Here is a 57,671-nt window from a genome sequence, read left to right on the forward strand (position 1 = left end):
GTTATGATGTATCAGGTTATCCTGAAAAGCCATGCGCGGAGCAGGCCCTTGCCACAGATCATAATTTAAATGCTCAGGAACAGCTACTTGCTTGCCCTTACCAATATTAATCCTTTTACTGGTACTCCAGCCTTTGGCATAATAAGCACGGCCGATAATGCCACTATTCAGCTCTTTGATCATGCCCTGCACATTAGCGACCGATCTGCTCTGGTTGCCCATTTGCACCAGGCGTTTATATTTTTTTGATGCTTCAACAGCCATTTCGCCTTCATGCGGATTGTGGCTACCGGGCTTTTCAACGTATACATGTTTACCTGCCTGGCAAGCCATAATGGTAGCGGGTGCATGCCAATGATCAGGCGCGGCTATGACAAGCGCATCCATCTCTTTCACCTCCAGCATTTTGCGGATATCGGTAAAGCCTTGTGGCTTTTTACCCGTTTGCTTAAATATTTCGTTAATGGTACTTTCAAGTACTTTGGAATCAACATCGCATACATAGCCAATTTCAACATTGGGTATTTTGGCAAAGTTTTGGGCAAGGTAAAGGCCACGATTATTAGTACCCATCATGCCCAGCACTACTTTATTATTGGGTGATCCTAAGAAGCTGGCCTTTGATATTTCGGGAGTGAGCAGGAAACAAGTACCTGCAATTGAGGTTGTCTGGATAAACTTTCTACGGCTAATCATATCTATAACGGGTTAATAGGTTTGCAAGGTATTTATCTATAAGATAATGCAAATTAGCTATTGTTTTAGAAAGCTTCTAAAAAACGCCGTTATTTTTTTATGAAGAAAGTGTATATTAACTATTATTCATTATTTTTTAGTAATAGTTCCATTTGCATACATTTTGATCTGCGTTTTAGTCGCCCGGTTGCGCCAGGCGGTCATTAGCAATACTTTAAGATCATCCGGTGATACACTTTCAAGCCTCACCAGCATATACTTATAGTTAAGGTAATGATTAGTGATAAAAAAGGTATCCGGATCGGCAGCTATCCACCTGTAGCGCTCAAGGGTATGCAGAGCCACCAACTGGTCTTTCAGCTTCACATTGGCAAATATCTTTTTGTTGACATAAAAAGCAGGATCATCAACGTGCATTTTTTCAATTACACCAGGAAGGGACAGTAATATACTGCGCATAAACTGCATAAAAACAGGCATGTCTGTAGCCATAAAATCCGGATCAGAGTTTTCAGAAAAATAAAATTACATCATAATTCCGAAAATCCTGATCCGGTACATACTTTAATAGAACTTAGGCAGCGGGTTCAGCGTAGTGTTCTGACGCTGGTGCCAGTACGGGTATATCGGATCAACCTCACTGGCAGCATCCAGTTTTTTAACCTGATCGGTTGTTAAGTTCCAGCCAATAGCACCCAAATTTTGCTGTAATTGCTCTTCGTTACGGGCGCCAATGATAATATTATCTACAGTTGGCCTTTGCAATAACCAGTTTATAGAAACCTGCGCCACTGATTTGCCCGTTTCTTCGGCTACTTCGTCCAGCGCGTCAACAATATTATACAAGTGCTCAAAATTAGTAGCCGGACCATGACTGCCGCCTTGTACTGTTCTTGAATTTTCAGGAATCGGTAACCCTCTCCTGAATTTGCCGCTTAACTGACCAGATGCTAACGGGCTCCAAACAATGGTTCCTACTTTTTGATCGATACCCAAAGGCATTAGCTCCCACTCAAACTCACGGTTCAGTAAGGAATAATAAGCCTGGTGGGCTATGTACCTGCTCCAGCCATAACGTTCTGATACGGAAAGCGATTTCATCAAATGCCAGCCCGAAAAGTTAGAGCAGGCGATGTAGCGGATCTTACCGCTGGTTACCAGGTCATCAAGCGCGCGCAGTGTTTCTTCAACCGGTGTGGTACCGTCAAAACCATGCAAATGGTAAAGGTCGATATGATCTGTGTTTAAACGGCGCAAGCTGGCATTACATTGCTCAATCAGGTGATAGCGCGATGAGCCATACTCATTGGCACCATCGCCCATAGTAAAGGTTGCTTTGGATGATATCAATACCTGGTTGCGTAAACCCTCCAGCGCTTTACCCAATATTTCTTCGGATAAGCCTTGGGAGTACACATTGGCCGTATCAAAAAAGTTGACACCGGCATCTAAACATAAGTTAATGAGCTTTCTGGCCTCATCAACCTGTGTGCTGCCCCAGGCCTTAAAAAACTCATTCCCACCGCCAAATGTGGCAGTTCCGAAACTTAAAACGGGTACCTTTAAACCCGAAGCTCCTAATTGTCTGTATTCCATGTTGAGGTAAATTATTATTGATAATGATGCGCATGCTTTTATAAAGCCTATGCTTAACAAAGCTAAAACTTATGTGTTTTGAGCAGCGGTTTTACCCATCATAAATTTGTCATTTAAAGGTAACATCGCCGCTAATCAGGAACAGGTCTAAATTAGAAATTGGCTTATTAAAGGTTGGGCCATTAATTAACTTTGCGCAAAATTTTATCAAATGGAGAAAACTAAACTTACTGTCAATAATAATGGTTCTTTAAAAATTGAAGGCGACTTTGAAATCGTTGATGCCCAGGGTAACCAATACGGCTTACAAGGCAGAACTGTATTATCAATTTGCCGTTGCGGCCTATCGGCCAACAAACCATTTTGTGATGGATCGCACAAAGGCCATTTTGAGCATAACGCTATCGCTTTTGATCTTCCGCCTAAAAAAGTATAATTCATCATTATAATTAACTTATAAAACAAAAGCCTCCTGTATTAAACAGGCGGCTTTTGTTTTATAGCGGCTTTACCAGCTTTTTTACAGACTTTTGAGCCATCAATTTATGCGCTATTTTTTTCACATTGGTTATCATGGTACGCAGTATAGTGGCTGGCAAAAGCACAAGGGGGTTGTTACCGTACAGCTGGTGTTAGAAAACGCTCTTGCCAAACTTTTTAAACGGCCCCTACCCATAGTTGGCTGTGGTCGTACTGATGCGCATGTACATGCCAGTCAGTTCTTTTTTCATGCAGATATTGAACAGGACTGGGATGCCGATCTTTTCTTTTTCAGGCTCAATAAAATATTACCTGATGATATTGCCTTGTTTGATATCATACCTATGCAGGGCCTGCCCCATGCCCGTTTTGATGCCGTGCAGCGCGCGTATGATTATTATATGCATACTTATAAAGATCCCTTTTTAAGCGGGTTCAGTTCACTATACCACGAAGAAAGACTGGATCTGGAAGCTATGAAAAAGGCTGCAGCCTTGCTTCCTTTATACAATGATTACCGTGCCTTTTGCAAAATGCCCGATCGTATTGACAATACCATTTGCACCGTAACATCGGCAACTTTGTTTACAGACAAAAGCGGCGACAGACTCAGGTTTCACATATCGGCCAACCGTTTTTTAAGCAAAATGATCAGGATAATTATGGGCCGCCTGCTTGACATTGGCCGTGGTAATATAAGCGTTGATGAATTTGAACATTATTTAAGCAACAGACAAACGCCCGATATTATTATTCCTGCCTATCCGCAGGGTTTATATCTTTCAAAAGTCACCTACCCTTACCTTGACCTTGCACCGCGATCAGCCTTTTCGGCCTTGCTTCAAAATAATGGGGATGCAGCCTGGCAGCCATTATAAACAGCTATATATTTAATCTTTATGAATATGAGCAAGTAAATTGGTAATTTCGCGCTCTTAAATAATTAAATACAAAGTCCTGATGGTGTGGTTTGAAAAATTGAAGCTGAATAAGCAATTGGTTAGATCGGTAAATGAAGCTGGTTTTACAAACCCTACTGAGCTGCAGCTCAAAACCATCAACAGAATAATTGGCGGTCAGGACATTATAGCCATTGGGCATGAAGGCAGCGGCAAAACCACCGCCTATGTTTTAGGTGTTTTAAATCGCTTTAACTATGCTCCCGAAGGTGTTCCGAAAGTACTGATCCTGGTACCCGAAAAAGATCAGGTGTTTGGTGTGATAGAGCAGTTTGACCGCCTGAACAAAAATAAATCTATCAGAATAGTTGGCCTGTATGTTGCACCTGGCACCGAAGCACAGATGGACGCGCTTGCCGATGGTGCCGACATTGTGGTAGCCACTCCCGACAGGGCAAGGGCTATTTACCTGAAACTGGCGCTTAACCTGAACAAAGTTGATCTGCTTGTAATTGATGATGCCGACCAAATGGTAAAAAATGGTCTGCAACTGCCGGTTGTTGAACTGGCCAACAGTATAGGCAAAGGCCAGCATCTGGTATTTACCCAGGTATTGCACAGCAAGCTCGAAAAAATGATAGCCCCGTTCATGAACCAGCCCGCCATTATTGAGGTGGAAGAACTGGCTGAAGCACGAGTACAAACACATCCGCAGCTATTATATAATTTGCCCAACTTTGGCACCAAACTAAACCTGCTTAATTTATTTTTGTATGATGAAGAAGTATTTACCAAAACCGTAGTTTTTGTAAATACACAAAACACAGCCGATAAAGTATACCAAAGCCTGCACAGTCGCCTGCGCGATGCAGTAGCATATTTAAACCCAAAGTTTTTTGATACCAACGGCTTTAATCATATAGAGGATTTTAAAGAGGCCGAAAACGCAAGAGTTCTGATTGTGGTGAACGAGAATACCGAGAGGATAAACCTTAACAGCGTACCATTTATCATTCACTTTGATATACCGGAAGATAAAGAAGTTTTTATCGATCGCATCACCAATCATCAACCCAACAGTGATGATGAAACGCTGGCCATCACCTTTGCTACTGATATTGAATTAAGCCAGGTTAAAAAAATTGAGCAAACTACCGGTCAAAAAATATCCCCTGCCGCCCTGCCCGAAGAGTTGGTTATTGAAAAGGACACCAAGGTAAAAAAAGAGGAAAAAGAAAAGAAAGCGGCTGCTAAACCAAACCCTGATGAACCTACCACAGGTGCTGCTTTTCACGAGAAAAAGGCAGCTAATGCCAAAACTTATAACTATAGCTCGGGCCAGAAGGCAAAAATGAATAATAAACGCAAGCACTAATTATTTGCAGCAATGGGCTATGTACAAGTCCTCAACCTTTTTGCGGGCCCAGGGCGTTTTGCGTAAAAACTTCAGGCTCGACGACACGCTCGGGTTATCCAGAAAACAATTGATGCGGATGCGATAACCCAATTCGCCCCAGCCAAAATGGACCACCAGTTCGTTTAAAATGGTTTCTAATGTTTTACCGTGGAGCGGATCTTTGCTTGGTTGTTGCATATGCAAAGGTAAACTTGTTCAATCTATTCAATATATAACCGAATTAAAAAATTACATTCATCCTGTAGTAATAGTTAATATATTGCTATACCATTAGTTAACCCCTATTGTAATCACGTTAACCAAATTGATTGTTATTGCGTTAAACTGCTATACACAATTGTGTGTTTATTTAATAGTATTTTAGTAAATTAGATAATCACTTACATCACAGGTGTATTATTACCTCTTAATTAATTTATTCATATAATGACCGGCTTTAAGTTTTATCTTATTTTATTATTTCAAGCCATATCGTTATGTGTTTTTGCGCAGGACCTGCCCATCCATTTTCAGCGCATTGGCAGCCGCTCAAATTTATCGGAGCTCAACATCAACGCCATTTTTCAGGATAGTAAGGGCTTTATCTGGGTTGGTACGCGCGACGGTTTAAACCGGTTTGACGGTAATAAGTTTAAAGTTTTCAGGAACGACCCCACTGATACTACCAGTATCAACAGCAATAATATTAACGACATTACCGAAGATAAGCAGGGTAACCTGTGGATTGCTACCGGTAACGGTTTAAATAAGTACGACCGTGCCTCAAGTCGTTTTTATCACTACCAGCACCAGGATAAAAACACCAATACGCTGGCAAGTAATTATATAGTTAAGCTTGCTTTTGATAAAGATGGCAATTTGTGGGCAGGCCATCAAAAAGACGGGCTTGATCAATTCCTGATCAGTCAAAACAAGTTTATACATTACAAACATAGCGCTAACAAAAAAAGCCTGAGCGATAATAGCATCCGGTCTGTTTATATTGACAGCCGTAACAACCTCTGGGTGGGTACTATTTATGGAGGACTAAATCTATTTAACTCTGTTGCCAAAAACTTTACCAGTTTCAGGCATGATGAAAAGATCAGCGGCTCCATATCTGCCGATAAAGTAAACTGCATTTTTGAAGATAGCAGCCATCGCCTGTGGGCTGGTGTTTCGGGTGGTGGATTAAATTTATATGATAGCCGTACACAAACTTTCAAACATTACAAAAAAGAGCCCGGCAACAGTAATTCATTACCCTATAACACCATACAAAGCATTGCTGAGGACAGCAACGGGAATTTATGGATAGGTACCGAAAATGGTGGGCTTAGTATATTTAATTATCGTACCCAAACATTCAGCAATCATACCCAGGATGATGTAGACAATACCAGCCTGGCCAGTAACTCGGTTGATATCATTTTAAAAGATGGTGTTGGCAATATGTGGATCGGGGCTTATGCATCGGGCATAAGTTTATACAAAAAAATCAGGGAAAATTTTATTCATTATAAACATACCTCGCTACCTAATAGTCTGTCAAATAATTTTGTACTTGATTTATACGAAGATAAACAGCATAACATATGGATAGGTACCGATGGTGGTGGCCTTAACCTTTTTGAACCTGAAAAAGGCACGTTTACATCATACAAACAAAATGAGAATGATAAAAGTAGTATTGGTGGTAACTATGTTTTAGCTTTAAAAGAAGATCATAAAAACAACCTTTGGATTGGCACCTGGGGTAATGGTGTGAGTGTAATGGATCTGACTACGCGCAAATTCAGATCGTACCACCATAATCCGGCCGATACTACAAGTCTGGGTGGAGATAATATATATGCTATAACCACCACACCCGATCATAAAATATGGATTGGTATCCTGGGGGCCGGGCTTGACCTGTACAACCCCGAAACCAATAAATTTATCCATTACAGGCATAACGCCAATAACCCTAAAAGCCTGAGCAGCGATAACATTAATTCGTTGCTTGCCGACTCAAAAGGCAACCTTTGGGTGGGCACTAATGACGGGGGCTTAAACTTGTTTAACGCGAAAACCAACACCTTTACCAGCTACAAATACGACAGATCAAAAAATAGTATCAGCAATAACTCAGCACTTGATTTGCTGGAAGACCGGGCCGGCAATATTTGGATATGTACTTTGGATGGACTAAACCGCCTTGATCCCAAAACTGGTAAATTCACCAATTTTAAAATAAAAGACGGACTCCTTAACAACTACACCTACGCCGCTGAGGAAGACAACAGCGGCAATTTGTGGATAAGTACCAATAATGGCTTATCTCGATATAACCCTACAACTAAAAAATTTAAAAACTTTACCAGCGATGATGGCTTGCAGGCCGATGAGTTTAAACCTCATTCTGCTTTAAAAAGTCATGACGGCACTTTATACTTTGGCGGCGTTAACGGTTTTAATGAATTTGACCCCGACAGGATCATTGAAAGCAGTTACAATCCGCCGCTTATTTTAACCGACTTTCAGATCTTCACCAAAAGCGTTCCCGTTGCTAAAAATGATAAAGATCCATCCCCTTTAAAACAGGATATAACCGTAACCAAGTCCATCACGCTTAAATATAATCAGTCGGTAATTTCATTTGAGTATGTTTCTTTAGATTATGCCTTAAATAACAGAACTGTTTACGCTTACCAGTTAATGGGCTTTGATGAAACCTGGAACTATGTAGGCCGTAAAAACACGGCAACCTACACCAATTTAGCTCCCGGCAATTATACATTTAAAGTAAAAAGCCAAAACAGTAACGGCAAATGGTCAAGGCATGAATTAAATGTAGAGCTAACCATTTTACCGCCATTTTGGTTAACCTGGTGGTTTATACTGCTGTCAATAGCATTAGTTATTATACTTATTTATAGTTTGTACCGTGTAAAAGTAAGCGTAATTATAAAGCAAAAAGCCCGGTTAGAGCAACAGGTATCAGAACGTACGGAGGAGGTTTTGCAACAGTCGGAAGAGTTAAAGCAACAATCTGCGGATCTTCAGAAATTAAATGCAGAATTGCAGGCGCAATCTGAAGAACTTAAATCGCTGAATGAAGAATTATTGACACAATCAGAAGAACTGGAACTACAACGTTTACAGGAAAAACAGGCCCGCGAAGATGCCGATAAAGCCAATCAGGCCAAAAGCATATTCCTGGCTACCATGAGCCATGAAATACGCACACCTATGAACGGAGTAATTGGCATGGCTTCGCTTTTGGGCGAAACTGAATTGAATAACGAACAACGGGAATACACCGATACCATTATAGCCTGCGGCGATACCCTGGTAAACGTGATCAATGATATACTTGATTTTTCAAAAATAGAATCAGGTAAAATGGATATTGAGCAGGATGATTTTGATCTGCGCCATTGTATGGAGGAGATCATGGATCTGTTTGCCCAAAAGGCATCGCGCCAGGATATTGAATTAGTTTATTTTATTGATCAATCATTACCACAACAAATTATTGGTGATAGCCTACGCCTTAAACAGGTAATAACCAACCTAACCGGCAACGCCCTTAAGTTTACCCAAAAAGGCGAAGTATTTATCAAGGTATTTTTGTCCCGGACTTTTGAAAATGGCGAAATTGAGATTGGCTTTAGCGTAATGGATACCGGCATTGGTATCCCTCAGGAAAAAATCAGCGATCTGTTCAATGCTTTTTCGCAGGTTGATTCATCTACCACCCGCAAATATGGCGGTACCGGCTTAGGGTTGGTGATCAGCCAGCGTCTGGTAAAACTAATGGGCGGCGAAATATGGGTGGAAAGTGTTTTTAAAGAGGGCTCTGTATTTATGTTTACTATTAGAGCCGCGGTGAGTAAAAAGCAATCGAAACATATACCAATAGCGTTTAACACCGACGAAATGGAGGGCAAAAAGATACTGGTGGTTGATGATAATCAAACCAACAGGTATATACTGCAAACCCAACTGGAGTTATGGGGGCTGGTAACTGTTACAGCAGCATCCGGTGAAGAAGCATTACATATTTTAGCGGCAGATGCTGATTTTAATTTGGTAATAACCGATATGGAAATGCCGGATATGGATGGCGTGGAACTTGCCCGTGCTATTAAAAGAAATTACAAAAGCCTGCCTGTTATTATGCTAAGCTCCATTGGCGATAGCTCCAGAAAAAAATATCCGGATTTGTTTTCGGCCATATTAACCAAACCGGTTAAACAAAGCCACCTCGGTAAAAGTATACAGGCCGAGTTTCATAATCATCCGCAGGTGGTGTTTCATGAAAACAAACCTGCAAAACTGTTTGAACAAAGCTTCGCAGCTGATCATCTTATGCGTATTTTAATTGCCGAGGATAACGAGGTGAATCAAAAACTGGTTGACCATATGCTCACCCGTTTAGGTTATCAGTTTACTATAGTTCAAAATGGACTGGAAGCACTTGATAAGCTGAAACTAACACCATTTGATGTGATATTTATGGATGTACAGATGCCCGAAATGGATGGCTTTGAAGCCACCAGGCATATCCGCAAATATGCTTTTAAACAACCTTATATTATAGCGATGACCGCCAATGCCGGCCCTGACGATCGCGAGCTTTGCCTAAGCGAAGGCATGGACGATTATATAGCCAAACCTATGAAAACCGAAGCACTGGTGTCAGTATTAAAAAATGCTTATGAGGGTTTAAAAAACGGAAGGTTGAGCAAAAAAATGATCTGAACTGATAGGATTTAACCCATCAATTCCTTCATCAGCTTATCAAAAGCTTCCTTCATTTCGGCAAGGTCCTGCTCCAGTTTGGTTACGCGGGCTTCCAATGCGCCAGTTCCCCTGCTTCCGGTTTCTTCAGGCTCCTCCTCATCATTAAATTCCGGTGTGCCGCCTAATAAATGGGCGTATCTTACTTCTTTTTGACCCGGGCGTTTAGGCAATTGGAGAACATAGGGTAGTTCAGGATTGGCTAATTTCTCTAACATTTCCTGTACTTCCTCTATCGATTCAAACTCGTACAACCTGCCCGAATTGGTATTCAGCTCGCCAGGGGTTTGAGGGCCACGTAAAATGAGCAGACAAATTAAAGCCACCTCGGCAGGTATTACCGGAAAAACAATGGCAAAGTTGTGTTTATACTTAATGTTACGGATAGAACCACCGGTAACGGTAGAAATCAATCCGCGTCTTTTCAATGTATTTAATGCATCGGTAACCGTACCCTCATCATAATTCACAACCGGCTTGCGCGATGTTTTTTGATTACATGCAGCGGTTAATCCATTCAATGTCATGGGGTAATAGTCGGGCGTGGTTTTGCTTTTCTCCATCAGCGAGCCTAATACGCGCAGTTCGGTAGCATCAAGTACAGGTAAAGTTTGAGGTGAATCCATGCGCTAAATATAAGCAGCTTTTTATAGCCTCAAAAAAATCGTGATTATTTTTAAACACTTAAGTTAAGCAATGGTGAATTTTAGCTTAAATCCGTTACTTTGTATTTACATGTCATTATTCATTACATCACTAAATTCGGGGAGTAACGGCAATTGCTATTACGTAGGGAACGAGCGGGAGGCTATACTGGTTGATGTTGGCATATCATGCCGTGAAACCGAAAAACGCATGGCTCGCCTTGGCCTGTCCATGCAAAAGGTAAAGGCCATATTTGTATCGCACGAGCATTCAGATCATATCCGCGGAATACCTGTACTGGCCAAAAAATTTAATTTACCGGTATATATTACGCCAGGCACGTTGCTACATTTGGGCAACAGTTTGGATATGCAGCTTGTTCATCACCTGAGGGAGTTTGAAACCGTTGCCATTGGCGAATTGCAGGTAACTTCATTCCCTAAAGAACATGATGCATCAGAACCACATAGCTTTATAGTAAGCTGCCGCGATATCAACGTGGGCGTATTTACGGATATTGGTGTAGTATGTGACCGACTGATCAGGTATTTCAGCCAGTGCCATGCCGCCTTCCTGGAAGCCAATTATGATGATGAAATGCTGGATAATGGCGGCTATCCTTATTATCTGAAAAAACGTATTCGCGGAGGCAAGGGGCACCTATCAAACAAACAGGCGCTGGCTCTTTTTAACACCCACCGGCCACCACATATGACACACTTGCTGCTCTCCCACCTCTCGCACAATAACAACAGTCCAAAACTCGTAGAAGAATTGTTTACCGCCTGTGCCGATGGTATTCAGATAGTAGTAGCATCACGACTGGAGGAAACTCCTGTTTATTATATCAGCCAAAGCAACGAAGCCTACATACCTGCCGGTCAGCTGGATTTGGGGTTTGGCTTATAGTATTAAGTAGTTAGTATCAGGTATCAAGACAGAAGATATTTACTTGTTTACTAATGAAACAGCTAAAATCTTGATACTTGATATATCTCTACCTCATACCAACTACTCACCACTCTCTACTCACCACTAACTACCTACCCCCTATCCTGCATAAATATTTTACTGAGCATGGCGTACAGTTCAGGATGTTTGTGTTTAAGCTCGTGCGGCTTTTGAAAAAAGTATTCGGCTACAACGGCAAAAAACTCAGCTTCATTGGTGATGGCATATGGGTTAATGTCTGATTCTCCGGCTTCAATTTTATGAATTTCATGATGGATCATTTTTAGCCAGGGCAATACGTAATCATGCGCCAGCAGGTTTTCAGGGATACCATCCGTAGCTCCGTCAGATTTATCAAGCAGATGAACAAACTCGTGTATAGCCGTATTTTCCCTACCTGCTGACCTGGAAAATCCCTTAATCAACGCCGCTCGCGATAAGATCATTTGCCCGTTCATATACCCCGAACCCACCATACCCAGAATATTACGATTTTCGCCCTCAAACTGAAATTCCCCATCAAACGTGTCCGGGTATAAAATTACGTTCGTGAGGTTGTTGTATTTCCAGTCGGCAAAACCAAATATGGGTATCACCGCGCTGGAAGCGATCATGACCCGGTCGATATCATCAACCGTAGTTCCAACACCTTCAATAGTAATACCGGTTAAAAATCCGGCTACCTTTTGCTCAAACAAAAGCTTCGATGGTCCATCCAATGTTTGATAAAAAGGGATATGCTGTTCTAAAAGCGGTTTGTAAACGGTATCTGTAATAATAACAGATGCTTTTGTTTTGCGTTTTTTACTCAAAAAGTAATAGCCACAAAGTACTATAATGATCAGGAGAGTAATGAGTAAAGTCATGAAATCACATTAAATAAAATAGATAAGCAGGGCAACAAGGGCTGCTATCAGTGTGTTTAAAAAGTTCACCGCGTTATTGCCAATATATTTACCACGCTCCAACGTTGCACCCAATACCGAATCAGCTAAATTACCTACGGTTCCTGCTATAATAATGGTGATTAAACCGGCAGCATTCCAGCCAAAACCAATGGCGTAAACCACAGCTATAATTATACTGCCACCAATACCAATCAATGTACCTTCAAGGCTAACTACTCCATCAAGTCCCCGCTTATCCGGTTTCAGGCTGATAATATTAAGGAAACGCCTCCCATACACCATACCCAATTCAGATGACAATGTATCTGCGTTTGCAGATGCCAAACTCGCCGCCATCATTAATATCCATAGATGCATATATGATGGAAATATCCAAACCATTACTCCGGCTATGGCGGCAACGCCTGTGTTAGCCATTACTTGTCCCGCTGTTCGGCCTTTTTTATGATCGCCTTCAGGTTCAAAAACCAGTTTTTCACTCCGTTTCCAGGATGTAGCTGCCGAGGCTAAAATAAAAAGTGTGGTCATCATAGCTACACCTGTAAAACCTGCGCCTGTAAAAACCAGACAAGCTATTACCGTACTTGTTATTGCCGCAATTAAGGTTAATTTACGTGCCGATAAACTATAAACTACACCTGCAATTAAAATAATAGCTAATAAACCGTACCGTGCCAGCATATGGTCAAAGATATTTATTACGGGCAATATTAATTAAATTAAGCCCGCCAATTCATACTTTTGACGCTGATATGAAAGATATATTAGGCCAGGCCATACATGACCATCATTATAACAAATCCAAGCACAAGCTATGGATCAATAACCAGTATGGCCCTAAGGAAGAAATGCCTATCGACATTTATTTCCGCGATGAGGATGACATGCCCGATATTGAATGGCTTGCCTTAAATGAATGCCGCGGCGATGTGTTGGATATTGGCGCCGGAGCCGGCAGTCATGCCTTGGTGCTTCAGGAACGTGGTTTTGAAGTAACTGCCCTGGATATATCGGCACTCGCTACTGAGGTGATGCAAGCGCGGGGAGTAAACAAAACAATCACAGCCGATATATTTGAATATCAGGAACGTAGGTATGATACCCTGCTACTGCTCATGAATGGCATCGGCCTTACCGGCACATTACAAAATCTGAAAACGTTTTTAGAGCACGCTAAGCTGTTGCTGAATAAAGGCGGACAGTTGCTATTCGATTCATCAGATATCGCTTATTTATACGAGGGTAAATTGCCAGATAATGACCGATATTACGGCGAGATACAGTACCAGTATCAATATAACCAGCAAAAGTCCGAATGGTTTCCCTGGCTGTATGCTGATGAAAAAGCTTTGGAAACTGTGGTTCAGGAAACCGGTTATGACATGGAGGTATTGCTGGAGGATGAGTACAAACAATACCTGGTTCGCTTAACGCTTAAATAGATATCCCTTTAAAAAGAAAACCCGCATGTTAAACACGCGGGCGTCTTGTGGTAAAGCTAAGATGGATTTATTTATCAGGATGTTATAATAGCTTAGTTTATAGAATCGAGCACCATGCTTCCTATCAATTTTGATTTTTTATCGTAAGTTTCTGATTTCACAAACCTACCCAATTTTGGCGAAAACCATTCTGCTGCTTTAATATGTACAGGGATGCCTATACCCATCATTTTAACTTTCATGGTAGCATCATAAGTAATGCGGTAACAATCAAAACTACCGGCATTGGTGCTAACGGTTTCTGCTTTATCAACCATTCGGTTGGTTATATTCATTTCCACTTTTGACATCGACTGCCCATTATTGCTCATATCAATGGTGACCGCGCCGTCTTCAAGTGTTTGTCCTGCTTTCAGATTAAGTGGATAAGCCAGATACTTGGCCTCCCCTGTCATTTGCATATTGCTGAACTGTTTCATAGATGCTGATGGTACAAAAGCTTTCATATCTATTTTAATGGCATCACCATCACAGATCATTTCAGAATCGCCCCCTCCTATTGATTTTCCGTTTTTATCCAATACCTCACTATGAACGGTCACGGTTGAAGCATCTTTTTTATTTGCTGTATAAATGAGTTTCCCGGTGCTGTTTCCCTTGCCATCCTGATTTAAATAAATCAGCTTTTTACCATTTACCGTACCAATAAACTGGTTACAGTTTTGAGCCGCGGCAAACTGAATGCACCATAACAGCAGTGTACAAATTGTAATGATCTTTTTCATAATTTGGTTAATTAGGTTTTAGTAAATTTACCCTTAAAATCAACCACTTACAATAGTATCAATACGCATCTCCCTTCGGGTTTTACGTATATTATGCAGATTAACCGTTACTTTTTCCCTTTATCGGTATTTATAGAATTCAGGCTGACAACGGGCTCGTCTTTAAACAAACGTTGCTTACGCAATAAGGCTTCCAGATAATAATAATCGGCGTAAATGATTGGGGCATCAATTTCACTATTATTGGGTTTATGTCCGGTGCTGTGCAGCAATAAAAAGCCTTTGCTGCCGCCTGTTTTTGCCTGATATTTTTCACTCAATACCTTCACTATTTTGTCGGCTTTTGAACGGTAATCTTTAGCGTTTGCGCTATAAGTACTTAACTCATACAGCGCCGAAGCCGCTATTGCCGCAGCCGAAGCATCGCGCGGGGCGTTGGGTATGGCGGTGTCATTATAATCCCAGTACGGTACCAGGTCGGCCGGTAAATTAGGATTGCTGAAAATAAATTTGGCTATGTTTTCTGCCTGTTGTAAATAGGCTTTATTATGCGTTTCCCGGTAGCACATGGTATAACCATATAAACCCCAGGCCTGTCCGCGGGCCCATGCAGATTCATCAGCAAAGCCCTGGTGGGTTTGTTTATGTAATATTTTACCGGTTTCAGGATCATAATCAATCACGTGATACGAGCTATAATCGGCCCTGAAATGATTTTTCATAGCCGTATTGGCATGTGTAACTGCAATTTTGTAAAAAGACGAATCGCCGGTTAAGCGGGTGGCTTCAAACAGCAGCTCGAGGTTAAGCATATTGTCAATAATAACCGGAAACTTCCATTGCTTGCGATTATCCCATGATTTTATGGAACCAATCACCGGGTTAAAGCGGGTGGACAGCGTTTTGGCTCCCTCAATAATGACTGCCTTATAATGATCATCATGTGTTAAACGATAGCCATTACCAACACTGTTATATACCTTAAAACCCATATCATGGGTATTGCCATTTGTTTTTTCAACCTCAATGTTGGTTGTAAACTTTTTGGCCAGATCTTTCCACTTGTCATTTTGGGTGTATTCGTATAAAAACCACAGCTCACCGGGGAAAAACCCGCTGCACCAGTCTTTGGAAGGTACCATCACAAACTTGCCATCGGCCTCCAAGGTACGTGGTGATGCCAGGGCAGCGTTTGCAGCGTCGGCCTTTACGCTATCAACTTCTTTAAGCATCAGTACGGTTTGCTTTTGAGCAAATACAAACGCTTTGGCAACATCTGTTTGCGCATAGGTATTTACGGTTAATAAACTAAACAAAGCAAGGACAAGGAAACATTTGGTTCTCATAGATTATATAAAATTGGTTTTATCTACCTTAATTTCAGGGATATTAAGGCGTTAATGGCGAGTTCAATATTACAATCTATTAGTGCTAAATTTAAAGCTTATGCCCTTTAATTTTTACGCAAACGTTATAGTTGTTTTATGTACTGCTTAAAACAACGGAAGATATGTTTACTTAATATGTTTGCCTACAGGTCAATTAATGCTATAATTAAAGTTTTTTATCTACTTTTATTCAAAAGCCGGCTGTGCTGTTATTTTTTTGTTGATTTGCCGGTGAACAAGCAATTATGAATTTTGAGGCCATAACGATAAGGGACATTGCAAAAGAACTACATCTATCCGTATCAACAGTGTCAAAAGCACTCCGCGATAGCTACGAGATCAGTGAGAAAACCAAAAAGCTGGTTTTAGAATACGCTCAGAAAAACAATTACCGGCCAAACCCTATGGCGCAAAGCCTTAAAAGAGGGCACAGCAAATCTATCGGAATTGTTGTTTCAAGTATAGACAACCAATTTTTTTCGCAGGTAATCAACGGTATGGAATCTGAAGCTTACAGCCAGGGTTACAACGTTATTATTACCCAAAGCCACGAATCATACAACCTGGAAGTTCAAAACGTAGGACACCTGATACACAGGGCCATTGATGGGCTTCTTATTTCCATAGCCACAGAAACCCATGATGTAGAGCATTTGAAAAAATTGCAGGCCCAAGGTTTACCCATCGTTTTTTTTGACCGGGTAAGCAACCAGATAGATACCCACAAAGTTATTGTTGACAACTCCGGTGGCTCATACCAGGCTACCACACATTTGCTTGATTCGGGGTTTAAAAATATTGCCCACATTACCAGTTCAGTAACCTCATCGGTTACACACCAGCGACTTGATGGTTATACAAAGGCTCTAATAGAAAGGGGCGTAGGCATCAACGAACAATACATTAAATATTGCCTGCACGGCGGACTTGATCTTAACGAACTTCAACAAGCGGTAGATGAATTGCTGGCTTTAGATCCCCGACCTGATGCCATACTTACCGCCTCTGACCGTATCACCACTTCTACCATGACCTTACTCCACAAAAAAAACATCCGGATACCGGAGGATATAGCCTTGGTCGGTTTTACTAATACCGTTTTGGCCGATGTTTTAAATCCGTCATTAACATCAATACATCAGCCGGCTTTTGAAATTGGCCGCAAAGCAACTGAAATGCTGTTGAGCATCATCAATAGCAAGCGCCCGGTTACCGAGTTTGAAAATGTAATTTTACCCACAGAATTATTTATCCGCAGTTCTTCTGTAAAGGAGGCAAAGGCTTAATTTAAACCCCTTAGTGTATCAAGTAAAATATAAATTACACTATATCGAAAACGATTTCGTAAATAAAATACCTCAAAGTATAAAACCTCATACCAATTGTAGGTACTTTTGATAAGCGCCTTATGCTTGATTAAGGCCATACCAAGTATAAATCTGTCCTATTAGTATTTAAGTTATTGTATGTATAAAATTTCATTTACATATGTTACGGGTATTATTTATGCTTTGCTGAATGTAGTAAGTGTAATCAATATCAAACAACAAATTCCTGCCATCAATTAGCCGCAGCAAATAATTTAATTATCACCAACCAAACACCTATTCTATAATAAAACCATTATAACCAGTTATATACCTAAAGCAAAGTGCATATGAAAAAATAACAAACACAAACGGTCTACTTTCAGACATTCTCCTTTCCAACAAACAACATAAGGTTCTGAAAAAAAATTAAGTGGCGAAAGTCGCATGGGAACCTTTTTGCCAAATTTTTAAACTTTTTAAGCTAATGAACAAAGTATATGAGCATAAAACCTATATTTTTTAAAGTATTCAGAGGTGCCGTTTTACCGTCCGCGGTTATTTGCTGCACGCTGGGTAATGCTTTCGCTAATGGTAGCCCACGGCCAAATACGGCGGCAACGGTTTCATCGATCAAAAGCACTATCATAACCTCAAAAAACCTGGCTGATATTAAAATAACCGGCCAGGTTACCGACGATAAAAACCAGCCCCTTCCTGGTGCAAGCGTTCGAGTAAAAGGCACAAAGGCGGGCACCACAACAGATATTGATGGTAAATACACCATCACTGTAACCGATAATAACGCGGTGCTGGTGTTTACCACCATCGGCTTTGCCTCGCAGGAAGTTCCCGTTAACGGCCGTAAAGCTATTGATGTAAAGCTAACCAGCAATTCTAAAGACCTGAACGAGGTAGTAGTGGTTGGTTACGGCACACAAAAGAAAAGAGATGTTACCGGTTCAGTGTCATCAACCAACTTAACTAACGTTGAAAAAACACCCGTATTTGGTACCGCGCAACTGCTGCAAGGCCAGGTGAGTGGTGTGCAGGTTACGCAAACCAACTCGCAGCCAGGTGCAAGTTTTAGTGTACGCATAAGGGGTACCAACTCCATCAGTAACAGTAGCGAGCCACTATATGTGGTAGATGGTTACGCGGGCGCGGATATATCCTCATTAAATCCCAATGATATTGCCACAATGGATGTTTTGAAAGATGCATCGGCAGCAGCTATTTATGGTAATAGAGGTTCAAACGGTGTGGTGATCATCACTACCAAAACCGGAAAAGCAGGGCAGAATATTGTTTCGGCCGATGTATATACCGGCGTTCAAAAGGTAGGTAAAGTATTGGATATGATGAATGCCAGCCAGTTTGCCGTATATCTTGATTCGGTGACCGCTTACACCAACAGAAACAGTACAACTCAAAAACCACTGCCATTTACACAAGATCAGATCAACACTTTAGGCGAAGGTACCAACTGGCAAAAAGAACTGTTCAGAACCGCGCCGGTAACCAATGCCAATCTTTCATTTAGCGGGGGCAGCGAGCTGAGCAAGTACCTGTTAAGTTTCAGCTATTTTGATCAAAAGGGAATTATCTTAAACTCAGGCTACAAACGCGGTACGCTGCGTTTTAATTTCACGCATGACCTGAGTAAGAAAATATCTTTCGGTATCAACTCGCAGGTATCTTACGATCAGCAAAATCTGGCCAATGTAAACACAACCGGTGGTGCCGGCGGCGGTACGCTGCTTGATGCCTTGCGTATAAGTCCTGCCCTGCCGGTTTATGATGCTACAGGAGCTTTTACTTTCCAAAATGGGCCAGCCGGCTATATCACTACATTGGGTAACCCGATAGCGGCGGCTACTTTAAATACCGATATTGATAACTCTTTACGTTTATTTTTTAATGTTTATGGCGAGTACAAGATTGCCAAAAACCTGAAATTCAGATCGAGCATTGGTACCGACGACAGGTTTGAGAAAGAACGGATATTCAGGCCAAATACCACCTACCTGGGTTTATCAACCAACGGCTTTTCGCAGATCATTAACCCTACCAACCTAAACTGGTTAAATGAAAACACGTTAACCTACAACACCACCATTAACAAAATACACAGTATAACTGCTTTGGCAGGTTTCACCTATCAAAACTTTCAGTACCGAAGTAACACAGCCACAGCGCAATCATTAACTACCAATAATCTGGGTACCGATGGCTTGGGCGCGGGCACAAGCTTATCGGCTGCTTCAACTGCCAACGGTCGCCGGCTGGCATCATTCATAGGAAGGGTAAATTATAGTCTGATGGACAGATACCTATTGACTGTTTCGGTACGTCGCGACGGTTCATCAGCTTTAGGGGCTAATAATCAATGGGGTACCTTCCCTTCGGGCGCTTTGGCCTGGCGCGTTTCAAGCGAGGAATTTATGCAAAACCTCAAAACCATCAGCGATTTAAAACTTCGTTTAGGCTATGGTATAGTGGGTAATGCCGATATACCGGTAAATGCGCCGTTTAAACAATACGCGTTAAACAGTTATGTACTCAATGGTGGTCGCAGTGTTGGTTTTTCGCCAAACAATATCCCCAACCCAAACCTGCAGTGGGAACAAACACGATCATATAACCTTGGTTTAGATTTAGGCCTGATCAATAACCGCCTTACCTTCACCGCTGATGTTTATGATAAAAAAACATCCAAACTATTATTCCAACGGCCAGTACCCTCTTCCACAGGTTTCAGCACCATTCAGGATAATTTAGGAGCCATGAGCAACCGTGGTATCGAGCTGGCCCTGAATACCGTGAACCTTACCGGAACACTTGTAAAATGGACTACCGGTATTAACTTTTCCAGGAACATCAATAAAATATTAGATCTGGGTGGCACCCAAAGCGTACTTACAGGTAACGTAAGCTCCAGTTTATATCCCGGCGGCCGAAACTCATCTATACTGCAGGTGGGTAAACCTATAGGTTCATTCTATGGTTATGTTTATGATGGTATATGGCAATCAACCCAGCAAATTACTCAAAGCGGTATAACCACCCCGGTTAAACCCGGCGATCCAAGGTATAAAGACTTGAATGGCGATCATCTGATCAACGAGTCCGACCGAACCATTATTGGTCAGGCTTTACCAAAATTCACCTATGGTTTCAACAGCAGTTTAACTGTTGGCCAGTTCAACCTGTTTGTTTTGATACAGGGCGTTTATGGGAACCAGGTGATGAATGAAAACAAAATTGAGGCCGAAAATGGTACCACCAGCGATAACAAACTGGCCTATGTACTGACAGAAAGCTTTGGTATGCCCGGTTCAAGTAATACACTACCAAGCGTAGGCAGTACCCTACGCCGCAGCCTTGGCCCGACCAGCGATGTACTGGAAAGTCGCAGCTACCTGAGGTTTAAAACTATTACTTTAACCTATAACCTGCCTTTGCCTAAATTTTCAAAAGTGTTTAAATCGGCAAGTGTATATGTAACCGGGCAAAACTTATTCACTATTACCAAATACTCTGGTTATGACCCGGAGGTTAATAGCTATGACCTTACCGCGACAGGAAACTACACCTCTTTAGGTACTGATTATAACCCCTATCCAAATATCAAAACATACACCCTGGGCTTAAGATTAGGCATGTAATCAATAATTATAACCATCATGAAAAAAATATATATACTATTTGCACTGGCGAGCTTAGGATTATCTTCCTGCAAAAAGTTGCTGGATGAAAAACCAACCAGCGTTTTAACCGATCAGAATTTTTATACCAGCGCTGCTGATGCACAGGCCGCGGTTGTAGGTGCTTTGAGCCAGTTACAGCCGCAGGCATATTATCAGCGTACAGTATACATTATGGGTGAGCTCTCGGGCGACTGCCTTGTACCGTTACTAACTCAAAATCAGGAACGTATTGATATGTATAAGCTGCAATACACAGCCTCAAACATTGAAATTAACAACTGGTGGGTAAACAGCTACAAGCTTATTAGCAGGGCTAATGACATTTTGGCCAACTTGCCTAAAGTTAATATGGACGCAGCCGCCAAGAATAACTTATTGGGCAATGCCAGTTTTTTACGCGGTATGGCTTACTTTGACCTGGTGAAAAGCTTTGGCGATGTACCATTGATCACTCATCCTATCTCCGGTGCTGATGATCCGGATTTTGCACCGACCAGAACGGCGGCCAGTAAAGTGTACGCCCAGGCCATTGCCGATCTGCAGTTTGCAGAGGCAAATTGCCTGTCTGAAGATAAAATTGTTTCGGCCAATAAGGGCATGGTATCATCGGGTGCGGCTTCTGCATTGTTGGCTAAGGTTTACCTGCAAAGGGCCAGCACCGCCTTCGCCGATGCAAATGATAACCAGAACGCGCTTACGGAATGCAACAAGGTTATCAACTCCAATATTTATAAACTGATGACCAACTACTCTGATGTGTTTAACTGGGACCTTAAATATTTCCCGCAGCAAACCGAGCATATATTTGATGTTCAGTTTGGCATTAACAGCAGCAGCACGGTTCAAAACATAACCATCCGTATGTTTACTCCGCTGGCTGGTGGCGGTTCAGGCTCGTTTGTGGCCAACCCCTATGTATTTAACAGCCTTTATGAAGGTGGCGATGTAAGAAAGGCATGGAATGTAAGTAACAAAGTAACCGATCCCAAAGGAGTAGTTTCAACCGTTGATCCCTGGATCAGCAAATATCGCGACTCGCAATGGGTATTAGGTTCTAACAACTCCCGCATGAACTGGATCGTTTTGCGCTATGCAGATGTGTTGATGATGCAATCAGAGGCTATGAATAACCTTAACCCTAACGACCCTAATAAATTCAACGGCTTAAACGCGGTAAGGAAAAGGGCTGGACTGACAGCACCGGCACAGCAATTAAGTTTGGATAACACACCTACCCCGTCTGCGTTTGTAGATACTTTAGTTAAAGACCGCGCCCGCGAACTTTGTGTGGAAGGCCATCGTCGCTGGGATCTGATCAGGCTGGGCAGGCTAAAACAGGTTGAGCAAGCCGTAAACGGATTTGCGGTTCAGGATCAGCAGCTTTTACTGCCTATCCCCCAACCTGAGCGCGATGTAAATAAAAACCTATCACAAAACCCAGGTTATTGATCATGATGATTTACAGATCAGCAATATCATTTTTAATGCTGTTGATATGTTTTACCGGCTTTGCACAGCGCAAGGCCGGTAAAACTGCTTTTATACTATTGGATGAACAAGCCCTGTATAATTTCAAGCAGCTTTACCAAAATAAAGACACCGCCATGCTGGCACAGGTTACCCCCCTTATTGCCAATGCCGATAGCTTGCTTAATACAGGTCCGTATTCGGTAACCTTTAATAAAACAAAAGTTGCGCCAAGCGGTGATAAACATGATTATGTAAGCCAGGCACCTTACTGGTGGGCCGATTCCTCAAAGAAAGATGGCAAGCCCTACATCCGTAAAGATGGTCGGCGTAACCCCGAGATCTATTTACTGCATGACGATAGCCAGATGGGCCAACTATGCAGCAGTGTACAGCAGTTAACACTGGCCTGGTATTTTACCGGTAACGAAAAATACACTCAAAAAATAAAAACGCTGCTGCAGGTTTGGTTCATTGCCCCGGCTACCCGGATGAATCCCAACCTAAACTATGCACAATATATTCCTGGTCTCAACGATGGCCGGGGCATTGGCATTATTGAAACAGCAGGCTTAACTGTAATTCCGGATATGCTGGCTGTTCTGCAATCAAACCCGAACATTAACAGCAGTTTGGTTAGTGGCGTAAAGCAATGGTACAAACAATATTTAAACTGGCTGCTTACCAGCAAAAATGGAAAATCTGAACAAAACCAGATCAATAACCACGGCACTTATTATGATATGCAAGTGGTTGACTTTGCTCTTTTTACCGGCAACAACGCATTGGCCAAAAGCACCCTGCAAAGTTCTACTATCCCCCGGATAGATCAGCAATTCACCACCGATGGTGCACAACCGTTGGAGCTTATCCGTACCAAATCATGGGGTTATGCTAACATGAACCTTTGGGGCTGGTGCAGGCTGGCAAAAATGGCCGAACTGGTAAATGTAGACCTTTGGCATGAGCAAACAATAGATGGGAAAGGCATTAAAACCGCCATCAACTGGCTAATACCCTACGCGCTGAACAAAAAAACATGGAACCATGAACAGATAGAACCTATTACTTATGGTACATTTACCCGTATAGTACATGCCGCGGCAGATGTTTATCCCGACGATATTTTTAAACAATACCTAAATCAACATCCGCTGAAAAAACAATTACAGAATATCAATTAGCGGATATTTTATATACCTATGAAAAAAACGATATTATCCCTTTTAGTTTCTATTTGTGTAATTGGCAACATAGCACATGCCCAGCAAAAAACAAGACTTACCGCTAACTGGGAATTTTTAAAGCAGGATATTGGCGGTGTTTGGGAGGCCGTTCGTCCGGTCACGCCCGGCAATCCCGAAAGCGTGCCCGTTTGGCAAAAGGTAAACCTGCCTCATTGTTTTAATGATCGTGATGCGGTTGATCCCGATGTAAACTACTACCAGGGCCCCGGCTGGTACCGCACCCGCTTATCCATCAAAAATCCGTACGCCAATGGTCACACCCTGCTGCATTTTGAAGGCGCCGGACAAAAAACAGAGGTGTATGTATATACCACAAAAGTATGTGCCCATTTGGGTGGTTACGACGAATGGACAGTTGACATTACCCAGGCTGTTGAGGATTTCAAAAAAACGGACGCCTACCAAAAACGCTTCAAGGGCCAAATACCTATCGAGATCAGGTGCGATAACTCGCGAGATCTGGAAACTATTCCTTCTCAACTATCAGACTTTAATGTTTACGGTGGCCTTTACCGTTATCTCAATCTGGTTTACGTACCATCGCTTTCCGTTGATAAAGTATTTGCTTCGGCTCAAACCGATAAAAATGGAAAAGCCGGGCAGCTACAGGTTAAAGCCAGGTTTTATAACCCGGCTAATTTAACTACGGCAGAAGGTTCTGTTAAACTGATCGATCTGCAGGGTAATGTTGTTGCCGGTAAAACTGTTCAATTAAGTAATTTAAACGGCGATGTAGTAATTGATAATTTTCAGGTTAAAAAGCCCAAATTATGGTCGCCTGGCAACCCTGCTTTATATACGGTAGAAGTTGCGGTTAAGTCCGGAGATCAAACAGCGGTGCAAACCGAAAAGGTAGGTTTCCGTAATTTTGAGTTTGCCGATAATGGCCCATTTTACCTCAATGGCAAACGCTTGCTGCTGCGTGGAACCCATCGGCATGAAGACCAGGCCGGTGTAGCAGAAGCCATGACGGATAGCATGATGTTTAAGGAAATGCAACTGATCAAAGATATGGGCGCAAACTTTATCAGGCTGGGGCATTACCAGCAATCACGCACTATATTAAACCTATGCGATAGCCTGGGCATATTAGTCTGGGAAGAAGAACCCTGGTGCCGCGGCGGTTTGGGCGGTGAGGTTTACAAGAACGAGGCCAAACAAATGCTCACCAACATGATTGAGCAGCATTACAATCACCCGGCCATTATTTTATGGGGCTTGGGTAATGAGAACGATTGGGAAGGCGATTTCCCGGTGTATGACAAGGAGCAGATCCGCACCTTTATGAAAGCGCAGAATGACCTGGCCCATCGCTTGGACCCATCGCGCAAAACCACTATCCGCCGCTGCGATTTTTGTAAGGACATTCCCGATGTATACTCCCCATCCATCTGGGCGGGCTGGTATCGTGGTTTGTATACCGAATACAAAAGCACATCCGAAGAAGAATTTAAAAAAGCAAAGCACTTTCTACATGCAGAATGGGGCGGTGATAGCCATGCCCTCCGCCATTCCGAAAATCCGGATAAAGCCCTGAGTTTGATAAAAACAAACAATGGTACCGACGAGCGGTTGGGTGATGCTTCTTTATATGGCGGAGCTGCCCGTGCCTCAAAAGATGGCGATTGGAGCGAAAGCTATATCTGTAACCTGTTCGACTGGCACCTGAAAGAGCAGGAAACCATGCCCTGGCTCACCGGATCGGCTTTTTGGGTGTTCAAGGATTTCTCTACCCCTATCCGCCCGGATAACCCTATCCCCTACATGAACCAAAAAGGTGTGGTTGAGCGCGATCTCACCCCTAAAGAATCATACTATGTATTTCAATCGTACTGGACGGATAAGCCAATGGTTCATATTTACGGGCACAGCTGGCCTGTGCGCTGGGGCGACGGCGGCGAGCAAAAAATGGTTAAGGTATATTCTAACTGCGATAATGCCGAGCTTTTTGTGAACGGCAAAAGTTATGGCAGCAAAAAACGTAACAGCCAGGATTTCCCGGCAGCAGGTTTACGTTGGCTGGTTGCTTTGCAGGCGGGTAATAATAGTATAAGAGTAATTGCCCATAAAGGCAAACAAACTGTTACCGACGAGATCAGCCAGCAATACCAGACCGAAAAGTGGGGTAAACCTGCCAAATTGCAGATAGAAAAAATTAGTAATCAGAACGGTGAAGCCACTGTGCAGGTAAAGGTATTAGATAGCAAGGGCGTCCAATGCCTTGACGCGGCTAATTGGATAGCTTTTTCTTTAACAGGAGATGGTACATTGATAGATGACCTGGGTACTTCGCGTGGATCGCGCAAGGTACAAGCTTACAACGGCCGCGCGCAAATCGATGTAAAAACAAATCATGGTAAAAGCGTAGTGGGTGTACAATCACCTGATTTGCCTACAGTATTTATAAACTTATAAATGGTGATGATGAAAAAATGGCATATACTGTACTGTTTGCCCTTGCTGATGCTAAGCTGGCAAACAGATACAACAACTGTTAAGCAGCAGGTAAAGGCAACATTAAAAGCTGATATACTGAAAGAAGCTGCCTGGGCACTCACCCAATCGCCTGTGACGGTCACCACCGAAACCTGTAGCCGCAGCGTAGGCGGCAAACACGACTTTTACTCCGAGGGTGATTACTGGTGGCCAGATCCTCAAAACCCCAACGGACCATACATTCAAAAAGACGGGCTAACCAACCCGCAGAATTTTGTGGCCCATCGTTTAGCCATGATCAGGTTCAGCCGCATTATCGGAGCGCTGGCATCGGCTTATAAAATTACCGGCGATAAAAAGTATGTTAAACAGGCTCTTTGGCATCTGAAAGCCTGGTTTGTAAATCCCGAAACGCTCATGAATCCTGACCTGCAATATGCGCAGGCTATTAAAGGCGTTGCAACAGGCCGGGGTATTGGTATTATTGATACCATACAATTAATGGAAGTAGTACAGGGATTAGAAGTTATGCAGGACTCACCTTTGGTTGATAAACCAACCCTTGATGCTACAAAAAACTGGTTTGCTCAATACCTTACCTGGCTCACTACACACCAGTATGGTAAGGACGAAATGAATGCCAAAAACAACCACGGTACCTGCTGGGCCATGCAAACAGCCTGCTTTGCTAAGTTTACCGGTAATAAAGAAATCATGGATTTTTGTCGCAACCGTTTTAAAGAGGTTTTGTTACCCGGACAGATAGCTGCCGACGGCAGTTTCCCGTTGGAATTAAAACGTACCAAACCTTACGGCTATTCGATATTTAACCTGGATGCCATGACTACATTGTGCCAGATACTAAGCGATAAAACGGATAACCTGTGGACTTATCAAACACCGGACGGCCGGAGTATCAAGAAAGGAATTGAATTTTTGTATCCATACTTGAAAGATAAAAACGCCTGGCCCTACCCGCATGATGTAATGCACTGGGAAAGCTGGCCGGTTGCACAACCATCGCTGGTATTTGGCGCGGCGGCATATAATAACGCCGATTGGCTGAACACCTGGAAACTGCTGGAGCATTCCCCTACTGATGAAGAAATCATCCGGAACCTGCCGGTAAGGCACCCGCTGATCTGGCTAAATTGATAACAATGTAATCGGAAGATTTTTTAGTTCCCTCCCTTGGGAGGGGTGCGATGGAACTGTGCAGTGGCAGGGAGGAGTTTATGGAGTGTTCAAATACTCTTTTTGACGGAACCCCTCCCTACACCCTCCCAGGGGAGGGAATCGCACAATCCTCCGCTTTTATGGTTATTTCTAAACCAGCACTAATAAAAGGGCTCTGTTCAATAAAGAACAGAGCCCGATTCTTGTTTTAGAGCCCCTAAGATCTTAAAATCTTAAGATAAGATCCATAGAACCAGAGAATTGGTGATTACGGGTACCGTTGTCATAAGGCGTTACATCATCGGCATAGGCACGCTCATATCTAACCTCTGGGCGGATATACAACCAGTTAGTAAAGTAATGTACAAAACCGATAGTATGGCTGGTGTATGGTGTTTTATAACCTAAACGCTGACCCTGATAATCTCTCAAGTAATCATTTCTGACAGTGAAGTAGTTTTTAGGAGATACCAGTATCTGGAAGTAGTTAACAATACCCAGTGTTTTAGATGCGCCGGGGATAAAAGTTCCTAAACCAACGCCGGGGTAAAAGGTAGATGGAGGGCCGATAATCGGGGTTCCGCCGGCGTAGGCATTATATTGCCACATGTAATAAGCTTCGGTCATCATGTGCAGGGTTCTGTTAAAACGGTGGCCCCATGTGCCTACAACCATTTGCAGGTTATCATGTTCGTTTTTAAACTGTCCGTTTCCGAGTGAGTTGATACCGCCCCAAAAAGAATCATTGGTACTTTTAGAAACCCACCTAACCATTGCCTGTCCGTTTAACTGGGCGGAATTCGACCACGGCGCCATATCGTTACCGGCATGAACACCCAACTCTAACTGCCACTGCGGACTTAACCTGATTGTTGCGTTGGCGCCTGTAAAAGTATAAGGATCAACTGTAAACATCAGTGAGTGTGAAAAGATATAGTTATCCGGTGCTAACTGTGCCTCAATATCTGGCGGCGAAATAAAACGACCTATTTTAACCACCATACCTTCGCCTACTTTAGGGAAGTATAACATGGCATAAGCCTCAACCGGGTCAACACCATACAGGTTATTTTTTTGCAGCAGCTGGTTACTAAACCAACCTTTACTGGTGGTATAACGATAATCAATTCCATAAAAAGTACTTAAGCGAAAACCCCAGTCAAAATGATCTGTCTGAACCGTGTTTGGTTGGCGCTCTATTCTTAATACTGCCTGATCCAACTCTATTTTATTCGGAACAATGGCATATGACATGGGGATATTTGAATTTTTAGAGGTACTAAAGTTTACCGAAGGTGCTATCCATCCGTAAATTTTTAAGCGGCTTTTATTATTAGCCATGCCTAATGCTTTTTGTAAAGCGTAATCAGGAGCATCGGCAGGCTCGCCAATTACCGGCGAACCCAACCAATCGGCACTGGGGAACGGGCCGGAAGGAAGTGGAGATGGAAGCGCCCTGCTAACCGGAGTAGTCGCTACGGTGTCCCTTATCTGGGATTTTTTCTTCTCCGCATCGGTTTGGGCTTGTAACTGAACAGTAATACCTGCAAGCGCAAGCATCAAGAATACTTGTTTTTTCATTTTTTATAAAATATAAGTGTATTGTTCCCATTGCACGGGCAACGGGCTTACGGTTGTTACCGATAAGATCTTTGTGTATTTGCATCCGCGCAGTTAGCTAAGCTGCCGGATGCTCACATGTTTTAGTGTATTATTGAGGCGTGGTACCCCGCCATATTTCATTTTATTTTTATGTTTTGATGAGGCTGATGCCAAAACAATGCCCCTATCCATAAGAATCTTAAAAAGGGCTCCTATTGCTCAAAAACATCGTTTTTATTTTTCCGGGGATAATAATCATGCTATTTACTTATCAATTTGACAGGTAAAATTATCAAACTGATAAAAGCACCAGCTTTTGAAGATTAATATTATAATGCTCGATTTTACGGTACAGCGTAGCAATACCTATGCCCAGTATGTTGGCCGTTTCGGTTTTGTTGCCTTTGCAATGGTGTAGTACTTTACAAATGTGCTGCCGCTCTATTGTTTCCAGATCCATAGCTTCGGTACGGTCATCTTCTTCTTTAAAAAACTCCAAAGGCAACAGGTCGGCAGTGAGCGTATCTGTGGATGAAAGGATAATTACCCTTTCCATCACATTCTTTAGCTCGCGTATATTACCTCTCCAAGGATGCTCGTTGATGATCTTCAGGAACAGATCGTCCATGTGGTCGATTTTGCGGTTTATCTTAAGGGCAAACTCTTTCATGAAATGTTTGGCGATAGTGGGAATATCGCCCTTGCGCTCCCTGAGCGGCGGCAGCTGAATAGTAAATACCGATAGCCGGTAATACAGATCTAGCCGGAAGTGTCCGGTTTCAGCTTCCTTTTTCAAATCGCGGTTAGTAGCTGCCAGTACCCGCACTTTAACCCTGGTTGTTTGCGAATCGCCTACCTTGTTGAACGTGCCGTTTTCAAGCACGCGCAATAGTTTAGCTTGCAGATCAAGCGTCATTTCGCCTATCTCATCCAAAAAAATGGTACCTCCGTTAGCTTCTTCAAATAATCCTTTCTTTTCCTTTAAAGCCCCGGTGAAAGCACCCGCTTTATGACCAAAAAGCTCACTCTCCAGCAACTCGTGCGAAAAGGCGCTGCAGTTTACCGCCACAAATGATTTTGCCCGGTAATCGCTTTCCTGGTGTATAGCCTGGGCAAATACTTCTTTGCCTGTACCCGTTTCGCCCAATAATAAAATAGTTGTAGGGGTGTTAGCTACCTTTTTGGCCAGCTCAACCGACCGTAAGATAGCTTCAGACTTACCTATGATATTTGAAAAGCTATACTTACTACCAATGCGTTTTTCCAGCTGTAGCACTTTATGACTTAACGAAGCTTTATCAACCGCCATACTTAACAGCGGTATTATCTTTTCGTTATCGTCACCTTTCATGAGGTAATCAAACGCGCCATTTTTAATGGCCTTTACACTATCATGTATATTTCCGAAAGCGGTAATGTTGATCACCTCAATATGCGGTTGTAACTCTTTTATGCGGCTAACGAGTTCTACGCCGTTTATATCAGGCAGTTTAACATCGCATAATACAACCATTACCTCTTCGGTTTCTAATAGGCGCAGACCGGCTTTTGCATTAGGAGCCTGCAATACCCGATATCCTTCAAACTCAATGATCCGTGCAAGTAACCCACTAAGCTTTACTTCATCATCAATAATCAATACATTGGTTTTCATTTAGTTAAATTTTTCGTACTCATCACTACTATTATGATTGATGAGATTAAAGACAAGCATTTCCAACAGGGAAATGTATTTTTTTATCCCCTGTTCAATTTCGTCTATAAAAATATACTCATCGGCCATGTGCGACCTGGCCGAATCGCCAGGACCAAATTTGATGGAGGGAATAGTTAATAAAGCCTGATCAGATGTGGTTGGTGAACCATAGGTTTCACAACCCATAGTCAACCCGGCCTGAACTATGGGGTGACTTTTGTCAATGGCCGAAGCCTGTAGACAAAAATCGCGCGGTACAATCTCGCAACTCACATGCTCGCGGATAATGTTAAGCACTTCCTTAAAAGTGTAAGCATCGGTCATGCGTACATCCACCGTAAAATTGCAGGTTCCGGGCAGCATATTATGCAGGCTGCCCGCGTTAATAACAGTTACCTGCATTTTTACCGGCCCCAGCGTATCGGATACCTTTGGAAAGCTAAAATTGCGGAACCACTCAATATCCTGTATGCATTTGTAAATAGCGTTTACGCCCTCCTCACGGGCGGCATGCCCGGCCTTACCGGTTGATAAACAATCTAACACCATGAGGCCGCGCTCTGCAACCGCTATTTTCATAAGAGTAGGTTCACCTACAATTCCAAAATCAAGATGCCCCAATTCGGGCAAGATCAATTTAAGGCCACTATCGCCAGAGTTTTCCTCTTCGGCAGTAGCAGCATAACATAAGTTAAAGGCCAGATCTTTACGCTCAAAAAAGTAAAGAAAAGTAGCCATAAGCGACACCAGGCAACCACCCGCGTCATTACTCCCCAGGCCGTATAAAATGCCATTATCAAGTTGGGCATCAAATGGGTTTCGAGTGTATTGCGAGTTGGGCTTAACGGTATCGTGGTGAGAGTTGAGGAGAATGATAGGTTTTGCAGGATCGTAGTGGTAATTATAACTCCACACGTTATTTCGTGTACGCCGGGTATGTGCACCGTGCAGGTGCAGAAAATTCTGGATCAGATCGGCCGTTTTTGACTCATCGCCACTGTAGGATGGTGTTGATATCAGGTCTTTTAATAGTAAAACGGCATCGTTAAATAAGGTGCTGCACAATTGGGGGTCTGTTGTGATCAACTGACTTTGCTGGCTACGCATATGATAAATTTTATTTTATGGATAGGTTAATTATGAGATCGAAGAGTCGGAGCAACCAGCTCGTTCATTTTAGCAGGGTCAAAGAGCATGGCTGTGCATAAGCAGTTGCATTTATTTTTTCTGTTGAGCACATCATAGTTTACACAACTCTTGCAACCTTCCCAAAAAGTTTCATCCTGGGTAATTTCGACGTAAGTAACCGGCTCAAAACCCAGCTGAGTATTAAGCTTCATGATGGCCGAACCTGAAGTAATACTGAAGATGCAGGCGTTGGGGTATTTTTGGCGGGATAGCTGAAATATTTTGTCTTTAATGCCACGGGCTATTCCAGCGTTACGGTAGGCGGGCGATACAATGAGCCCTGAGTTGGATACAAATTTCCCGAACTCCCAAACCGCGATGTAGGAAAACCCAACCCAATTACCGGCATCTGCAACGGCGATCACCGCGTTACCGGCAAGTATCTTTTCTATTATTTCCTTCGGCGACCGTTTAGAGATCCCGGAACCTCGGGCTATGGCCGATACCTGCATCTCTTCAATTATTTCTTCGGCATAAATGATGTCCCCGGCTTCGGCCAGTCGTATCGTTATCTGTTCACTTTCCATTTTATTTTTAGTAATAAAAAATAGCAGAAGTTTAATTATCTTCTGTTATTGGGTATGCCAAAAGGATGCCTGCTTGTTACAATTGGTAGTAAAAACCATTTTAACCTAAAATAGAGCCCTTTATATTTTATTTACATTTTATAGCCAACAAAAAAGCCTCTCAAAACGAGAGGCCTCTTTTTCATTATGGTAGTATGCAGTCAGTATATGCTATTTAACCTGAGAGTATAGCGGCTTTTCGGGAGTGTTATTTAAGAAAACATGTTTTACTTTATACATCCTGGCGTAATTGTCATAAGCGGTTAAGTCGTTATCGTTATGAAATTCACTTTCCAGGGCGTATCTGAATTTATCATTATTGCTATATGCTTTGTCAAGGTTATTTACAGTCAGCCTAATCAATTCACTATTAGGGCTAACGCTAAAGTACAGTACTTTAATAGTGGCGTATCCCTTGCCCTCTTGTACCAAATGATCATGGCTATATAAGTAAAAACCTGCGGTATCTACAATTTGATAAGGGCTATTATTATATAAACGATAATCCTGTTGCCGATAACGGTAACCAAAAATTTCATTCTTATTAATTTCCATTTTTTGGCCGTTACTGATAACCTGGATCCGGCTACCATTTAAGAAGTTATTTAAAACAATTTTATCAGTTTTTTTATCTGGGTTAATGGCATAACTTATTTCATGCCGTGCTATATCTGCTGGTTTAACGTAAATACCGTCGGTGGTATTTACTTGCGCATTAGCTACTGAGAAGCCACCCAAAAGGGCACCCAGCAACAGTATATTGAACTTTTTCATTTTGAATTATTATTTATTATGATGTTAGAAATTAATTAATTAGAGCTACTACTTCATGTACAGAATGAGGTGGTAAAAAAGCCGGGCAACTACCCCCGGCTTTACAATCAGAACCTAAATTTACTTACAAATTAAAAAGCAAGCTTCTTTATACATTATACCCCAGTTGCCGATATAATGAGCATCATTTGAGAGATGCGTTAATATTTACGTGATTGAGTTAAACAGGATAAAATATATCATCTGTTGATGATGGCTCTTTCCAGGTAACCCTTTTTATTTACAGCATAAGAAGCCATGCTATCTGCCCGACCTTTTTTAACCAGTGTTCGTTTCTTCTTTTTCTTTGGCCCCACAAACGGCAGGATCATGAAAGCTAAAAAACAAACTATTTCAATTATTGCTAAATATATATGCATCATTTTCCCTAAGTATGCCAAAGCAGTGCCAGTATGCCAACAATTTACACAAAGCTCGTTTTTAGCGTTTAAACATGTAATTTCAATTTCATAGCCTGATGAGGTAGGCTAAAACCATTTCAAAATGATAGGCATTTTGTTTCAAAATGGTAAAAGCAGCATTCCCTGAATGCATTATAAAGCATTTAAGGAATACTGCTTAAAATAGATTATTGATATGCTATTAAGTTACTGTTTTTGGAATTTGGCCTCCGTTGCAACCGGGGCATCTGCCGGATAAGTGACATATTTTAGTGTCAAAACAGCGTTGGTTACATTATAGATGGCTTTATCATATAGCAAGCCATTGGCAGGAGTTATTACAGGTTGCTGATCGCCTTGCTGTGCTGATTGTTGTTTAAGGGTAACCTTTAAGCTATCACCTTTAATTTTAAACAAGCCCGAAAATTTTAAAGTATACACAGGGGTGACTTGCTGACTAATAAAGGTCATAACGAAGCTTCCATCTTTGGAAAATTGCAATGTTCGGGAGATGTTTTCCTCAGACGAAGTTTCTTTCCAATTACCGACTACTTTATTAAGCTGATCAGTATCGCTTTTCTCTTTTTTGCAGCCGCTCATGATGAGCAGGCCAGCCATGAGCATGCCTAAGAGCATCCTTTGTTTAAGTGGTTTAGGAGTTTTCATAAATGCAGGTTTTTATGAATATTACGTAGCTCTGAATCCATGTGATACAGTTTATCCTAAATATTTTTCAAATTAAAACCCTAACAATCAAGTAAATAAGTTTACAATTATTTAAACTAAGAATCTATCACTACCGTGTTACAACCGAATACAGCCTGCTAAATCATTCATTTTAAGCACATTAACCTAACACTATCAATATTATCTATATCAGTTCAATGCAGCTTATACTTATACAAACATATAAAGCATAAACAAAAATAAATTTTATAAAAATTTATAAATCAAATATTTATATAACTTAATTAATGTATTTATTTAAAATATAACCTTACTATATATAAAAAGTAAATGTAAATTTGCAACTGTGTTTTCAGAAAACAATAGATGCTTTCAGAATTACCTTTTCAGGCAAATGAAGGACTCATAACTGAAATTAAGCATTGTTCAGCAATAGGCGAAACCCTCCCCTTTCCCTGCCCTATACTGAGATCAAGGGTCAATAAGTTTTAACAAAAGCTGTAAGGGTGGTAATAAAAAGTATCAGGGAATAAGCCCGGTAATGGTGCTAATGATTAAATCAGTTACATCACTTTTAAACTGATCAACCTTTATTTCGGCTAAGCCGGCTTCTTTAAGCGCTACTAATTTAAGCAGGTCTACCTGCCCTTTTACCAGATCAGCAAGCTCGTCTTCCTTTAGTTCGCCGGCAACAAATTGCTTGGTCCAATCTTTCAGGTCGTCTTTAAGCTCGCTTAACATTTCCTGACCATCAGCAGTCGCGTCTGCAACAAAATCTTTCAGATCTTTCTCAGCAATATCTACGATACCGTTTTTGAGTGTTTGGAGTATATTTTTAAAATTTACGGCCATTGGTTTAGGTTATTGAGTTACTTCTGATGGTTTTATCTTTTTACTCTCCAGCTCGGCTATTTGGTCAAAAGCGCTGCCTATCTGTTTCTTTTTATCAGCAACATAGGCGGCACCACACTTGCCGTCTTTTTTCCATTTTACCAGGAAACCTCCAAATAAGTGTCCATCCGGGTCATTGATGATCGTCCACATTTTGGTGGTGATCTCATTATGAGGGCGGTGCTTATCATATTCAATCGCCTTATCAATATTCAGCTGGACAACTTTCACCTCACTTTCATGGGCAGTATAATCATCGGTAGCTTTACTCATCAGGTCAAGCGCATCAACCTTTAATGAGGTTACCTGTGTATACGCATTCTGATCAAATGTTGAAATAGTTGGACTGCACCCGAAAAGCAGGCATAGGGGCAACAATAATTGAATGTAAAGCCGCGCGATTTTCATAAAAGATGTTTGCGTAAATTTAATAAGAAGTTTTTCATTATACACTCAAAGTAACTATTTTGTGTAGCTTTTAACGGTATAATTTTTCCATAATAAATGTATGTACACCTCTGCTGATTCGGAAGCGATATTTCAATATCACAGGCACATGATTGACCTGCACGGCAACCGGGGCACTGCTGCTTTGGGCTGGCGCGACCCACATAGCCAAACTGTGAGGTTCCTGGCGTTATCAACTATGGCTAACCTGAGCGGACATTCGGTACTGGATGCGGGGTGCGGGCATGGCGACCTGTGCTCCTATCTGCTTCAGCTTTATACAAATATCAATTATCGAGGTGTTGAACAAATTCCGGAACTGCTGCATGAAGCCTCCAAACGTTATCAAAACCAGGAAGGCGTATCGTTTATCCAGGCCGATTTTATGGAGAATACCCTCCCACCGGCAGATTATGTGATGGCAAGCGGCTCACTTAACTATTACCATGTCGATCCGGAATTTATATACAAGGCTATTTTTCAGCTGTATAAACACTGCTCCCTGGGCTTTGGCTTTAACCTGCTGAGCCATGTTATTCCCAACGGACTTATTGTGTCATACGATGCTGTACAGATCATGAACTACTGCAGCTCATTATGCAGTAAGGTTCATTTAAAAAATGATTATAGCGACGAGGATTTTACCATTTTTATGTACCGGTAATATATTGCCGGTAAACGGAAGAAATACCATCGCATTTAAATTATGAACCCTAACTTTACTTTGTTATTTAAACCACAATACCTATAAATTATGAAACAAGGCCTGCTTATTGATATGGACGGCGTTATATACAGCGGTGAAGAGCTGATATTTGGCGCCGATAAATTTATAAATCACCTACTGGAAAAAGATATCCCTTTCGCTTTCATGACCAACAATAGCCAAAGGACAGCGTTGGAGGTGGTTCGTAAACTGAAAAGGTTAGGTATAACCGTTGAGTCCAGGCACGTGTATACAAGCGCTATGGCCACGGGTAAATTCCTGGGCGACCAAAGCCCTAACGGTACGGCTTATGTGCTTGGTGAAGGTGGTTTGCTAACCAGCCTGCACGAAAATGGAATTACCCTGGTTGATACAGACCCTGAGTTTGTGGTTTTGGGCGAAGGCAGAAATTTCACATTGGAAATGGTTCAGCGGGCGGTTGACATGATATTGGCCGGCGCTAAATTTATCACCACTAACCGTGACCCTTCCCCTAAAAAACCAGGCTGGAATAATCTGGGCATTGCAGCAACGACCGCTATGATTGAGGAAGCTACCGGCCGCAAAGCTTTTGTAACCGGTAAACCAAGCCCGGTAATGATGCGCTCGGCACGCAAGTTTTTAGGGCTCGAAACCGCCGAAACAACCGTAGTTGGCGATACAATGGAAACCGATATTCAGGGCGGCGTACAAATGGGCTACAAAACCATACTGGTGCTATCGGGCATATCATCCAAAGATCAGCTTAGCCATTATGCCTTTAAACCCGACCTGATAGTTGGCTCCGTTGATAAGATAGAGTTTCCCTTAAAATGGTGGTAAATAAAACCCTTCAGAACCTTTTAACAGGTTCATGAAGGGTTAGCAGGATGATAAGGTTTAATTATTTTAGCTTCGTTGAGCCGTCATTCTCAATATCAGTAATAACAGATGCATTGGTCAAAGGTATGTTAAGCAATACCCTGGCCGCTGTCCATTTGCCTAATGAGGCGTTATAAACACCACCAAGCTGAGCAAAATTAGAGCCTGTAGCCGGGTAAGGAAAAGCGAGTGTATTACTGCCCTGCCTGTAAAACGGTTGATCAGTAAGGGTTATCAGATCTTTCAGGTCATAGAAATCTGTATTGGCTATCCTGTAACCCACGTTGGTATTAGCATCATATAAACTACCGCCGGTAGCAAAAAATATAACATCAACAGGTTTGCTTACATCGGTTATACTGGTGCCCGAAAACACGGCTATACCGGCAGCATTACCACTATTGGCTAATAAATTGCCTGTTTTTGTGCCAAATGTAGCAGGAACAGCGGCACTAAAATTAGGGCTGTTGGAAGTAGAGTAGTTAAATGCCTTAACCCAGTTTGATGAACTGATATCTGTAGATGCCGATCCGTTGATCTTCTGCCCTGTACCGCCAACATAAAAATAGGAACCTTTGGTTACCTTACCCGATGTAATCTCGAGCTTGTAAGACCTCAGATCGCCGGTGGCCCATCCTTTTACCGGGAAGCCTGCCGGTGTTGATGCGCCCGCGTTATTTGTAGTAACAACTGTGAATTTCTCTACCGAAAAATCAATGTCACGTGTAGCCATCAATTGTATATACTCATAATTTCCATCGGTACCCGCAGGGTCTACCAGGAAACCGGTTATAACAACCGGTGTAATTTCAATTACCGAGCTCAGTATCTTTACATCATCAGCCTTGCGCATTCTTAACTGGGGTAATACGCTGCCATCTTTACCGCTGGTTCCAAATACAATACCGGTAAAGTTGGCGCTAATAGGTAATGTATTATCAGCAAATGAGGCATTGGTCTCTGTATGTAAGCCGATATTGCCAAAGCCATCGTTCACTACTTTATCGCCTGCAAGTTTATCGGTAGGTGCTGGTAAAGGGTCAAATCCACCTTTAACAATAGCTACCAGCGTGCTTTCATAAGCATCCGGGTTGGTAAGTATAGCGCTGCTGGTTACCCTTTGGCCAATAACGGCTTTGCCCGAAGTAACTTTGGTAACAGCGCTGCTGTTTATACCTGTTATTTGAAGTGTACCATCCACGCGTTTTAACACACCGCCGTTTATGTCTATCACTACCGAATCGCCGGGAGCATATTTAGCCGCGTCGGCCCCTAATGGGATAGATATACCCCTTAACTTGGCCCGGCGATAGTTTTGTACCACCAATAAACCCGATGGCATATTGCCGCCTGTAGGGTCAGAAACTACGATGCCTACCATTTGATGCGCGCCAAACATATTCTTGGTATCAAGCGTAACATCTGTTCCTTTATAAATACTCCGAATATCAGAAACCGCTATTACTGATGAAAGCTCGCCCCCGGGATAATTATTCCCTTTTGTACAACCGGATAAAACACCTGCCGAATACAACAGCAGGGAAGTATAAAATAATATCTTTTTCATTTTCAATCTATATCATGATAAATTCTGTAAACAATTATGGCTTTTGCCACCAAACCTGTGTGCTTTGTACATCTGCCCCTTGTGATGCTACTGCCGCTTTATAGTTTGTTGGGTTTGATGATTGTACGTATACCGGATAAGTGATACGAGCCGGCATTACACCACCATTTACCAGACCCGGGCCTTTTGGCAATATCGGGTGGCCTGTGCGGCGGTATTCAAACCATTGCTCAAAATCTGTCCAAAAAATGGTGTAATATTTTTGCACATGTATCTGCTCCATTTTTGTATCCAATGGTGCGGTATCGTCCCAAACAATATCGGCTGTGGTTTGATAATCTGTCGGCACCACTAAATCCGGCAGCCAGAAGTTAATAGCACTAACTACTCCTTTATCATAATAAGTTTTGGCAGGGGTTGATATCCAGCCTTTAGCAGCAGCTTCAGCCAGTATAAACTGCAGTTCCGGGTAATTCATGATATTACCCATCAAAGGTTCGCTGATCAATGATTTTGCAGAGGTATTGGTACCTTGTACATTAGACAAGAAATATGCTTTTTTTATCGGTTGGTTACCTATGGCATAACCACTTGGCACACCTACATAACTACCATTATAAGCCTGGATTGACCAGCTCCCTTTATATAAACGCGGATCGGCCCATTTGGTTAAATTATCTAAAAAGAATGATGCTATTGCCGGGGCCCTCCAATCCTGCTCACGCACTCCACCAATAAATGGCGAAGTAAGGTAACCTGTGCCCGTCCATCTTAAAACTGCCGATTCCGTATTGCTGGCCATAATAGGATAATTACCCGCATTGGTATCAACAATCTCTTTGATCTTGGCTATACAGCTTGCAGACACCTCTGCTTTGCCCGAAATACGCAGCAGCAACCTTAGATATAACGAATTGCCAAACTTACGCCAAAGGCTTGTATTGCCATTATAAACCGGATCGCTTGACCCAAGCACATTAGCGGCTCCGTTGAGCAATGTATTGGCTTCTTCCAGCTGTTTAAATATGCCCTGGTATATATCTTTCTGTTTATCAAATGCTGGTTGAAAGTTACCGGAATTACCCATGTTTGATTGAGAATAAGGCACATCGCCATAAGTATCTGTTAGCATGGAGTATATCCAGGCCTGGCAGATGAGAGATATGCCCTGATAACCTTTATTAGCAGTAAGGGGCTGCCCGGCAATATTGTAAATATCCTTAAGGTTGGTTAATTGTAAATACCAGTTATTCCAGGTATAATCGCCCCAGGTGTTTTTAATATCATATCTGAAAACTTTACCTTCCGAATCGCTTTCATCAACAGTAACCTGCATTAGCTCGTTATTATACCGGCGGCTTTGCAGCATATTGGCAGTCAAAACATTAACAAGCGCCGGTGCCAGCAATTGCTCGGGCAATGAGGTTGGCGAGTTGTTAGGATTAGTATTCATTTCTTCAAAGCCTTTTTTACAGGCCGGCTGTACAATGGCAAACAGCATTACAGCACAAATAATTTTATAAATATTTTTTTTCATTTTTTTAGCTGATTAAAGTGTGATCACGAGGTTAACACCCATTGTTCTGGTAGATGGGAACTGACCAATTTCAAAACCCTGTGTAATGTCCGAACCATTAAGAGTACCAAATTCCGGATCAAACCCCGGCCATTTTGTCCAGATAAACAGATCGCGGCCATAAACGCCTATGGTAGCACGCTGTATACCTATTCGTGATGCAAATCTCGCAGGTAAAGTATAATCAAACCTCGCCTCTCTCAGCTTGATAAAGTTTGTGCTGAAAGTTGCGCCCTCAGCGTTATTAACACCAAAGTTTGATTGGTAATACTGATCAATATCAGAAGCAACCACATCGTTTTTGCGGAAGGTGCCATCAGGATTTTGAACAACACCATTGCCAATAATACCGTTGTACCTGCCCGGCAGCGTGTTTTTAGTTTTTCCCTGCTCGGCCAGTTTATATGATGTTAGTGAGTATGCTACCGCGCCGTACTGGGCATCAAACAATATGCTGAAGTGGAACTGTTCATATTTAAAATCGTTATTAAAACCCAGTTTCCATTTGGGTGACGTATTACCCAGGTAAACCAGATCAGGAGAGATAAGCGCGAAACCAGTTTTAGGATCAAACATAACCTGACCATCAGGAGCGCGCTGATAACCACGACCATAAAGAGCCCCCATACTGCCACCCTGTTTTGCAATGATCTGAGCACCACCTGTAGGACCGGTTTGCAGTACCACAGCACTATCTGCCAATTCTTTGATTTCATTACGATTGGCAGAAAAGGTAATATTACCAGACCAGGTAAAGCCTTTGGGGTTTGATATCGGGCTGCCGTTTACAGCTACCTCAATGCCTTTGTTATTTACCTTGCCTATATTGATAACTGCCTGGCTATAGCCCGATGAAGCATCAACTACACGGTTTAATATCTGATTTTTGGTATTTCCGGAATATAATGCCACATCAAAACCTAAACGGCTTTTAAATAACCTTACATCGGCACCTACCTCTATTGTATTGGTTCTTAATGGTTCCAGGTTAACATCAGGTAATGTGGTTGGATTTTTTAACCCGCCTGTATAGGTGCTTCCGGCCGGAGTATATGCGTATGATGTACGATAAGGAATAGTACTGCCGCTACCCACGCTTGATACCGATGCCCTCAGTTTAGCCAAACTAATAGTTTCCGGCAGTTTAAGGGCTTCAGATAAAATAAAGCTCGCGCTGGCCGATGGATAGAAAAAACCTACTTTATCCGTTCTTTGCGGTGTTGCTAAAACGCTGTTCCAGTCCTGGCGGCCGGTTAAATCAAGGTATAAGAAATTTTTGTAGCTGGTTGATAATAAGCCATAAAAGCTATTGATAGCGTATTTGCTTTTATTTGGTAAGGTTATCAAAGTACCTTTTGAGTTGGCTGTGGTGTAAATGCCCGGGTAGTATAATGAATCGGCACGTACCTCATCTTTATTGTAGGTATTGCGGAGCATGCTTCCGCCTGCTGTGGCCGTTATGGTAACATCTTTATTGATAGGTTTATTATAGCGTAACAGGAAATCGCCGCTCACCTCCTGCGAAAAGATATTCTGTGTGCGGTATGATCCTAACGGATATTTGGTTCCTGCATCGTACGGGCGTTCCTGAGCACGCTGCTCATATCCCATATCTAACGAAGTTCTTAACTGCAGACTTAACTCTTTGGTAATACTATAAGTTGCCTGTACGTTTCCGGTAACCGCGTTACGGTTTGATTTATTGATAAACTCGTATGAAACCGCGTATGGGTTTTCGGGGAATGAGCTGAATGGGTATTCAATTTTACGGTTTTCCATGCCGTTTACCCAGTAGTTTTTCAGCCAGTCAAGATCAGCACTGGGTTGCCAGAAAATAAACCAATACATAGGCGATTGATTTCCGTAACCTGCTCCCGGCAGGTTATCGCTTGATTTGTTCTGGTAATTTACTTTTGAGCTGATGGTTAACTTATCGTTGATCTTGGAGTTTACCGATAAGGCTACGCTATTACGTTCATACCCTGTATTTGGGATGATCCATTTATTATTAACGTTAGTTGCCGAAAAACGCGCGGTGGTTTTGTCCGTTCCCCCGTCAATACTTACCGAATTGGTAAATGTTTGTCCGGTATTAAAAAAGTCGCGTATCTTATCTTTATAAGGCACCCAAGGAGTTCTTACGGTTGATTGCTTTTGGGTAACCGGATCAAACTGGTAAAACGTTTGTCCGTCAAAACGGGGGCCGTAGGCCGAGCTGGTAGCGCTGGTACTTGCACCATCAGGCCCGGCACCATAAGAATAATAGGTTGAACCACCGGTACCCTGTCCGTATTCAAACTGAAGATCGGGCCAGCGGTTAACTTTTTCCATAGAAGCATTGGAGTTAACTGTTATCCCCAAACCTTTACGTTTAGAATTGCCGGATTTAGTGGTAATGATAACCGCTCCGTTAGCACCACGCTGCCCGTACAAAGCGGCCGCACCCGGGCCTTTTAATATGGAAACGCTTTCAATATCCTCCGGGTTTATATCATTAATACTGCTACCATAATCCGCCGGCATATTATCGCTTCCGGTACCATAAACATTTTCACCATCAACCGCTGTGCGCCTACCGCTACCGTTGTTGATCACCACACCATCCAATACAATCAGCGCTTCATTATCACCGGTAAGGTTATTTTCGCCACGTAAAATAATTTTGTTGGAACCAGTAGGTCCTGAGTTTGACCGCACCAGGTTTAAACCTGCCACTTTTCCGGAAAGCGCATCGGTCCAGTTGCTTGAAAGCGCATCGGTCAGCTGCTCATTTTTGATATTAGTGGCAGAATAGCCAAGCGCTTTTTCATCACGCTTAATGCCTAAGGCAGTTACAATTACCTCATTCAGTGTTGAATTAGCTTTGGCTAAAGTAATAGTTATCCCGGCTGTACTTTTATCAAAAACCTGGCTTTGCGTATCAAACCCTACAGTTGAAAATTGCAATGAACTGCCATCAGGGATGGAAACCGTGAAACCACCGTTGTTATTGGTAAAGGTTAACAGCTTTTTATTGTTATCGCTCACGCTAACTCCTGCAAGCGGCGATTTATCTTCGGCAGAAATTACGGTGCCGCTTACCCTAACCAGGTTTAGCTTTTTAATAACCAGGTTACCATTGATATTTTTTATGCCAATACTTGCCTGCTGCAGCACCTGGGCAAGTTTTTCAAATTTCAATGTCTCCTCAGGTAATGAGACAAGACTGTTCATATTTACATCGGCATCAAAAGATACCTTGTAGCCATACTTTGTTTTAAGTGTATTTACTATGCTTTGGATGCTCAACCGTTTTTGACCAAAACTGTATTGATCAGCAGGTTTTACCTGTGCTTTTACTACAGCCGAAAAGAGTAGCATGAGCAAAAGCGGGTATAATTTTTTCCGAATAAAAAGTAAAAGTTTAAGTTGTTTCATATGTGTGTGATCAGAATATTATAACTGTATGAGGGTTTTTATAGCGATATTTTAAGCCAGTGGCATAACTTAAGCCCTGCAAAAGATTGTCAATGCCGGTATCTTTCATTTCGCCGCTAAAGCGGGCGCGTTTCCTGGCCGATGGATTTACTTCAACGTTGATATTATACCAGCGCTGTAATTTTTCGGCTATCTCGTCGGCGTTGTTGTCATTAAAAACTAAAGTTTGGTTTTGCAGGGATGAAGCGTCCTGTGTATTTACCTGCTTAATGGTTATCTGGCCGCTATTTAATTTGTAGATGAGTTGCTGACCAGCCTTTAAAAAGTGTGATTTGTTATTTGCTGTGATACCTACCAATCCCGTAGCTACCTTAACTTCGATATTCGCTTTAGGGCGCGAGTAAACGTTAAAAGAAGTTCCCAGTACGGTTACCGCCAAATGATTGTTGGTACGGATGATAAAAGGTTTGTGCGCATCATGCTTAACATCAAAAAAAGCTTCGCCGGTTAATGTTAGCTCACGTTTTTCGGCATTAAATGAATTAGTATAAGTTATTTTGGAATTGGGTGTCATGAACACCTGCGTACCATCGGGCAAAGTAAGACGGCCACCCGCGTTTTGGGCACTTTGTAAGGTTTGAGTAGTGCTATTTATGCCGTTTTCAGGATTTTTTACAAACAACCAACCCAAAAAGCAAAACAATAATAAACTGGCAGCAATACCGGTTAGTCTGTAATATTTTTGAAAGCCTCTTTTGTTTTCAGATGCGGGCAATTCAAATATGCGGTTAAGCAAATGCAGCCACTGCTCGTCAATGTCGCTTTGTTTGAGCGGATAATTCAGCTGTTGCTTTCTCCGTTGCAGGTAAGTGAGCAGGTACCGGTGTTCAGTTTGTTCCCCTGCCCAGTCCAAAACCTCCTTTGCCTCATCAGCATGGCTTTCGCCGTTTACATAATTCAATAATGTTTCCCAGTTCACGCTCTTTAATTTTATATAAAGAGCATAGCTGAGCCGGTTTCCACCTAAAGAGAAAATTACCAGTTTGTTAACTTTCTGTTAAATACCACCAAAAACAAAAAAACCGGAATAATTTCCGGTTCGTAGTCTAAATGACAAGCTTTTATAGCTTTAGAATATTATAAACAGGATATTAACCATCATGAGCCCGCCTGCAATGGTGGCCTTATCCAAATTACTGTTACTAACCGCATGGCCAAGCTGTTCAATAGCCTCGCGCATATTATACTCTACCTTTTTCTCGGTAATATCGAGCACCTGAGCTATCTCGGCATTTTTTAGGCCTAACAATCTGAGCTCAATCATTTCTTTACGGTGTAAAGGCAACTGGTTGATCAAGGTTTCAACAATTTTTATAGATTGCTTGGCAACAAACTTTTCAAAGGGGTTATAGGTATTTTCAGGAATATTAAAAGCATAGTCAGGTAATTCTGAGGTATTATAGCGAGATGTTAAAGCCTTTAATGAGACGTTTTTAGCAGCACGGAATAAATAGGGCTTCAGTTCATTGATCTGTAATTTATCCTTTTGCTGCCATAAATTTAAAAACAGGTCAGACAGTACATCTTTTGCCAGGTCATCATCATTCACTATAGAATTAACGTACCTGAAAAGCGGAGTATAATTATCTTTAAATATGCTTTCAAACCCTTCTAAAGTATGCAGTAAGGGCATATTCACTGTTCCCATAATTGGATTGCAAATTACGGGCAGATATATTTATATAACAAAACACCAATGTTAAATTTATATTAACACCCCCCCCAACTTAATTTAGTGATCAGAAGATGGAATTACTACAGGTCGCTTTTTATCCCTTTTAGCCACAAAAAGTAATAAAGGCAATACGATGGCAAAAAACAACCCGATCAGGAAATACCCGTCAAGGTAACTGGAAAAAGAAGATTGTTTAACCACTACGTTCTCTATCAATTGCATAGCCTTTTGTTTAGCATCGAGCAAGCTAAAACCCTTTTGCTGGAACAAACCGGTATAGCTGCTGATACGGCTGATAGAAACCGGATTATCAGCAGTGATGTGAGTTATCAAGTCCATACGGTGCGAAGCAATACGACGTGCTACATAGGTGTTGATGATGGAAATACCAAACGAACCGCCCAACTGGCGCATCATGTTATTTAAGGCTGTACCTTGCGGCATATCCTTAGCCTCTAATGAGGATACCGCCAATGTACCCAAAGGAACTGTCAGGAGCGCCATACCTATAGCCCTGAAAATGAGATTCAAAGCAATTTCAATAGCCGGTGTTTCCAGGTTTATCCTTGACATTGACCAGTTGAAATAAATAAAACATAAAAAGCCGAAAAACACGATCAAAGCGGCCGAAACACCTTTTTGCAACAATTTACCGGTGAGTATCAGCGCCAGCACCGCTACTATCGATCCTGGTAAAAGTAATAAGCCTGATTGTGTTGGGGTAAAACCAAGCAAGCGCTGGGCAACAACCGGTGTAAGGTAAATGGATGTATACATGCCTATCCCGGTAATAAAAGTAAGTACGGCTGCTATACTTAATGACCGGAAACGAAGTATACGCAGATTAACTACCGGGTTTTCGGCATATAGTTCCCATATGATAAAAGCTGTGAGCGATATAGCTGCCACAACCGTTAAAAAAACAATATAACCGGCTGCAAACCAATCATCTGTTTGCCCCCTTTCTAAAACCACCTGTAACGATCCTATGCCAATAATGAGTAAGAAGATACCAATCCAATCAATATTTTTGATTTGGTGTTTGATAACCGGTTCGAACAATAAAATAAAACAAGATATAGCAGCAGCTATCCCAATTGGGATATTGATATAAAAAATCCAGGGCCATGAGTAATTTTCGGTGATATAACCTCCAAGCGTTGGGCCGATGGTAGGGCCTATAAAAACACCTATGCCAAACAAGGCACTTGCTGTAGCCTGTTTTTCTTTCGGGAACAATTCAAAAACTACCGTAGCCGAAACGGAAAGCAACGCTCCCCCACCCAGGCCCTGCAGAAAGCGAAATGCCACCAGTTCCCAAATTCCGGTGGCATTACCGCACATGAACGAACAAAAGGTAAAAAGGATGATGGAACCTATGTAGTAATTACGCCGACCGAGATTATTCACCAAAAAGCTGGTCATCGGGATCACGATAACATTGGCTATAGCATAAGAGGTGATTACCCATGAAATATCTTCGAGCGTTGCACCGAGGTTTCCGCTCATATAATTCAGTGCTACGTTTACTATTGAAGTATCTATCAGCTCCATGATAGCTGCGGCTATAACCGTAATAAGAAGTATCTGGCGTTTTACAGGATTCATATAATTATACTGATTGGTATATTTTATTTTATTATGAACTTATAGTTCGATATCTACACATGCGATAGAAAATACCAATTGGTATTTTCTATCGCATGTTACTTACTTCATTTATTTTAATTCACAGTACAAATATACCGATTGGTATTAAATGAAAAAGACGGCCCCCTCAATATTACAAAACCATGTCAAAATGATACCACGATGATCTTCAAATGCAAAAGGCCACTCCTTTTCAGAAATGGCCTTTACCCGTTACCGGGCTTTTCAATAGGTATTGAAAATGCTTAAGGTTTAGGGGATATATTGTATTACTGATAAAACAGGTAAATGGTCAGATGCGTAATGCTCCTGCACTACTTCATGACTAATCACATTAAACTTGTCTTTTTGCAAGTAAGCAACGAAATCTATGGTTGATTTAGGGTTAACCGACGGAATGGTAAAACCACATGAATTACATGTACGGTTAAACTTTTCATCCAACAAATTGATCACTTTTGAACCTGGACGAGCGTTAAGATCGCCAGCAATAATAAAAGGTAATTTTTCGGCCTCGGCCAGCTTATTAATTTCAGTTATCTGCAGCAAACGGTTGGTTTCGGTGTGCTGAGCATCCAGGTGGGTGCATCCAAAACGAATCTGCTTGCCCGATGGCAGGGTAACTTTTACCGTAGCTAATACCCGGTGTTCGCCTTTTGTGGTTTCGTCGGTTGGCAAGCGATGCGTGGTCATTTCCGAAATGGGAAATTTAGATAATATCAATACACCGTAGTCTCCCCCATCGGTATCAATGCTTTTGGCAAAGTAAAAATTCATACCGGTTATCCGGGCTATCTGGCTGGCTTCGTTGATCTTTCCTGAACGTACGGTGTTTACATCAATCTCCTGTACGGCCACCAGATCGGGGTGCTGTGCTTTGATAGCCATTGCTACCGCGTTCACATCAATAAACCGCGGCTTTGAAGGCGGATTACAATGATGCACATTATATGACATTACACGCAGGGTATTTGAAAAATCTTTCCCATGTTTTGCGCCGGCTGTTTTTTTGGAACAGGCATTCAATCCTATTACAGCCAACAGCAAGGCCGCGTATTTAAATTTTCTCATTTACTGAATTATTAATTATGAAACCTTTATTTACCAACCCGGATTTTGACCTAACGCAGGGTTTCTTTGTGTTTGAACAAGCGGAACCGGCCAATGGTAATGCTTAGGGTCTACAAATTGCCTTCCGGTTTGAACGATCACATAGCCATCGTTATCAACCGCTACATTACTTACCTGGCTTTGAGATAAAACTAATGATCTTTTCACTCCTTTTACATCCGCACCAAGCAATGCACCTTGTTTCCAGCGCATCATGTCAAACCAGCGCTGACCTTCGCGGGCCAACTCAACACGGCGTTCCCTTCTGATTTCGGTACGCAGATCAAGACCATTAGCTGCAAGCTCAGTGATCGACATTCTTTTCATGCCTACCCTATCCCTTAATTTATTGATGGTAAGGTCAATATCAGCTTGTGTAAGTGTTCCTTCTTCCAGTTTGGCTTCCGCGTAAGTTAATAAAATCTCAGCAAGGCGTAGGATGTGGATATCGTTCTGATCTTTTGATACCTGCGATACGGTAGATAGCTCAACATACTTGGTATAATAGTATCCGGTTATGGTAACACTACCCAGCTTATCTGCCACAAATTTAGGTGCTGTAAAAATCAGCGGATTGGTATTAGCCGGATTACCGTCTTTTTTACCACCCCAGGCACCTCCCGGAGCTAAAATGGTCATGCGCATACGCGGATCACGGTTGGCCCAAATATTTTCGTAAGTATCTTCTTTGTATAAAGGCGATTTATCAATCGGCAAACCATCTGTACACAAGTAAGCGTCAACCAATGCTTTGGTAGGATTGTAGCGCGAAGCCTGATCGGGCACCTGCGTTTCGCGACTGATGTTGTGCATGCTTACATCCGTTAAGTTGATGCGGGCCATAATGGTTTCTTTGTTAGCCCCTGCCGATAGTTTGCCGGCATAAGTAAACAAAGTATAATAATCGGTCGCGGGTTTTCCGGTTGAGTATAAAGAATATACGCCCAGATCCATCACCGCTTTGGCTGATTTTTCAGCTTCGGCCCAGCGGCCGTCATAAAGAGCCATACGTGCTCTTAAACCCAATGCAGCGCCTTTGCTTAGTCTGCCTAATGTTGCACCGGTTTGCGGAGCCGCCTGCATCATATCGGCAGCTTGCTGTAATTCGGTTAAAATAAAATCTACCACATCTTTCTTAGGGTTACGCGGGCCATAAAGCTCGTCAACGTTTAATGGTTTGGTAACTAACGGAACATCACCATATAACAAGGTAAGATCCATATACAGGTATGCCCTGATAGTTTTAGCTTCGCCGGCCATCTGCGCTTTTTTAGCATCGGTTACTGTTGTAGCCTTTTGATAGTTTTGCAGAAAAACGTTACACTGGCGTATGCCGGCATACATATTTCTCCACTCGTCATTTACAGTACCCCAATCAGTACCATAATTACCACTGCTTATCATTCTATAATTATCGGTTGTGGAAGAGTTAATGCTGTTATCGCCCATTTGATCCATAGCTACAGTATTATCATTCTTAATATTGGCATATAAGCCATTTAGGGCAAGCGTCAACTGCTCTTCCGTTGTCCAGAAAGTATCATCAGAGATATCAGACAGCGGTTCCCTGTTCAGAAAATCCTTTCTGCATGAACTAAACACAAAGAGAAACAGGAGCGCGAAATAGATGAATTTATGTTTCATTTTTGAAATGTCTTTTTATTTAATGGGGTTGTTATTTTAAATTAAGGTTTAAGCCAAATACGTAGGTTTTAACCTGTGGATAGTACCCACCGGCCGACACCGGCGACTCAGGATCATAGCCATAATAAAAATTGGTACTGGTGAACAAGTTATCTGCCGATGCATATACACGCAGACGACCAACATGCCATTTCTCGGTAATTGATTTAGGCAGGGTATAACCTAACTGAATGTTTTTTACCCGGAAATAAGAAGCATCTTCCAGCCATTTGGTTGATAAGCGTTCGTTGTACGAGTAACCATAAACCAATCTTGGGTAGCTGGCATCGGTATTAGTTGGTGTCCATCTGTCTAAATGGATCTGTTGCGGATTTGAGCTATCATTGATAAAAGCGTACCGTGCCGCGCCATTGATATAACCATTAGCCTTACCTACACCTTGTAAAAACACAGTTAAGTCAAAGCCTTTATAAGCCATGTTTGTAGTAAACCCGTAAGTATAGCGTGGAATAGGGCTGCCAATAACTTTCATATCCTTATCAGGAGTTATTTTGCCATCGCCGTTCAGGTCTTTGTACATTAAATCGCCCGGTTGCATGGGGTAGCTGGCATCATAAGCAAATTTTGGGGTGTACTTTTTGGTATTGGCGTCATAGTTGTAATCAGATACCTGCGATATTCTGTCGGCCACAAAACCGTAGAAGGAATCAATCGGATAACCTACTATTTTAACCTGATCGCCAAAGGTTGGCGGAACATTACCCAGGCTTACTACTTTGTTTTTTACATCTGATATATTGAACGATACGCTGTAGTTAAAATCCTGTATCTTATCTTTATAAGTTACGGCCAACTCCCAACCTTTGTTTTGTACTTTACCGGCATTTTGCGGTGGATAACCTGTGCCTAAAACATCGGGCAGTGGTACACTTAATAAAATGTTATTGGTATTATCAATATAATAATCGGCAGTAACACCTAAACGGCCTTTCAGCATCACAAGGTCTAAGCCTATATTTTGTTTAGTTACCGACTCCCAGGTTAAAAGAGTGTTAGGAATACCGGTTTGGCGGTAACCCACGGTAAGCACATTACCGATAGGCTCGGTAGTTACAGATCCAATGTTTGCCAGATAAGCGAAGTCTATAGGCGGCTGACCTGGAAGCGCTATCTTATCATTACCCTGCGTTCCGTAGGATACACGTAATTTTCCAGATTCAATAATGTGTTTGAGAGATTTAAAGAAGTTCTCTTCAGAAAACACCCAGCCTGCGGAACCAGCCATGAACCAGTTCCAGCGCAGATTAGGTGCAAAACGTGATGAACCGTCGTACCTAAAATCGCCTTCTAATAAATAGCGTTGTTTATAGGCATAGTTTACCCTGCCAAACAAAGATTCCAGCGCATTTTGTGTACCTGAAGATGAGTTAAGCTGATTCAGCGTTCCTAAGTTAAGGCTTCCCAGATCTTGCGTTGGTAAATTGGTGCGGCTGGCAGTAAAGCTATTCGTAACTGTTTGTTCAGATGATACCGCTGCAAATGCTTTCAGGTAATGGTTTTCACCAAACGTATGCTCATACTCGGCCATAGCCATAGCTGTTTGGTATAAATTGGTATAATCAGTATTAGTAACCTTATTAGGGTTATTGGTTTGATAAATGAGCGAATTATCTATCGGGCTATAGTAGTTAATTGTTTTAGCAAACTGATTACGCAATGAGTTTGAACGTATTAAACCATACTGGCCTCGTAACCTGAAATCACTGGTGATGTTTAAAGTTCCCTGTAAATTGGCAGTAAACTCCTGCGAGCTGAATTTATTATAACCGCCATCAGTAACAACCGCGATAGGGTTTCTTGAACCACCCAGATATCCCCAGCCACCGGTAGTAAAGCGAACAGGTACTAAAGGTGATATAAGCTGTGCTACGGAAATAGGACCAGAACCAGAACCTAAGTCCTCATTTGAACCTGAATAAGCACGGTCAATATAACCGATATTGGCATCTAACACTAATCTGTCAAACAAGGTGGTGCTTACACGTGCCCGCACATTGTGCCTGCCTGAGTTATAATTATCCCCGGTAATTAAACCGCCTTCTTTCAGGTACCCGTATGATATATAATAGTTTACATTATTACCACCACCAGAAAGGCTTAGGTTATGGTTCTGCTGCGGCGCGTTCTTTTTATATAATTCCTTGATCCAGTCAGTATTGGCATAATAGTTTGGATCTGAACCGTTACGGGCAATATCAATTTGCTGCTGGGTATAGGTAGGGTTAGCACCGGCGTTTACTTTTGCCTCATTCAGTAGCTCCATATAATCTACAGATCCGAGGTATTTAGGTAAAGCCGTCGGAGTTTGAAAACCGAAGTAGTTGTTATAAGTAATAGATGGACCGGTATTATTTTTACCTTTTTTAGTAGTAACCAAAATAACACCGTTTGCACCGCGCACACCATATATTGATGATGAAGCCGCGTCTTTTAAAACTGATATATTTTCAATATCCTCCGGATTCAGGATGTTGATATCGCCGCTCGGCACACCATCAATAACCAATAAGGGGCTGGCATCATTTAAAGTACCAATACCCCTTATGCGAATTTCGCCGCCACTTTGACCCGGCAAAGCGGTCTGGTTGCGGACAGTTACGCCTGGCATTTGGCCCTGTAAAGCCGACCCAACAGAAGTAACCGGTCTTTTGCTCAAATCAGTTCCATTCACTGAACTTACAGCGCCGGTAATGTTAACCTTTTTCTGCGTGCCGTAACCTACTACAACCACCTCGGTTAGCAGCTCGTTATTTACTTTCAGGGTAATCTGGTAATCTTTTTGGTCGCCTATAATGGTCGTATAATCGGCATAGCCAATCATTTTTACAATCAGTTTATCACCAACTTCAGTATTAATGGTAAAAGCTCCGTTCTGATCTGTTACAACCGATTTTTTTTCACGCTCGGCGGTTATTGTTACACCAGGTAATGGTTTGCCTGTAGCATCTGTTACCTTACCGGTTATGGTGGTACGTACAATGGCCTTTCTTTTTAATACAATGGTGTTATTTGAAATTTCGTAGGTAAGGGGCTGGTCTTTAAAACACTCATCAAGGGCCTGAGTTAATGATACATCCTTTACCCTTACGGTTACCGGATAAGCATCGGCAAGCATTTGATCATTAAACAAAATATTATAGTTGCTTTGCGCTTTTATTTCCTTTAAAACGCGGGCAATTGAGGCGCCGTTTTCATTAAGGCTTATTTGCTGAGCCTTTGCAATGGCATTTACGTTAAAGGTTAAAATAAGCAATAAAAAAAAGGTTAGTTTAATAATGCGTGCCAAGTTATATGGCAGGCGATTTTTAAAGTTTGAAGGGTAAATGTTAAATTTCATCCTTAAATAATGAATTGGGGTTTTGTTTTTATTGTATAGTATTAATTTGGTAAGCGTATTAAACCTGAACGGGTTACATGATGGTTACCCTCCTGTCCTCGATCCTGAAATGAAGCGTGCCGGTAAGCTCCAGCATTTTGAGTACTTCTGATACATTTTTGTATTTGGAAATAGAGCCTGTATAGGTAAGGTCTTTAGTTTTTCTGCTGTCGGTAACGCTGACATCATACCAGCGGGTAAGCTTTCTGGATATAGACGCGATGTTTTCATTTTCAAAAATGAACTGGCCGTTTTTCCAAGCAAGCGCTTGTTCCGTATTAGCTTCTCTTATTACAAAACGTGTTGTATTATTGGTCAATATGCCTTCCTGCCCCGGCTTAAGCATTTGCTGCCCTTCTGCGTTGCTCAACCGCACAGATCCTTCTAAAAGCGTTGTTTTAATTGACGGTTCGTCGTTATAGGCCATGATATTAAAATGAGTACCTAAAACTTCAACATTCATCGTATTAAGCTTTACAGTAAATGGCATGCGGGCATTTTTGGCCACTTCAAAATAAGCCTCGCCCTGAAGTGTTACCTCACGCCGGCTGCCGGTAAATTTTGTAGGATACTGTATAGAAGATGCGGCATTAAGCCATACCTTACTGCCATCGGGCAGGGTTAGTTTATATTGCCCGCCATTAGGCGTTGTAAGCATGTTTATGAGCGCCGCTGTATCAACAGCCTGTTCCTGACCTGTATTATAAACCAGTTTATCATCTGTTGTTTTGACGATGTTGGTTTGCCCCTGCATAGCCACAGCCCCATTTTGAACACTGTTAAGATCTATCCTGCGGCCATTTGCCAATGTAAGCGTTGCCCTGTTACCGCCCGGACCGCGGTCTGTTTGTATATGATGTGCAGTGTTTTTCGCTATCTTATTATTTGGATCAGATAAAGGTTTCAGATAAATAGCGCCAACGGCTATGCATAATAATACCGATGCGGCAATGGTTAGCTTTTTCCATAAGGGAATTGTTTTAACCGGTATTGAAGGGTAATTAAATTTGCGTGCCTCAAAATCATTCCAGGCTTTGGTCGCACCCTCACCTATCCATTCAGGTTTGGGTTCATGCTCCATTTTTTCGGCAGCTTCCTTTAAACAGGCTTTCACGTAATCCTGATCAATATCCATTGCCAGATATAACTCAATGAGTTTTTCTTCAGCTGAGTCACTTTCCCCCCTAAAATATTTTACTAATGCGTCCTGGCCTGGTCTTTCCATTTTTTACCCTTTATATATGAGATGCCATAAAGGAAATAGAACAACTATGCGTTCAAGAAACTTGATATAGAATTAACCTAACCTTAACACAATTAAGTGCCAAAAAACAATCAAACCATTGATTATAAGCACTATAAAATAAATTTATTATTTATAGTTGTATGAGCTTAATGATGAATAAGTTGGTAAGCGGCTGTTGTGCCAATTAAAAGTATGACAGGTAAAGCCTCAGGGTAATCCTGAAACTCTTTACGGAGAAATTTGAGTGAGGCCGTAATTTGATTATTAACGGTATTAACCGAAATATTTTTTTGCTGGGCAATTTGTTTTTGGCTCATCCCCTGCTCCCTGCTTAGCAAAAATACCTCTCGTTGTTTTGTTGGCAGCTTACTCAATGCTATTTCATAGCGCAACTGCAACTCATGAATGGAAAGTTCAGGATGGTCAACAGTGCCTAAATTACTTAAAGGAACACTATCCAGCTCATCGGTAAGCAGAAGCTTTTTGCGGTTATATCTTGATATTTGGTTACGCAATATCCCGTACAAGTAATCTTCAAAATCATTAATGGTATGAATATGAAATTTATACTGCCAGATATTCAATAAAACATTTAACGCAAGCTCTTCAGATTCTTCTCTTTTTTTGATAGATCTGAATGAAGCCGCTGTTAGTTTGGGAAGGTAATAATCGAATACTTTTTTAAAAGCCCGCTCATCTCCCGCAACCCAATCATTAACATGATGATTGATGAAGTTATCTGCCATGTCCTTTTCCGGAGAATTGCGGCAAAAGTAAACGCGCTATATTAAGCTAATGTTACCTTTTAAAAATATGTATATACAATTATACAAAGCATGTCTTATTTATATTAAAAATGCGGCATACTGACTTGATCAGCATGCCGCATTAAATTAATATCCGGAATCAATTTACACCGGACTAAAGAAGAAGATTAAACCGCGTCAGATAATGAACTAAACGTAAAGTCGCGTATTTTCATAGGTGGAATAAGATAGCTTCTGTAGCTCTCCACGCTAATGCTGCGCTCCTGTTTACCTAAGGCCTCCAGGTTATTCAGCATAATTACGGGACTTTCATTAAAACGGAAGTTTTTCACCGGGAATTTGATCTTACCGTTTTCAATATAAAACGTACCATCGCGGGTAAGGCCCGTGAGTAACAATGATTGAGGATCAACCATACGGATATACCACAAACGTGAAACCAATATACCACGCTCGGTGCTCTTGATCAGGTCTTCCAGACTGGCATCACCACCTTCCATAATAATATTTCCAGGGCCGGGCATTGGTTTAACTCCTTTTTTCTCGGCCCAGTAGCGGGAATAACTCAGGTTTTTAACCACACCTTTATCTATCCACGTCGTTTTTTCACGTGGTAAACCTTCGCCGCTCCAGGTTGCTGAAGGCAAATCGGCATTAAATGGGTCGGAGTAAATAGTAACCTTAGGATCCATCAGCTGTTCTCCTAAACGTGTACCGCCGCCTTTTTTACTTAAAAAACTCCGCCCTTCTTCCGCGCTCCGTGCGTCGAAACGGAACATGTTTTCCATCATATAGGTAGCAGCCACAGGCTCTAATATCACGGTATATTTTCCGGGCTCAATAGCTTTTGCTCCCGACGAGCTCAGGCATTTGCCTGCAGCAATTTTGGTAGCCGCAAAAGTATCCAGCTTGCTTACATCCGTAAAACCCCTGGCCGCATAGCCAGATGCTGTACCTGCTTCGTTTCGGGTAGTTACTGAGAATGTAACATCATTACCTTTGTTGAAGGCAAACAAACCCTTTGAATTCATCATGGCATTAAAGCTTGTTGAATTTTCAAGGAAACCCGCCGCCTGAAGTTTAGCATCCTTAGTAACTGACAGGCTTTTAGCCACCAACTCGGCACGACTGTCAGGTGTCATGCCTGCAGTATTCGCATTATAGGTTATGGAGTCCGGAAAATTCTGTGGACCTAATACCGGCATATACTCGGGGTTGGCCGGGGCCAGCTGAGCTAATTCTTCTGCTCTACGCACTACCCTTTCCAGTGCCTCGTCACTAAATTCATCTATGGTGGCAGTTCCGGCTTTTTTTCCAAAAACCGAAGTCACCGACAGGCTCATCACACTGATATCACCTGCTGTTGATACCGCGTTTAAGGCCGTTCTGATATTACCGCCTTCGCTGCCGTTCAGGCTTGCTTCACACTCTTCGGCTTTTGAATAGGCAAGCACCTTCTTTAACAAAGCCTGTGCTTCTTCTTTATTTAATATAGGCATAATTCAATTATCCGATCTTTCTTTTAGTGTTGATTACGTTAACTCCTTTAAAATGCGCGGTTGAAGCGCCATGCGATACCGCACTTGACTGCATTGGCTGGCCCTTACCATCATTAAAAGCTCCACCTAAACGGTAGTCGCGCTCATCACAAACCTGCGCACAGGAGTTCCAGAACTCTTGTGTATTTGCCTGATAGGCTACATCGTTCAGCATACCTACGATTTTCCCTTCCTTGATCTCATAAAACAGCTGACCACCAAACTGGAAATTATAACGCTGCTGATCAATGGAGAATGATCCATCACCAATGATGTATACTCCTTTTTCTACATTCTTGATCATCTGATCAACACTCAGTGGAGTTTTACCCGGCTGAAGCGACACGTTTGGCATACGCTGAAACTGTACGTCCTGCCAGCTTTGTGAATAGCAGCAGCCTTGCGATTCATTCAGACCGATGATATGTGCCTGATCACGAATGGCCTGGTAGTTAACCAGAATACCATCTTTGATAATATCCCATTTTTTACATTGTACGCCTTCATCATCATAACCAACAGCACCTAACGAACCAACCTGCGTTTTATCGCCTACGATATTTACGGCCTTGCTGCCAAAATTGAATTTACCTGATTTCCATTTATCCAATGTTAAAAAACTGGTACCGGCAAAATTGGCTTCGTAACCCAAAACGCGGTCGAGCTCGGTTGGGTGCCCCACTGATTCATGGATAGTTAGCCACAAATGTGAAGGGTCAAGCACCAGGTCATATTTACCCGGCTCAACAGATTTGGCTTTTAACTTGTCGCCTGCTTGCTGGGTGGCATATTTAATATCCTCTAATATGT

General features: G+C 42.1%; 45 protein-coding genes (1 of these 45 running past the window's edge). 14 read left to right on the forward strand and 31 right to left on the reverse strand.

The features are described 5' to 3' along the window. The 3 genes from AAGC65_RS00585 to AAGC65_RS00595 form a co-directional block, all read right to left on the reverse strand. A partial coding sequence (locus AAGC65_RS00585) for a Gfo/Idh/MocA family oxidoreductase (protein WP_343110453.1) occupies positions 1-696 on the reverse strand: 696 nt, incomplete at its 3' end. 129 nt (positions 697-825) lie between these two features. Beyond that, positions 826-1,188, reverse strand: coding sequence for an MmcQ/YjbR family DNA-binding protein (locus AAGC65_RS00590; RefSeq protein ID WP_343110454.1), 363 nt, complete (start codon positions 1,186-1,188; stop codon positions 826-828). 72 nt (positions 1,189-1,260) lie between these two features. Further along, positions 1,261-2,292 (reverse strand): aldo/keto reductase, encoded by a 1,032-nt coding sequence (locus tag AAGC65_RS00595; RefSeq protein WP_343110455.1) that lies wholly within the window; start codon positions 2,290-2,292, stop codon positions 1,261-1,263. A 211-nt stretch (positions 2,293-2,503) separates the two neighbouring features. On the opposite strand from AAGC65_RS00595, the gene AAGC65_RS00600 reads away from it, so the two are divergent. The 3 genes from AAGC65_RS00600 to AAGC65_RS00610 all read left to right on the forward strand — a co-directional run bounded on the left by AAGC65_RS00600 (position 2,504) and on the right by AAGC65_RS00610 (position 5,046). Then, positions 2,504-2,728, forward strand: coding sequence for a CDGSH iron-sulfur domain-containing protein (locus tag AAGC65_RS00600; protein WP_343110456.1), 225 nt, complete (start codon positions 2,504-2,506; stop codon positions 2,726-2,728). Positions 2,729-2,837: 109 nt separating this feature from the next. Further along, a complete protein-coding gene (locus tag AAGC65_RS00605) occupies positions 2,838-3,650 on the forward strand; it encodes a tRNA pseudouridine synthase A (RefSeq protein WP_343110457.1) in 813 nt (270 codons plus the stop codon). Between the two features lie 82 nt (positions 3,651-3,732). Further along, the gene (locus AAGC65_RS00610) at positions 3,733-5,046 is read left to right on the forward strand and encodes a DEAD/DEAH box helicase (RefSeq protein WP_343110458.1); all 1,314 of its coding nucleotides are present in this window, start codon (positions 3,733-3,735) and stop codon (positions 5,044-5,046) included. On the opposite strand, the gene AAGC65_RS00615 is transcribed toward AAGC65_RS00610, so the two are convergent. Next, positions 5,047-5,265, reverse strand: coding sequence for a VF530 family protein (locus AAGC65_RS00615; protein WP_343110459.1), 219 nt, complete (start codon positions 5,263-5,265; stop codon positions 5,047-5,049). It lies immediately after the preceding gene. Between the two features lie 249 nt (positions 5,266-5,514). Between AAGC65_RS00615 and AAGC65_RS00620 the strand changes: the two genes are divergently transcribed. Then, complete coding sequence (locus AAGC65_RS00620; RefSeq protein ID WP_343110460.1) at positions 5,515-9,816, forward strand: two-component regulator propeller domain-containing protein; 4,302 nt, start codon at positions 5,515-5,517, stop codon at positions 9,814-9,816. A gap of 11 nt (positions 9,817-9,827) precedes the next feature. On the opposite strand, the gene AAGC65_RS00625 is transcribed toward AAGC65_RS00620, so the two are convergent. Then, entirely contained in the window at positions 9,828-10,481 is a 654-nt protein-coding gene (locus AAGC65_RS00625; protein ID WP_343110461.1) for a YceH family protein, read from the reverse strand. A 109-nt stretch (positions 10,482-10,590) separates the two neighbouring features. Between AAGC65_RS00625 and AAGC65_RS00630 the strand changes: the two genes are divergently transcribed. Continuing rightward, positions 10,591-11,409: an MBL fold metallo-hydrolase gene (locus tag AAGC65_RS00630; RefSeq protein ID WP_343110462.1), complete on the forward strand. Its 819-nt coding sequence runs from the start codon at positions 10,591-10,593 to the stop codon at positions 11,407-11,409. Positions 11,410-11,543: 134 nt separating this feature from the next. On the opposite strand, the gene AAGC65_RS00635 is transcribed toward AAGC65_RS00630, so the two are convergent. Both AAGC65_RS00635 and AAGC65_RS00640 read right to left on the reverse strand, forming a co-directional pair. After that, a complete protein-coding gene (locus AAGC65_RS00635) occupies positions 11,544-12,317 on the reverse strand; it encodes a M90 family metallopeptidase (RefSeq protein WP_343110463.1) in 774 nt (257 codons plus the stop codon). 9 nt (positions 12,318-12,326) lie between these two features. Then, positions 12,327-13,040 (reverse strand): DUF92 domain-containing protein, encoded by a 714-nt coding sequence (locus AAGC65_RS00640; protein WP_343110464.1) that lies wholly within the window; start codon positions 13,038-13,040, stop codon positions 12,327-12,329. 71 nt (positions 13,041-13,111) lie between these two features. Here AAGC65_RS00640 and AAGC65_RS00645 point away from each other — a divergent pair, with 71 nt between their 5' ends. Further along, entirely contained in the window at positions 13,112-13,801 is a 690-nt protein-coding gene (locus AAGC65_RS00645; protein WP_343110465.1) for a methyltransferase domain-containing protein, read from the forward strand. 92 nt (positions 13,802-13,893) lie between these two features. Here the strand turns inward: AAGC65_RS00645 and AAGC65_RS00650 are convergent, their stop codons facing one another. Together AAGC65_RS00650 and AAGC65_RS00655 are read right to left on the reverse strand one after the other, a co-directional pair. Then, on the reverse strand, positions 13,894-14,586 hold the full coding sequence (locus AAGC65_RS00650) for a hypothetical protein (protein WP_343110466.1): 693 nt from the start codon (positions 14,584-14,586) through the stop codon (positions 13,894-13,896). Positions 14,587-14,693: 107 nt separating this feature from the next. After that, positions 14,694-15,932, reverse strand: a complete 1,239-nt coding sequence (locus AAGC65_RS00655; protein ID WP_343110467.1) for a glycoside hydrolase family 88 protein — start codon at positions 15,930-15,932, stop codon at positions 14,694-14,696. 287 nt (positions 15,933-16,219) lie between these two features. Between AAGC65_RS00655 and AAGC65_RS00660 the strand changes: the two genes are divergently transcribed. The 6 genes from AAGC65_RS00660 to AAGC65_RS00685 all read left to right on the forward strand — a co-directional run bounded on the left by AAGC65_RS00660 (position 16,220) and on the right by AAGC65_RS00685 (position 27,296). Continuing rightward, complete coding sequence (locus tag AAGC65_RS00660) at positions 16,220-17,260, forward strand: LacI family DNA-binding transcriptional regulator (RefSeq protein WP_343110468.1); 1,041 nt, start codon at positions 16,220-16,222, stop codon at positions 17,258-17,260. Between the two features lie 521 nt (positions 17,261-17,781). Continuing rightward, on the forward strand, positions 17,782-20,949 hold the full coding sequence (locus tag AAGC65_RS00665) for a TonB-dependent receptor (RefSeq protein WP_343110469.1): 3,168 nt from the start codon (positions 17,782-17,784) through the stop codon (positions 20,947-20,949). An 18-nt stretch (positions 20,950-20,967) separates the two neighbouring features. Beyond that, a complete protein-coding gene (locus tag AAGC65_RS00670) occupies positions 20,968-22,440 on the forward strand; it encodes a RagB/SusD family nutrient uptake outer membrane protein (RefSeq protein WP_343110470.1) in 1,473 nt (490 codons plus the stop codon). Between the two features lie 2 nt (positions 22,441-22,442). After that, on the forward strand, positions 22,443-23,642 hold the full coding sequence (locus AAGC65_RS00675) for an alginate lyase family protein (RefSeq protein ID WP_343110471.1): 1,200 nt from the start codon (positions 22,443-22,445) through the stop codon (positions 23,640-23,642). Positions 23,643-23,660: 18 nt separating this feature from the next. After that, positions 23,661-26,120: a glycoside hydrolase family 2 TIM barrel-domain containing protein gene (locus AAGC65_RS00680; protein WP_343110472.1), complete on the forward strand. Its 2,460-nt coding sequence runs from the start codon at positions 23,661-23,663 to the stop codon at positions 26,118-26,120. Positions 26,121-26,126: 6 nt separating this feature from the next. Then, a complete protein-coding gene (locus AAGC65_RS00685; protein WP_343110473.1) occupies positions 26,127-27,296 on the forward strand; it encodes an alginate lyase family protein in 1,170 nt (389 codons plus the stop codon). A 246-nt stretch (positions 27,297-27,542) separates the two neighbouring features. Here the strand turns inward: AAGC65_RS00685 and AAGC65_RS00690 are convergent, their stop codons facing one another. The 9 genes from AAGC65_RS00690 to AAGC65_RS00730 all read right to left on the reverse strand — a co-directional run bounded on the left by AAGC65_RS00690 (position 27,543) and on the right by AAGC65_RS00730 (position 35,569). After that, entirely contained in the window at positions 27,543-28,898 is a 1,356-nt protein-coding gene (locus AAGC65_RS00690) for an outer membrane beta-barrel protein (RefSeq protein WP_343110474.1), read from the reverse strand. Between the two features lie 313 nt (positions 28,899-29,211). After that, the gene (locus AAGC65_RS00695; protein ID WP_343110475.1) at positions 29,212-30,573 is read right to left on the reverse strand and encodes a sigma-54 dependent transcriptional regulator; all 1,362 of its coding nucleotides are present in this window, start codon (positions 30,571-30,573) and stop codon (positions 29,212-29,214) included. Then, positions 30,574-31,722, reverse strand: coding sequence for a M20 family metallo-hydrolase (locus AAGC65_RS00700; RefSeq protein WP_343110476.1), 1,149 nt, complete (start codon positions 31,720-31,722; stop codon positions 30,574-30,576). Positions 31,723-31,748: 26 nt separating this feature from the next. Beyond that, positions 31,749-32,330 (reverse strand): N-acetyltransferase, encoded by a 582-nt coding sequence (locus AAGC65_RS00705; RefSeq protein WP_343110477.1) that lies wholly within the window; start codon positions 32,328-32,330, stop codon positions 31,749-31,751. Positions 32,331-32,540: 210 nt separating this feature from the next. Continuing rightward, entirely contained in the window at positions 32,541-33,143 is a 603-nt protein-coding gene (locus tag AAGC65_RS00710) for a hypothetical protein (protein ID WP_343110478.1), read from the reverse strand. Between the two features lie 239 nt (positions 33,144-33,382). After that, entirely contained in the window at positions 33,383-33,565 is a 183-nt protein-coding gene (locus tag AAGC65_RS00715; RefSeq protein ID WP_343110479.1) for a hypothetical protein, read from the reverse strand. A gap of 225 nt (positions 33,566-33,790) precedes the next feature. Beyond that, on the reverse strand, positions 33,791-34,249 hold the full coding sequence (locus AAGC65_RS00720) for a hypothetical protein (RefSeq protein WP_343110480.1): 459 nt from the start codon (positions 34,247-34,249) through the stop codon (positions 33,791-33,793). A gap of 543 nt (positions 34,250-34,792) precedes the next feature. Continuing rightward, positions 34,793-35,122 (reverse strand): hypothetical protein, encoded by a 330-nt coding sequence (locus AAGC65_RS00725; RefSeq protein WP_343110481.1) that lies wholly within the window; start codon positions 35,120-35,122, stop codon positions 34,793-34,795. Positions 35,123-35,131: 9 nt separating this feature from the next. Continuing rightward, a complete protein-coding gene (locus AAGC65_RS00730; protein ID WP_343110482.1) occupies positions 35,132-35,569 on the reverse strand; it encodes a hypothetical protein in 438 nt (145 codons plus the stop codon). A 100-nt stretch (positions 35,570-35,669) separates the two neighbouring features. Here AAGC65_RS00730 and AAGC65_RS00735 point away from each other — a divergent pair, with 100 nt between their 5' ends. Both AAGC65_RS00735 and AAGC65_RS00740 read left to right on the forward strand, forming a co-directional pair. Next, the gene (locus AAGC65_RS00735) at positions 35,670-36,272 is read left to right on the forward strand and encodes a class I SAM-dependent methyltransferase (protein WP_343110483.1); all 603 of its coding nucleotides are present in this window, start codon (positions 35,670-35,672) and stop codon (positions 36,270-36,272) included. Between the two features lie 90 nt (positions 36,273-36,362). Next, on the forward strand, positions 36,363-37,136 hold the full coding sequence (locus AAGC65_RS00740) for an HAD-IIA family hydrolase (protein WP_343110484.1): 774 nt from the start codon (positions 36,363-36,365) through the stop codon (positions 37,134-37,136). Between the two features lie 61 nt (positions 37,137-37,197). Here AAGC65_RS00740 and AAGC65_RS00745 read toward each other — a convergent pair whose 3' ends face one another. From AAGC65_RS00745 to AAGC65_RS00805, 13 genes are all read right to left on the reverse strand, one after another. Further along, positions 37,198-38,742 carry a DUF5689 domain-containing protein gene (locus AAGC65_RS00745; RefSeq protein WP_343110485.1) on the reverse strand — a complete coding sequence of 515 codons (1,545 nt, stop codon included), beginning with the start codon at positions 38,740-38,742 and terminating at the stop codon, positions 37,198-37,200. A gap of 34 nt (positions 38,743-38,776) precedes the next feature. Next, positions 38,777-40,279, reverse strand: coding sequence for a SusD/RagB family nutrient-binding outer membrane lipoprotein (locus AAGC65_RS00750; protein WP_343110486.1), 1,503 nt, complete (start codon positions 40,277-40,279; stop codon positions 38,777-38,779). Positions 40,280-40,291: 12 nt separating this feature from the next. After that, positions 40,292-43,735 (reverse strand): SusC/RagA family TonB-linked outer membrane protein, encoded by a 3,444-nt coding sequence (locus AAGC65_RS00755; RefSeq protein ID WP_343110487.1) that lies wholly within the window; start codon positions 43,733-43,735, stop codon positions 40,292-40,294. Between the two features lie 10 nt (positions 43,736-43,745). After that, positions 43,746-44,714 (reverse strand): FecR domain-containing protein, encoded by a 969-nt coding sequence (locus AAGC65_RS00760; protein ID WP_343110488.1) that lies wholly within the window; start codon positions 44,712-44,714, stop codon positions 43,746-43,748. A 150-nt stretch (positions 44,715-44,864) separates the two neighbouring features. Beyond that, positions 44,865-45,443 carry a sigma-70 family RNA polymerase sigma factor gene (locus AAGC65_RS00765; protein WP_343110489.1) on the reverse strand — a complete coding sequence of 193 codons (579 nt, stop codon included), beginning with the start codon at positions 45,441-45,443 and terminating at the stop codon, positions 44,865-44,867. An 84-nt stretch (positions 45,444-45,527) separates the two neighbouring features. Beyond that, a complete protein-coding gene (locus AAGC65_RS00770) occupies positions 45,528-47,078 on the reverse strand; it encodes a DHA2 family efflux MFS transporter permease subunit (RefSeq protein ID WP_343110490.1) in 1,551 nt (516 codons plus the stop codon). 294 nt (positions 47,079-47,372) lie between these two features. Continuing rightward, entirely contained in the window at positions 47,373-48,191 is an 819-nt protein-coding gene (locus AAGC65_RS00775; protein ID WP_343110491.1) for an endonuclease/exonuclease/phosphatase family protein, read from the reverse strand. 30 nt (positions 48,192-48,221) lie between these two features. Then, positions 48,222-49,874: a RagB/SusD family nutrient uptake outer membrane protein gene (locus tag AAGC65_RS00780; protein WP_343110492.1), complete on the reverse strand. Its 1,653-nt coding sequence runs from the start codon at positions 49,872-49,874 to the stop codon at positions 48,222-48,224. 31 nt (positions 49,875-49,905) lie between these two features. After that, positions 49,906-53,271, reverse strand: coding sequence for a TonB-dependent receptor (locus AAGC65_RS00785; protein ID WP_343110493.1), 3,366 nt, complete (start codon positions 53,269-53,271; stop codon positions 49,906-49,908). 73 nt (positions 53,272-53,344) lie between these two features. After that, complete coding sequence (locus tag AAGC65_RS00790) at positions 53,345-54,535, reverse strand: FecR domain-containing protein (protein WP_343110494.1); 1,191 nt, start codon at positions 54,533-54,535, stop codon at positions 53,345-53,347. A 167-nt stretch (positions 54,536-54,702) separates the two neighbouring features. Next, positions 54,703-55,302, reverse strand: coding sequence for a sigma-70 family RNA polymerase sigma factor (locus AAGC65_RS00795; RefSeq protein ID WP_343110495.1), 600 nt, complete (start codon positions 55,300-55,302; stop codon positions 54,703-54,705). 188 nt (positions 55,303-55,490) lie between these two features. After that, on the reverse strand, positions 55,491-56,822 hold the full coding sequence (locus AAGC65_RS00800; protein WP_343110496.1) for a TldD/PmbA family protein: 1,332 nt from the start codon (positions 56,820-56,822) through the stop codon (positions 55,491-55,493). 7 nt (positions 56,823-56,829) lie between these two features. Next, on the reverse strand, positions 56,830-57,671 hold the 3' portion of the coding sequence (locus AAGC65_RS00805; protein ID WP_343110497.1) for a TldD/PmbA family protein. Its footprint extends 796 nt past the window's final position; the window shows 842 of its 1,638 coding nt (coding positions 797-1,638); its start codon lies beyond the right edge, outside the window — the gene reads right to left on this strand; it ends in the stop codon at positions 56,830-56,832.

Source organism: Mucilaginibacter sp. (genome assembly GCF_039207105.1).
Taxonomy (GTDB): Bacteria; Bacteroidota; Bacteroidia; order Sphingobacteriales; family Sphingobacteriaceae; genus Mucilaginibacter.

Excerpts from the sequence above, each read along its gene's own strand:
- AAGC65_RS00590 (WP_343110454.1), bottom strand. The coding sequence starts at position 1,188 with ATGGCTACAGACATGCCTGTTTTTATGCAGTTTATGCGCAGTATATTA.
- AAGC65_RS00595 (WP_343110455.1), bottom strand. The coding sequence starts at position 2,292 with ATGGAATACAGACAATTAGGAGCTTCGGGTTTAAAGGTACCCGTTTTA.
- AAGC65_RS00600 (WP_343110456.1), top strand. The coding sequence starts at position 2,504 with ATGGAGAAAACTAAACTTACTGTCAATAATAATGGTTCTTTAAAAATT.
- AAGC65_RS00605 (WP_343110457.1), top strand. The coding sequence starts at position 2,838 with ATGCGCTATTTTTTTCACATTGGTTATCATGGTACGCAGTATAGTGGC.
- AAGC65_RS00610 (WP_343110458.1), top strand. The coding sequence starts at position 3,733 with ATGGTGTGGTTTGAAAAATTGAAGCTGAATAAGCAATTGGTTAGATCG.
- AAGC65_RS00615 (WP_343110459.1), bottom strand. The coding sequence starts at position 5,265 with ATGCAACAACCAAGCAAAGATCCGCTCCACGGTAAAACATTAGAAACC.
- AAGC65_RS00620 (WP_343110460.1), top strand. The coding sequence starts at position 5,515 with ATGACCGGCTTTAAGTTTTATCTTATTTTATTATTTCAAGCCATATCG.
- AAGC65_RS00625 (WP_343110461.1), bottom strand. The coding sequence starts at position 10,481 with ATGGATTCACCTCAAACTTTACCTGTACTTGATGCTACCGAACTGCGC.
- AAGC65_RS00630 (WP_343110462.1), top strand. The coding sequence starts at position 10,591 with ATGTCATTATTCATTACATCACTAAATTCGGGGAGTAACGGCAATTGC.
- AAGC65_RS00635 (WP_343110463.1), bottom strand. The coding sequence starts at position 12,317 with ATGACTTTACTCATTACTCTCCTGATCATTATAGTACTTTGTGGCTAT.
- AAGC65_RS00640 (WP_343110464.1), bottom strand. The coding sequence starts at position 13,040 with ATGCTGGCACGGTACGGTTTATTAGCTATTATTTTAATTGCAGGTGTA.
- AAGC65_RS00645 (WP_343110465.1), top strand. The coding sequence starts at position 13,112 with ATGAAAGATATATTAGGCCAGGCCATACATGACCATCATTATAACAAA.
- AAGC65_RS00650 (WP_343110466.1), bottom strand. The coding sequence starts at position 14,586 with ATGAAAAAGATCATTACAATTTGTACACTGCTGTTATGGTGCATTCAG.
- AAGC65_RS00655 (WP_343110467.1), bottom strand. The coding sequence starts at position 15,932 with ATGAGAACCAAATGTTTCCTTGTCCTTGCTTTGTTTAGTTTATTAACC.
- AAGC65_RS00660 (WP_343110468.1), top strand. The coding sequence starts at position 16,220 with ATGAATTTTGAGGCCATAACGATAAGGGACATTGCAAAAGAACTACAT.
- AAGC65_RS00665 (WP_343110469.1), top strand. The coding sequence starts at position 17,782 with ATGAGCATAAAACCTATATTTTTTAAAGTATTCAGAGGTGCCGTTTTA.
- AAGC65_RS00670 (WP_343110470.1), top strand. The coding sequence starts at position 20,968 with ATGAAAAAAATATATATACTATTTGCACTGGCGAGCTTAGGATTATCT.
- AAGC65_RS00675 (WP_343110471.1), top strand. The coding sequence starts at position 22,443 with ATGATGATTTACAGATCAGCAATATCATTTTTAATGCTGTTGATATGT.
- AAGC65_RS00680 (WP_343110472.1), top strand. The coding sequence starts at position 23,661 with ATGAAAAAAACGATATTATCCCTTTTAGTTTCTATTTGTGTAATTGGC.
- AAGC65_RS00685 (WP_343110473.1), top strand. The coding sequence starts at position 26,127 with ATGATGAAAAAATGGCATATACTGTACTGTTTGCCCTTGCTGATGCTA.
- AAGC65_RS00690 (WP_343110474.1), bottom strand. The coding sequence starts at position 28,898 with ATGAAAAAACAAGTATTCTTGATGCTTGCGCTTGCAGGTATTACTGTT.
- AAGC65_RS00695 (WP_343110475.1), bottom strand. The coding sequence starts at position 30,573 with ATGAAAACCAATGTATTGATTATTGATGATGAAGTAAAGCTTAGTGGG.
- AAGC65_RS00700 (WP_343110476.1), bottom strand. The coding sequence starts at position 31,722 with ATGCGTAGCCAGCAAAGTCAGTTGATCACAACAGACCCCCAATTGTGC.
- AAGC65_RS00705 (WP_343110477.1), bottom strand. The coding sequence starts at position 32,330 with ATGGAAAGTGAACAGATAACGATACGACTGGCCGAAGCCGGGGACATC.
- AAGC65_RS00710 (WP_343110478.1), bottom strand. The coding sequence starts at position 33,143 with ATGAAAAAGTTCAATATACTGTTGCTGGGTGCCCTTTTGGGTGGCTTC.
- AAGC65_RS00715 (WP_343110479.1), bottom strand. The coding sequence starts at position 33,565 with ATGATGCATATATATTTAGCAATAATTGAAATAGTTTGTTTTTTAGCT.
- AAGC65_RS00720 (WP_343110480.1), bottom strand. The coding sequence starts at position 34,249 with ATGAAAACTCCTAAACCACTTAAACAAAGGATGCTCTTAGGCATGCTC.
- AAGC65_RS00725 (WP_343110481.1), bottom strand. The coding sequence starts at position 35,122 with ATGGCCGTAAATTTTAAAAATATACTCCAAACACTCAAAAACGGTATC.
- AAGC65_RS00730 (WP_343110482.1), bottom strand. The coding sequence starts at position 35,569 with ATGAAAATCGCGCGGCTTTACATTCAATTATTGTTGCCCCTATGCCTG.
- AAGC65_RS00735 (WP_343110483.1), top strand. The coding sequence starts at position 35,670 with ATGTACACCTCTGCTGATTCGGAAGCGATATTTCAATATCACAGGCAC.
- AAGC65_RS00740 (WP_343110484.1), top strand. The coding sequence starts at position 36,363 with ATGAAACAAGGCCTGCTTATTGATATGGACGGCGTTATATACAGCGGT.
- AAGC65_RS00745 (WP_343110485.1), bottom strand. The coding sequence starts at position 38,742 with ATGAAAAAGATATTATTTTATACTTCCCTGCTGTTGTATTCGGCAGGT.
- AAGC65_RS00750 (WP_343110486.1), bottom strand. The coding sequence starts at position 40,279 with ATGAAAAAAAATATTTATAAAATTATTTGTGCTGTAATGCTGTTTGCC.
- AAGC65_RS00755 (WP_343110487.1), bottom strand. The coding sequence starts at position 43,735 with ATGAAACAACTTAAACTTTTACTTTTTATTCGGAAAAAATTATACCCG.
- AAGC65_RS00765 (WP_343110489.1), bottom strand. The coding sequence starts at position 45,443 with ATGGGAACAGTGAATATGCCCTTACTGCATACTTTAGAAGGGTTTGAA.
- AAGC65_RS00770 (WP_343110490.1), bottom strand. The coding sequence starts at position 47,078 with ATGAATCCTGTAAAACGCCAGATACTTCTTATTACGGTTATAGCCGCA.
- AAGC65_RS00775 (WP_343110491.1), bottom strand. The coding sequence starts at position 48,191 with ATGAGAAAATTTAAATACGCGGCCTTGCTGTTGGCTGTAATAGGATTG.
- AAGC65_RS00780 (WP_343110492.1), bottom strand. The coding sequence starts at position 49,874 with ATGAAACATAAATTCATCTATTTCGCGCTCCTGTTTCTCTTTGTGTTT.
- AAGC65_RS00785 (WP_343110493.1), bottom strand. The coding sequence starts at position 53,271 with ATGAAATTTAACATTTACCCTTCAAACTTTAAAAATCGCCTGCCATAT.
- AAGC65_RS00790 (WP_343110494.1), bottom strand. The coding sequence starts at position 54,535 with ATGGAAAGACCAGGCCAGGACGCATTAGTAAAATATTTTAGGGGGGAA.
- AAGC65_RS00795 (WP_343110495.1), bottom strand. The coding sequence starts at position 55,302 with ATGGCAGATAACTTCATCAATCATCATGTTAATGATTGGGTTGCGGGA.
- AAGC65_RS00800 (WP_343110496.1), bottom strand. The coding sequence starts at position 56,822 with ATGCCTATATTAAATAAAGAAGAAGCACAGGCTTTGTTAAAGAAGGTG.